The organism is Morganella sp. Je.2.23 (assembly GCF_051129855.1).
In the GTDB taxonomy this organism is placed as follows: domain Bacteria; phylum Pseudomonadota; class Gammaproteobacteria; order Enterobacterales; family Enterobacteriaceae; genus Morganella; species Morganella sibonii.
In genome coordinates this window covers 1-56,580 of record NZ_JBCPSQ010000003.1, presented here as the reverse complement: position 1 = coordinate 56,580, position 56,580 = coordinate 1, and the positions used below count along the sequence as shown (strand labels likewise).

Annotated in this window: 58 protein-coding genes (1 of these 58 only partly in view); 34 read left to right on the top strand and 24 right to left on the bottom strand. The window is 52.0% G+C overall.

What is annotated here, in order from left to right; all coding sequences use genetic code 11:
* Nucleotides 1–725, bottom strand: the 5' portion of a protein-coding gene (gene cobD / locus AAZR23_RS12540; RefSeq protein ID WP_260249962.1) for a threonine-phosphate decarboxylase CobD. 358 nt of this gene lie to the left of the window's left edge; the window shows 725 of its 1,083 coding nt (coding positions 1–725); it begins with the start codon at nt 723–725; the stop codon falls past the left edge of the window.
* Between the two features lie 63 nt (nt 726–788).
* Complete coding sequence (cobA, locus tag AAZR23_RS12535; protein ID WP_046892006.1) at nt 789–1,574, bottom strand: uroporphyrinogen-III C-methyltransferase; 786 nt, start codon at nt 1,572–1,574, stop codon at nt 789–791.
* A 778-nt stretch (nt 1,575–2,352) separates the two neighbouring features.
* Here cobA and AAZR23_RS12530 point away from each other — a divergent pair.
* The 22 genes from AAZR23_RS12530 to AAZR23_RS12425 are packed head-to-tail and all read left to right on the top strand — an operon-like array spanning nt 2,353 to nt 20,562.
* Nucleotides 2,353–3,738, top strand: a complete 1,386-nt coding sequence (locus AAZR23_RS12530; RefSeq protein ID WP_434692944.1) for a cobyrinate a,c-diamide synthase — start codon at nt 2,353–2,355, stop codon at nt 3,736–3,738.
* Complete coding sequence (gene cbiB / locus AAZR23_RS12525) at nt 3,735–4,694, top strand: adenosylcobinamide-phosphate synthase CbiB (protein ID WP_371005513.1); 960 nt, start codon at nt 3,735–3,737, stop codon at nt 4,692–4,694. Before AAZR23_RS12530 ends, cbiB begins: the two co-directional genes overlap by 4 nt.
* Nucleotides 4,695–4,703: 9 nt before the next feature.
* Nucleotides 4,704–5,333: a cobalt-precorrin-8 methylmutase gene (locus AAZR23_RS12520; RefSeq protein WP_434692941.1), complete on the top strand. Its 630-nt coding sequence runs from the start codon at nt 4,704–4,706 to the stop codon at nt 5,331–5,333.
* A gap of 2 nt (nt 5,334–5,335) precedes the next feature.
* Nucleotides 5,336–6,493: a cobalt-precorrin-5B (C(1))-methyltransferase CbiD gene (gene cbiD, locus AAZR23_RS12515; protein ID WP_434692939.1), complete on the top strand. Its 1,158-nt coding sequence runs from the start codon at nt 5,336–5,338 to the stop codon at nt 6,491–6,493.
* Nucleotides 6,490–7,101 (top strand): cobalt-precorrin-7 (C(5))-methyltransferase, encoded by a 612-nt coding sequence (locus AAZR23_RS12510; protein WP_052926969.1) that lies wholly within the window; start codon nt 6,490–6,492, stop codon nt 7,099–7,101. Before cbiD ends, AAZR23_RS12510 begins: the two co-directional genes overlap by 4 nt.
* Nucleotides 7,101–7,670 carry a decarboxylating cobalt-precorrin-6B (C(15))-methyltransferase gene (locus tag AAZR23_RS12505; RefSeq protein ID WP_434692936.1) on the top strand — a complete coding sequence of 190 codons (570 nt, stop codon included), beginning with the start codon at nt 7,101–7,103 and terminating at the stop codon, nt 7,668–7,670. The genes AAZR23_RS12510 and AAZR23_RS12505 overlap by 1 nt, the downstream gene beginning before the upstream one ends.
* On the top strand, nt 7,663–8,442 hold the full coding sequence (locus tag AAZR23_RS12500) for a cobalt-precorrin-4 methyltransferase (RefSeq protein ID WP_036408525.1): 780 nt from the start codon (nt 7,663–7,665) through the stop codon (nt 8,440–8,442). The genes AAZR23_RS12505 and AAZR23_RS12500 overlap by 8 nt, the downstream gene beginning before the upstream one ends.
* The gene (locus AAZR23_RS12495) at nt 8,417–9,484 is read left to right on the top strand and encodes a cobalt-precorrin 5A hydrolase (protein ID WP_434692933.1); all 1,068 of its coding nucleotides are present in this window, start codon (nt 8,417–8,419) and stop codon (nt 9,482–9,484) included. The genes AAZR23_RS12500 and AAZR23_RS12495 overlap by 26 nt, the downstream gene beginning before the upstream one ends.
* Nucleotides 9,478–10,203 (top strand): precorrin-3B C(17)-methyltransferase, encoded by a 726-nt coding sequence (locus AAZR23_RS12490; RefSeq protein ID WP_046891998.1) that lies wholly within the window; start codon nt 9,478–9,480, stop codon nt 10,201–10,203. The genes AAZR23_RS12495 and AAZR23_RS12490 overlap by 7 nt, the downstream gene beginning before the upstream one ends.
* The gene (locus tag AAZR23_RS12485; protein ID WP_434692930.1) at nt 10,200–10,988 is read left to right on the top strand and encodes a cobalt-precorrin-6A reductase; all 789 of its coding nucleotides are present in this window, start codon (nt 10,200–10,202) and stop codon (nt 10,986–10,988) included. Before AAZR23_RS12490 ends, AAZR23_RS12485 begins: the two co-directional genes overlap by 4 nt.
* A gap of 17 nt (nt 10,989–11,005) precedes the next feature.
* Complete coding sequence (gene cbiK / locus AAZR23_RS12480; protein ID WP_434692927.1) at nt 11,006–11,788, top strand: sirohydrochlorin cobaltochelatase; 783 nt, start codon at nt 11,006–11,008, stop codon at nt 11,786–11,788.
* Nucleotides 11,789–11,797: 9 nt separating this feature from the next.
* Nucleotides 11,798–12,523, top strand: coding sequence for a cobalt-factor II C(20)-methyltransferase (locus AAZR23_RS12475; RefSeq protein ID WP_046891995.1), 726 nt, complete (start codon nt 11,798–11,800; stop codon nt 12,521–12,523).
* 15 nt (nt 12,524–12,538) lie between these two features.
* Nucleotides 12,539–13,273: an energy-coupling factor ABC transporter permease gene (locus AAZR23_RS12470; RefSeq protein WP_046891994.1), complete on the top strand. Its 735-nt coding sequence runs from the start codon at nt 12,539–12,541 to the stop codon at nt 13,271–13,273.
* Nucleotides 13,270–13,548 carry an energy-coupling factor ABC transporter substrate-binding protein gene (locus AAZR23_RS12465; protein ID WP_046891993.1) on the top strand — a complete coding sequence of 93 codons (279 nt, stop codon included), beginning with the start codon at nt 13,270–13,272 and terminating at the stop codon, nt 13,546–13,548. The genes AAZR23_RS12470 and AAZR23_RS12465 overlap by 4 nt, the downstream gene beginning before the upstream one ends.
* Complete coding sequence (locus AAZR23_RS12460; protein WP_107679489.1) at nt 13,535–14,212, top strand: energy-coupling factor ABC transporter transmembrane protein; 678 nt, start codon at nt 13,535–13,537, stop codon at nt 14,210–14,212. Before AAZR23_RS12465 ends, AAZR23_RS12460 begins: the two co-directional genes overlap by 14 nt.
* On the top strand, nt 14,209–15,057 hold the full coding sequence (locus tag AAZR23_RS12455; RefSeq protein ID WP_283623416.1) for an ATP-binding cassette domain-containing protein: 849 nt from the start codon (nt 14,209–14,211) through the stop codon (nt 15,055–15,057). The genes AAZR23_RS12460 and AAZR23_RS12455 overlap by 4 nt, the downstream gene beginning before the upstream one ends.
* Complete coding sequence (locus tag AAZR23_RS12450; protein ID WP_434692923.1) at nt 15,054–16,589, top strand: cobyric acid synthase; 1,536 nt, start codon at nt 15,054–15,056, stop codon at nt 16,587–16,589. Before AAZR23_RS12455 ends, AAZR23_RS12450 begins: the two co-directional genes overlap by 4 nt.
* Complete coding sequence (cobU, locus tag AAZR23_RS12445) at nt 16,586–17,131, top strand: bifunctional adenosylcobinamide kinase/adenosylcobinamide-phosphate guanylyltransferase (protein ID WP_434692921.1); 546 nt, start codon at nt 16,586–16,588, stop codon at nt 17,129–17,131. The genes AAZR23_RS12450 and cobU overlap by 4 nt, the downstream gene beginning before the upstream one ends.
* On the top strand, nt 17,128–17,895 hold the full coding sequence (gene cobS, locus AAZR23_RS12440; RefSeq protein ID WP_434692918.1) for an adenosylcobinamide-GDP ribazoletransferase: 768 nt from the start codon (nt 17,128–17,130) through the stop codon (nt 17,893–17,895). Before cobU ends, cobS begins: the two co-directional genes overlap by 4 nt.
* Before the next feature lie 5 nt (nt 17,896–17,900).
* The gene (gene cobC, locus AAZR23_RS12435; RefSeq protein ID WP_434692916.1) at nt 17,901–18,527 is read left to right on the top strand and encodes an alpha-ribazole phosphatase; all 627 of its coding nucleotides are present in this window, start codon (nt 17,901–17,903) and stop codon (nt 18,525–18,527) included.
* Nucleotides 18,528–18,557: 30 nt separating this feature from the next.
* Nucleotides 18,558–19,619, top strand: a complete 1,062-nt coding sequence (gene cobT, locus AAZR23_RS12430; RefSeq protein WP_434692914.1) for a nicotinate-nucleotide--dimethylbenzimidazole phosphoribosyltransferase — start codon at nt 18,558–18,560, stop codon at nt 19,617–19,619.
* Nucleotides 19,620–19,650: 31 nt separating this feature from the next.
* Nucleotides 19,651–20,562, top strand: coding sequence for a LysR substrate-binding domain-containing protein (locus AAZR23_RS12425; protein ID WP_046891986.1), 912 nt, complete (start codon nt 19,651–19,653; stop codon nt 20,560–20,562).
* 66 nt (nt 20,563–20,628) lie between these two features.
* Here the strand turns inward: AAZR23_RS12425 and AAZR23_RS12420 are convergent, their stop codons facing one another.
* The 5 genes from AAZR23_RS12420 to AAZR23_RS12400 all read right to left on the bottom strand — a co-directional run bounded on the left by AAZR23_RS12420 (nt 20,629) and on the right by AAZR23_RS12400 (nt 27,000).
* A complete protein-coding gene (locus AAZR23_RS12420; protein WP_182107521.1) occupies nt 20,629–21,381 on the bottom strand; it encodes a M48 family metalloprotease in 753 nt (250 codons plus the stop codon).
* Between the two features lie 193 nt (nt 21,382–21,574).
* Complete coding sequence (cobO, locus tag AAZR23_RS12415; protein ID WP_046891984.1) at nt 21,575–22,165, bottom strand: cob(I)yrinic acid a,c-diamide adenosyltransferase; 591 nt, start codon at nt 22,163–22,165, stop codon at nt 21,575–21,577.
* A gap of 26 nt (nt 22,166–22,191) precedes the next feature.
* Nucleotides 22,192–23,850 carry a fumarate hydratase gene (locus AAZR23_RS12410; RefSeq protein WP_166707023.1) on the bottom strand — a complete coding sequence of 553 codons (1,659 nt, stop codon included), beginning with the start codon at nt 23,848–23,850 and terminating at the stop codon, nt 22,192–22,194.
* Nucleotides 23,851–24,294: 444 nt separating this feature from the next.
* Nucleotides 24,295–25,593 carry a dicarboxylate/amino acid:cation symporter gene (locus tag AAZR23_RS12405; protein ID WP_218427449.1) on the bottom strand — a complete coding sequence of 433 codons (1,299 nt, stop codon included), beginning with the start codon at nt 25,591–25,593 and terminating at the stop codon, nt 24,295–24,297.
* Between the two features lie 513 nt (nt 25,594–26,106).
* The gene (locus AAZR23_RS12400; RefSeq protein WP_317419831.1) at nt 26,107–27,000 is read right to left on the bottom strand and encodes a hypothetical protein; all 894 of its coding nucleotides are present in this window, start codon (nt 26,998–27,000) and stop codon (nt 26,107–26,109) included.
* A 388-nt stretch (nt 27,001–27,388) separates the two neighbouring features.
* Here AAZR23_RS12400 and AAZR23_RS12395 point away from each other — a divergent pair, with 388 nt between their 5' ends.
* The gene (locus tag AAZR23_RS12395) at nt 27,389–28,039 is read left to right on the top strand and encodes a LysE family translocator (protein WP_218427447.1); all 651 of its coding nucleotides are present in this window, start codon (nt 27,389–27,391) and stop codon (nt 28,037–28,039) included.
* An 18-nt stretch (nt 28,040–28,057) separates the two neighbouring features.
* On the top strand, nt 28,058–28,999 hold the full coding sequence (locus AAZR23_RS12390; protein WP_434692909.1) for an alpha/beta hydrolase: 942 nt from the start codon (nt 28,058–28,060) through the stop codon (nt 28,997–28,999).
* A gap of 73 nt (nt 29,000–29,072) precedes the next feature.
* Here AAZR23_RS12390 and AAZR23_RS12385 read toward each other — a convergent pair whose 3' ends face one another.
* Nucleotides 29,073–29,669 (bottom strand): TetR/AcrR family transcriptional regulator, encoded by a 597-nt coding sequence (locus tag AAZR23_RS12385; RefSeq protein WP_054423647.1) that lies wholly within the window; start codon nt 29,667–29,669, stop codon nt 29,073–29,075.
* A gap of 80 nt (nt 29,670–29,749) precedes the next feature.
* Here AAZR23_RS12385 and AAZR23_RS12380 point away from each other — a divergent pair, with 80 nt between their 5' ends.
* The 5 genes from AAZR23_RS12380 (at nt 29,750) to AAZR23_RS12360 (ending at nt 35,065) form a co-directional block, all read left to right on the top strand.
* A complete protein-coding gene (locus AAZR23_RS12380; RefSeq protein ID WP_166707019.1) occupies nt 29,750–30,688 on the top strand; it encodes a helix-turn-helix domain-containing protein in 939 nt (312 codons plus the stop codon).
* Nucleotides 30,689–30,880: 192 nt separating this feature from the next.
* Entirely contained in the window at nt 30,881–32,353 is a 1,473-nt protein-coding gene (locus tag AAZR23_RS12375; protein ID WP_434692906.1) for an anion permease, read from the top strand.
* A gap of 111 nt (nt 32,354–32,464) precedes the next feature.
* The gene (locus tag AAZR23_RS12370; protein ID WP_434692903.1) at nt 32,465–33,448 is read left to right on the top strand and encodes a hypothetical protein; all 984 of its coding nucleotides are present in this window, start codon (nt 32,465–32,467) and stop codon (nt 33,446–33,448) included.
* On the top strand, nt 33,445–34,503 hold the full coding sequence (locus AAZR23_RS12365; protein WP_434692900.1) for a hypothetical protein: 1,059 nt from the start codon (nt 33,445–33,447) through the stop codon (nt 34,501–34,503). Before AAZR23_RS12370 ends, AAZR23_RS12365 begins: the two co-directional genes overlap by 4 nt.
* Before the next feature lie 82 nt (nt 34,504–34,585).
* Nucleotides 34,586–35,065: a GNAT family N-acetyltransferase gene (locus AAZR23_RS12360; RefSeq protein WP_166707017.1), complete on the top strand. Its 480-nt coding sequence runs from the start codon at nt 34,586–34,588 to the stop codon at nt 35,063–35,065.
* Here AAZR23_RS12360 and AAZR23_RS12355 read toward each other — a convergent pair.
* Genes AAZR23_RS12355 through AAZR23_RS12345 form a run of 3 tightly spaced genes read right to left on the bottom strand, consistent with a single transcriptional unit; the run spans nt 35,045 to nt 38,333 of the window.
* Complete coding sequence (locus AAZR23_RS12355; protein ID WP_434692898.1) at nt 35,045–36,196, bottom strand: DUF4056 domain-containing protein; 1,152 nt, start codon at nt 36,194–36,196, stop codon at nt 35,045–35,047. The two genes, AAZR23_RS12360 and AAZR23_RS12355, sit on opposite strands and share 21 nt — an antisense overlap.
* Entirely contained in the window at nt 36,196–37,338 is a 1,143-nt protein-coding gene (locus AAZR23_RS12350) for a BamA/TamA family outer membrane protein (RefSeq protein WP_434692896.1), read from the bottom strand. Before AAZR23_RS12350 ends, AAZR23_RS12355 begins: the two co-directional genes overlap by 1 nt.
* The gene (locus AAZR23_RS12345; protein ID WP_107679506.1) at nt 37,338–38,333 is read right to left on the bottom strand and encodes a hypothetical protein; all 996 of its coding nucleotides are present in this window, start codon (nt 38,331–38,333) and stop codon (nt 37,338–37,340) included. The genes AAZR23_RS12350 and AAZR23_RS12345 overlap by 1 nt, the downstream gene beginning before the upstream one ends.
* Nucleotides 38,334–38,672: 339 nt before the next feature.
* On the opposite strand from AAZR23_RS12345, the gene AAZR23_RS12340 reads away from it, so the two are divergent.
* Nucleotides 38,673–39,125, top strand: coding sequence for a hypothetical protein (locus AAZR23_RS12340; RefSeq protein WP_046891972.1), 453 nt, complete (start codon nt 38,673–38,675; stop codon nt 39,123–39,125).
* Nucleotides 39,126–39,540: 415 nt separating this feature from the next.
* The gene (mutS, locus tag AAZR23_RS12335) at nt 39,541–42,102 is read left to right on the top strand and encodes a DNA mismatch repair protein MutS (RefSeq protein ID WP_052926982.1); all 2,562 of its coding nucleotides are present in this window, start codon (nt 39,541–39,543) and stop codon (nt 42,100–42,102) included.
* 92 nt (nt 42,103–42,194) lie between these two features.
* Here the strand turns inward: mutS and rpoS are convergent, their stop codons facing one another.
* The 4 genes from rpoS to surE all read right to left on the bottom strand — a co-directional run bounded on the left by rpoS (nt 42,195) and on the right by surE (nt 45,881).
* Nucleotides 42,195–43,187, bottom strand: coding sequence for an RNA polymerase sigma factor RpoS (rpoS, locus tag AAZR23_RS12330; RefSeq protein WP_166707014.1), 993 nt, complete (start codon nt 43,185–43,187; stop codon nt 42,195–42,197).
* A 49-nt stretch (nt 43,188–43,236) separates the two neighbouring features.
* Nucleotides 43,237–44,355 (bottom strand): murein hydrolase activator NlpD, encoded by a 1,119-nt coding sequence (gene nlpD / locus AAZR23_RS12325; protein ID WP_046891969.1) that lies wholly within the window; start codon nt 44,353–44,355, stop codon nt 43,237–43,239.
* Between the two features lie 141 nt (nt 44,356–44,496).
* The gene (locus AAZR23_RS12320) at nt 44,497–45,123 is read right to left on the bottom strand and encodes a protein-L-isoaspartate(D-aspartate) O-methyltransferase (RefSeq protein WP_434692891.1); all 627 of its coding nucleotides are present in this window, start codon (nt 45,121–45,123) and stop codon (nt 44,497–44,499) included.
* Nucleotides 45,120–45,881 (bottom strand): 5'/3'-nucleotidase SurE, encoded by a 762-nt coding sequence (gene surE, locus AAZR23_RS12315; protein ID WP_166707013.1) that lies wholly within the window; start codon nt 45,879–45,881, stop codon nt 45,120–45,122. Before surE ends, AAZR23_RS12320 begins: the two co-directional genes overlap by 4 nt.
* 164 nt (nt 45,882–46,045) lie before the next feature.
* Here surE and AAZR23_RS12310 point away from each other — a divergent pair, with 164 nt between their 5' ends.
* Entirely contained in the window at nt 46,046–46,441 is a 396-nt protein-coding gene (locus AAZR23_RS12310) for a DUF5329 domain-containing protein (RefSeq protein ID WP_052926983.1), read from the top strand.
* Nucleotides 46,442–46,517: 76 nt separating this feature from the next.
* On the opposite strand, the gene truD is transcribed toward AAZR23_RS12310, so the two are convergent.
* The 5 genes from truD to AAZR23_RS12285 form a co-directional block, all read right to left on the bottom strand.
* Nucleotides 46,518–47,564 (bottom strand): tRNA pseudouridine(13) synthase TruD, encoded by a 1,047-nt coding sequence (truD, locus tag AAZR23_RS12305; protein ID WP_182107545.1) that lies wholly within the window; start codon nt 47,562–47,564, stop codon nt 46,518–46,520.
* Nucleotides 47,561–48,040, bottom strand: a complete 480-nt coding sequence (ispF, locus tag AAZR23_RS12300) for a 2-C-methyl-D-erythritol 2,4-cyclodiphosphate synthase (RefSeq protein WP_024472856.1) — start codon at nt 48,038–48,040, stop codon at nt 47,561–47,563. The genes truD and ispF overlap by 4 nt, the downstream gene beginning before the upstream one ends.
* Complete coding sequence (gene ispD, locus AAZR23_RS12295) at nt 48,040–48,816, bottom strand: 2-C-methyl-D-erythritol 4-phosphate cytidylyltransferase (RefSeq protein WP_434693252.1); 777 nt, start codon at nt 48,814–48,816, stop codon at nt 48,040–48,042. Before ispD ends, ispF begins: the two co-directional genes overlap by 1 nt.
* Before the next feature lie 26 nt (nt 48,817–48,842).
* Nucleotides 48,843–49,157 carry a cell division protein FtsB gene (gene ftsB, locus AAZR23_RS12290; RefSeq protein WP_046891963.1) on the bottom strand — a complete coding sequence of 105 codons (315 nt, stop codon included), beginning with the start codon at nt 49,155–49,157 and terminating at the stop codon, nt 48,843–48,845.
* 81 nt (nt 49,158–49,238) lie between these two features.
* Entirely contained in the window at nt 49,239–51,017 is a 1,779-nt protein-coding gene (locus tag AAZR23_RS12285; RefSeq protein ID WP_434692887.1) for a diflavin oxidoreductase, read from the bottom strand.
* 199 nt (nt 51,018–51,216) lie between these two features.
* Here AAZR23_RS12285 and queD point away from each other — a divergent pair, with 199 nt between their 5' ends.
* Complete coding sequence (gene queD, locus AAZR23_RS12280) at nt 51,217–51,579, top strand: 6-carboxytetrahydropterin synthase QueD (RefSeq protein WP_046891961.1); 363 nt, start codon at nt 51,217–51,219, stop codon at nt 51,577–51,579.
* Here the strand turns inward: queD and queE are convergent, their stop codons facing one another.
* On the bottom strand, nt 51,580–52,251 hold the full coding sequence (queE, locus tag AAZR23_RS12275) for a 7-carboxy-7-deazaguanine synthase QueE (RefSeq protein WP_046891960.1): 672 nt from the start codon (nt 52,249–52,251) through the stop codon (nt 51,580–51,582).
* Nucleotides 52,252–52,399: 148 nt separating this feature from the next.
* Between queE and AAZR23_RS12270 the strand changes: the two genes are divergently transcribed.
* Nucleotides 52,400–53,761, top strand: coding sequence for an amino acid permease (locus tag AAZR23_RS12270; protein ID WP_046891959.1), 1,362 nt, complete (start codon nt 52,400–52,402; stop codon nt 53,759–53,761).
* Nucleotides 53,762–53,831: 70 nt separating this feature from the next.
* On the opposite strand, the gene AAZR23_RS12265 is transcribed toward AAZR23_RS12270, so the two are convergent.
* The 3 genes from AAZR23_RS12265 to AAZR23_RS12255 form a co-directional block, all read right to left on the bottom strand.
* Nucleotides 53,832–54,227 (bottom strand): hypothetical protein, encoded by a 396-nt coding sequence (locus AAZR23_RS12265; protein WP_052926987.1) that lies wholly within the window; start codon nt 54,225–54,227, stop codon nt 53,832–53,834.
* A gap of 14 nt (nt 54,228–54,241) precedes the next feature.
* The gene (locus AAZR23_RS12260) at nt 54,242–55,429 is read right to left on the bottom strand and encodes an NAD(P)/FAD-dependent oxidoreductase (protein ID WP_046891958.1); all 1,188 of its coding nucleotides are present in this window, start codon (nt 55,427–55,429) and stop codon (nt 54,242–54,244) included.
* A gap of 141 nt (nt 55,430–55,570) precedes the next feature.
* Nucleotides 55,571–56,356, bottom strand: coding sequence for an endonuclease/exonuclease/phosphatase family protein (locus tag AAZR23_RS12255; protein ID WP_046891957.1), 786 nt, complete (start codon nt 56,354–56,356; stop codon nt 55,571–55,573).
* Nucleotides 56,357–56,580 lie beyond the last annotated feature (224 nt).

Below are 56,580 nucleotides of genomic sequence, written 5' to 3'. Positions count from 1 at the left end.
GCTTTCAGATTGCTGATGATATGGCTGTCACCGCACAGCAGATAGCCGAGACGCAGACCCGGGATCGCAAAGAATTTGGTCAGTGACCGCAACAGATAAAGGTAGCGGGTTTCCGGCAGACGTGCTGTCAGCGGTGATCCTTCCGGCATAAAATCAATAAAGGCTTCATCAACAATCAGATGAATATGGCGGGATTCGCACAGTGATACCAGTTTGTGCAGCAGCGCGGTATCCGGCATCAGGCCGGTCGGGTTATTCGGCGTGGCAATAAAGACGCAGTCCGGGCGGCGGGCTTCAATATCCGCCAGCAGGGATTCATCCGGCTGAAAATCATTTTCTTCTGTCAGGGCGTGTTCAATGATATCGCAGCCCTGTTGTTCCAGTGCTCTGCGGTATTCGGCAAATCCGGGGGTTAATAATAAGGCACAGTGCGGATTGAGATGACGCACCAGTGAGTAAATCAGTTCCGTCTCTCCGTTACCGGCAATGACCTGCCCGAGTTCACATCCCGCGCCACGGGCCAGTGCGGCATGCAGATAGCGGTATTCAATATCCGGGTAGCGTTCAATAACAGACAGATTGTCGCGGATGATGGCTTTAACCCTCTCGGGCGGCCCCAGCGGATTAATATTGGCACTGAAATCGAAGATAGATGCGGGTGAGATCCCGAGGAGCTCAGCCACCTCTACCACATTACCACCGTGTTCGCTCATAGCCTCCTCCAAATGTAAGGGCTGCACACAGAATCATCTGCATACAGCCGGATGCTTATTATTTTAAGGATAATACTATGACGCAGCTTCTAATGGCGCTTCCTGCGTAATATCAATTTGTGTGGCGGCAAATGCCAGAATCTGGTGCAGATTCACCACATTGCCGACAACAATCAGCGCCGGCGGATGTAATTTATGGCGCGCCGCTTCTTCCGGTAATGTGGCGAGGGTGGCAGTGACCACCTGCTGACGCTGCTGGCTGGCATACATCACCACGGCTGCCGGCGTATCCGGTGATTTTCCGCCGTCGATCAGCAACTGACTGATTTCAGCCAGACGGGTCATTCCCATCAGGATAACCAGTGTGCCGTTAAGGGCAGCCAGTGCATTCCAGTTCTGCGGCTCATTCCCCTGACACATATGTCCGGTAACCACATGGAAGCTTGATGCGTGATCGCGGTGAGTGACCGGAATGCCTGCATATGCCAGTCCGCCGATAGAAGAACTGATGCCGGGGATAACTTCAAAATCGAGGCCGTTCTCCGCCAGGGATTCGGCTTCTTCGCCGCCGCGCCCGAACACATACGGGTCGCCGCCTTTCAGGCGCACCACATTTTTACCTTCTGCGGCATATTTTACCAGGATGGCATTGATTTCTTCCTGCGGCACCGGATGGTGATTCGGTGTTTTACCGACATTTATAATTCTGCAGTCAGCCGGGGCACAGGCGATCAACTCAGGATTGACAAGACGATCATGCACCAGCACTTCGGCATGACGTATACAGTGAAGTCCCTTTACGGTAATTAATGATGCATCTCCGGGTCCGGCTCCGACCAGCCATACTTTACCTTTGCTCATTTTATTGCCTTATCAATCAGATTAATCAATATGAAAAAATCACATCATTTTATTAGTTATGCACAATACCTGGTGACGATAAAAAGCACTATTTATTAATGATGTTTTGTCGTTGTACAGCAGTATTAATTACCCGCGAACTTTATTCTTTGATCTATTCACGATAAATACGTAATAAAAACAATTCTGTTTAATATTTTGCATTATTAAATAATTACAGAAAAAAATATATGACTGACATCCCAATAATACGTTCACGCAACGGAAGAGTTCATGAAAAAAAATCAAGTATAACAATCACTTCCAACAGACTGAAATGATTAACTTTTTACATTTACCTCATAAAAACAGGTTATTATACGTAACAAGATAATCGCTATATCAGAAATTATCATTAACAAATAATAAAAACAAGATCATTTAATTAACATATTTGCATATGTTTATAAAAATAAAATAGTTGCTTTTTATTTATCTTGATCACAAATCAAGTATTTATGTGAAGAAACTCACAAACTGTAATAAGCAGATATATAAAAACAGCATTTTATGTTTTATTAAAAACAAATATAAATAGCCGAAAGAAAATTACTATATCAAAAATCGGCAATGTTAATTAAATGATCATAACATTTTCATGTTGTAGTTCGGCAATATTTTGTACTGCTTATGATCATGAAAATAAAAAGACAGTTAACCGGGTTAATCTGATTAACCTTTTTTGCTTTCCTGGTCTCAGGACGTTTTTTTGGCAACAACACCGTGTCAAAGGTAGCGTATGAATAAGGCACAAAAACAGGTTTTCGTGATCGCGGGCACCAGCAGCGGTTGCGGAAAAACCACGATCACCCTCGGGATCATGCGGGCACTGAGTGCACGCGGACTGCGGGTCCAGCCCTGCAAAGTCGGCCCGGATTACCTCGACAGCAGCTGGCATACCGCCGTCACCGGCGTGCCTTCCCGTAACCTGGATGCCTTTATGCTGCCGGAGTCTGTTCTGACCCCGCAATTCCGCCATTATATGCAGGACAAAGACGCCGGTGTGATTGAAGGCGTGATGGGACTGTATGACGGCTTCGGCACCGACCCGCACTATTGCAGCACCGCAGCGATGGCAAAACAGCTGGACTGCCCGGTCATTATGCTGGTCGACGGCAAAGCGGTTTCCACTTCTATTGCTGCCACGGTGATGGGATTTCAGCATTTTGATCCGTCACTGAATATCGCCGGGGTACTGATTAACCGCGTTAACAGTGACAGCCATTTTCAGCTCCTGAAACACGCCATTGAACACTACTGCCATGTGCCGGTAATCGGTTACGTGCCGGTAATGAACGATATTGAACTTCCTTCCCGTCATCTGGGACTGATCCCGCCGCAGGAGCAGGCACAACAAACAGAACGCTGGCAGCGTCTGGCCGATCAGATAGAAAAAACCGTTGATGTGGATAAGCTGCTTTCCCTGACACACTGGCAGGCACCGGCAGAGAGCACGCCACTGCCGCTGGCCACTCCGGATGCCGGACGCGGGCTGACCGTCGCGGTGGCGGATGATGCCGCCTTTAACTTCTATTATCCCGATAATCTCGATTTACTGCGTCAGAGCGGCGCGGAAATTGTCACATTCAGCCCGCTGAATGACAGCGCCCTGCCTGATCCCTGCCATATGATTTATATCGGCGGCGGTTATCCGGAAGTCTATGCTGAAAAACTTTCATCTAACACCGCCATGCGAAAAGCACTGCTGGCGGCACATCAGCGCGGTATTCCTGTTTATGCGGAGTGCGGCGGACTGATGTACCTCGGTGAAACACTGACAGACAGCAGCGGCAATACCTTCCCGATGACCTGTATCATCGCCGGGCACAGCACCATGGGTAACCGCCTGAAACGCTTTGGTTACTGCGAAGGCACTGCCCTGACAGACACCACACTGGTCCGTACCGGTGAACGCCTGCGCGGCCATGAGTTCCATTATTCTGATTTTGTCACTGATCTGCCGCCTGCTTTTGAATTTGTCAAAGAGCGCGACGGCGAAATCCTCAAACGCTGGCACGGCGGTTATCAGGCCGGTAATACCTTTGCCGGGTATCTGCATGTGCATTTCGCCCAGCGCCCGGGGTTATTGGATCACTGGTTTGCTCTGGCGCGGAGCGTGTTATGACACTGCTCAGCTGGCTGATCGCATTCCTGCTCGACTGGCGCCTCGGTGACCCGGAGCACTGGCCGCACCCGATCCGCTGGATTGGCAACGCCATCCGTAAAACCGAAGGTATGATCCGCCGCCGCTGTCAGAGTGGCGCGGCACTGCGCCGGGGCGGAGCCGTATTGTGGATAGTGATCGCCGGCGGCACCTGGGCGGTAAGTTACGGTGTGCTGGCGCTGGCGTTTTATCTGGAAACCAGTCTCGGCTGGCTCGTGACTGTCTGGATGACGTATACCGCGCTTGCCACCCGCTGTCTTCAGGATGCGGCAATGCGGGTGTATGACGCGCTGAAAGCGGATGACCTTGCAGAGAGTCGTGAAAAATTATCATGGATAGTCGGGCGCGATACGCGGGAACTGACACCACCGCAGATCACCCGCGCAGTGACCGAAACGGTGGCGGAAAATACCACCGACGGTGTCATCGCCCCGCTGTTCTTCTTATTACTGGGCGGCGCTCCGCTGGCGATGGCCTATAAGGCCGTAAATACCCTGGATTCCATGGTCGGCTATAAAAATGAAAAGTACGGCGATATCGGCATGTTTTCCGCCCGTGCGGATGATGTCGCCAACTATATTCCGGCGCGTCTGAGCTGGATTTTATTCACTTTCGCCGCCTTTGTTCTGAAATACCGTTACCGGGACGCTTACCGCACCGGGTTACGTGATCACGCGAATCACCGCAGTCCGAACAGCGGCTGGTCCGAAGCGACGGTCGCCGGGGCACTGGGTGTGCGCCTGGGCGGGCCGAATACCTATTTCGGGCAGTTGGTCGATAAGCCGTGGATCGGCGATGACACCCGTGACATCAATGCAGACGATATTCTCAAAACCATCCGGCTGATGTGGGTTGCCTCTTCAGCCGCACTGGCGTTATTTGCCGTCATTCATCTTCTGGCACAGTGGATTTTGTAAGGGAAAATTATGAGTTACATACAACAGCCGCAGGAAATCGAAAAAAACAGTTTTCTGATCATCGATGACATTATCCGCGAAACACGGCCGGAATACAGTTTTGTCAGTGATGACCATGCGGCGATTATCAAACGCGCTATCCATACCACTGCCGATTTTGACTGGCTGGATATTCTGCACTTTTCTGATGGTGTGATTGAAACCCTCCGTGACGGCATTATGCGCGGCTGCACCATTTATACCGATACCACGATGGCACTGTCCGGGATTAACAAAACCCGTCTGGCGAAATACGGCTCAGAGTGCCGCTGCTACGTCAGCGACCCGCGTGTGGTCGCCGCCGCCAAAGAGCAGCAGATGACCCGCTCCATGGCGGCAGTGGATATCGCTATGCAGGAACCGGGTGAGAAAATTTTTGTTTTCGGGAATGCGCCGACAGCCCTGTTCCGCGTACTGGAACATACTGAAAAACCGGTTGCTGTTGTCGGTGTGCCGGTCGGTTTTGTCGGTGCGGCAGAATCCAAAGATGCCCTGGCGGAGAGTTCTCTGCCGTGTATCGCCGCACTCGGCCGCAAAGGCGGCAGTAACGTGGCCGCCGCAATTATCAACGCCATCCTCTACCGGATGCCGGAGGCGTAATCATGACGCAGGAAAACACCACAGCCCCTGACGATAATGGCACCGGCGTCGTCTGGCACAAAGGCAAGGCACTGAGAAAAGGGTATACCACCGGCTCCTGTGCCACTGCCGCCGCCAAAGTGGCGGCGCTGATGGTGTTGCGTCAGGAAGTGATTCAGCAGGTTTCGATTGTCACACCGTCCGGCGTGACGCTGAACCTGAATGTGGAAGATCCGCTGATTTGCGGACAATCCGCCACTGCCGCTATCCGCAAAGATGGCGGCGACGATATTGATGCCACACACGGCATGCTGATTTTCGCCCATGTTGCGCTCAATGACAGCGGTGTGATCACCCTTGACGGCGGCGAAGGTGTCGGCCGGGTGACCAAAGTCGGTGTCGGACTGCCAATCGGTGATGCCGCCATCAACAAAACCCCGCGTCAGACCATTGAAGCGGCGGTGCGTGAAGCTATCGGCCCGAACCGGGGCGCGGATGTCACCATCTTCGCACCGGAAGGGGAAGAGCGGGCGAAAAAAACCTATAACGGCCGCCTCGGTATTCTCGGCGGTATTTCTGTTATCGGCACCAGCGGTATTGTCACGCCGATGTCAGAAGAGAGCTGGAAGCGCTCCCTGTCCATTGAGCTGGAAATGAAACGCGCGCAGGGTATGACCCGCGTTTTTCTGGTGCCGGGTAACCACGGCGAACGGTTTGTCAGCGAACAGCTCGGGCTGGACGGCGCCTATGTCGTCACCATGAGTAACTTTGTCGGTTATATGTTGCAGGAGGCCACGCGGCTGAAGTTTGAGCAGGTGGTGATCCTCGGGCATTTCGGCAAGCTGGTCAAAATTGCCGCAGGGATTTTCCACACCCACAGCCATATTGCGGATGCGCGGATGGAAACCCTGATTGCTAATCTCGCGCTGATTGGCGCCCCGCTCTCTTTATTACAGGAAGTGGACGGCTGCACCACCACCGAAGCCGCAATTGAACTGATCAATGCGCAGGGCTGGCAGGCGGTCTACCCGCGGATCGCAGAAAAAATCTGTGACCGGATTAATCAGATGCTGCGTTTCTCCGATGAGCCGCCGCACTGCGATGCCATTCTGTTCTCGTTTGATAATCAGGTGCTGGGGACCAACCGTCCGCTGAGCGCCATAACGGAGGGATTCCGATGATTTATGTGACAGGCGTGGGCCCCGGCTCAGAAGCGTATCTGACCCGGCGGGCAGCGGATGTGATTTCCGGTGCAGACATTTTAATCGGCGGTCAGCGCCATCTGGATGAATTTGCCGGGCTGACAACAGAAACCCGTGTCATCGATGCGGATATCAGCGGCCTGATGAGCTGGATAGCAGAGCGTCTTGATCGCCGCATTGTCATACTGGCCTCCGGTGACCCGATGTTTTTCGGCATCGGCAAACGCATCAGCGAAACCTTTGCACCGGAACAGGTGCAGATAGTACCGGGTATCAGCTCGGTACAATACCTGTGTTCCCGTGCCGGAATGGATATGAATGATATTTATCTCACCAGCAGCCACAACCGCAGCCCCGATTTTGACTGGCTGCTGGCGCATGAGCGTATCGGCATGGTGACCGACAGTAAGATCGGCCCGAAAGAAATCGCCGCTGAAATCCTGCTGCGCGGCCAGACCCGGCGGATGATTATCGGGGAAAATCTTTCCGGCCGGAATGAGCGGATCACCATTCTCAATGCAGAAGAGGTCACCGGTGATTACAACATGAATGTGGTGCTAATTGATAAGCGGGGCAGCGTAGCCTGATGAAAGACGAACTGTTTTTACGCGGGCAGCAGATCCCGATGACCAAAGAGCCGGTGAGAGCACTCGCCCTGTCACGGCTGGATTTACAGGGTGCACAGCGCCTGATTGATGTGGGTGCGGGCACCGGCAGTGTTTCGATTGAAGCGGCACTCAGCCATCCGGCGCTTGAAATTATTGCTATCGAGAAAAAACCGGAAGCCATCGCACTTATCAAAGAGAACTGCCATCACTTCCGCTGCCCGCAAATCCGCGTGATTGACGCGTATGCGCCGGTGGAACTGGCTGAAAAAGCAGATGCCGTGTTTGTCGGCGGCACCGGCGGCAATCTCACGGAGATTATCGACTGGTCTCTTGATCATCTGCACAGCGACGGCACCCTGGTGATGACCTTTATCCTGCTGGATAACCTGATACAAGCCATCGCACACCTGAAACAGTGTGCGGTGAGCGAACTGGACTGCTGTGAATTACAGGCCGGAAATATGACCGCGCTGGGACACAGTTATTATTTTAAACCGAATAATCCTACCTATCTTATTTCCTGCCGTAAGGAGGCGCGTTGTGGCTGAACAGTTTGACCGTCAGAAAGTCTGGTTTGTCGGAGCCGGTCCGGGGGATATCAGTCTTATCACCCTGAAAGGCTACCGTATTTTACAACAGGCTGACATCGTCATTTATGCCGGTTCGCTTATCAATACTGATCTGCTGGACTATTGCAAAGACGGCGTCGAAAGCTACGACAGCGCCGCGATGACCCTCGACGACATCATCACCGTGATGGTTGACGGTGTGAAAAGCCACAAACTGGTGGTACGCCTGCAAACCGGCGATCTCTCCCTTTACGGCTCTATCCGCGAACAGGGTGAAGTGCTGTCAGAACACAATATCGGCTTCAGCGCGATCCCGGGCGTCAGTTCATTCCTCGGTGCCGCTGCGGAACTGGGTGTGGAATACACCGTACCGGAAGTGTCGCAGAGCCTGATTATTACCCGTATCGAAGGGCGCACACCGATGCCGCCGAAAGAGAGTCTGCGCAGCTTTGCCGCTCACCAGACCTCAATGGCGATTTTCCTGTCAGTTCAGGATATCAAAGGTGTGGTGGAACAACTGACCGAAGGCGGTTATCCGGAAACCACCCCGGTTGCGGTGGTGTATAAGGCAACCTGGCCGGATTGTCAGGTGCTGCGCAGCACACTGGCGGAGATCACCGTTGCCGTGCGTGAAGCGAAAATCCGTAAAACCGCACTGATTCTGGTCGGGCCGTTCCTCGGCGACGAGTATCACTATTCAAAACTGTATGACGCAGGCTTCAGCCATGAGTACCGCAAAGCCTCGCGGTAAGCGCATTGCGCTGTTTTGCCTGACACCGGGCGGTAAAGCACTGGCGGAAAAGATCCGCCCGTTGCTCCCGGTCACCTGTTACACCAGCGAAAAACTGGTGTCGGAGGGCTTTGAGCCGTTCCGCGACGGCTTTGCCGCGACCTTACAGCAGGCATTTGCAGAGAATGACGCCCTGATTGTCATCGGCGCGACCGGTATTACCGTCCGGGTACTGGCACCGGTGATTCAGGACAAAATGAGTGACCCGGCCGTGATCGTGATGGATGAGAAAGGACAGCATGTGATCAGCCTGCTCTCCGGCCATCTCGGCGGGGCTAATGAACTGGCCGCCTGGCTGGCGGGCAGAATCGGCGGACAGGCGGTGATCACCACCGCCACGGACGTAAATCAGGTCACCAGTTTTGATTTGCTGGCGCGGGATATGGATGCCACTTTCTCCGATTTCCGCAACACCGTCAAAACCCTGAACCAGATGATGGTCAGCGGAGAGCGCATCGGTATCTGGTGGCATCCGGATATGGCGGCGGAGCAGGACAAATACGCCTTACCGGGGCTTATCCCGGTGGCTGATTTGCGTTCTCTGCCGGAACTGGATGCGCTGGTGTATGTCAGTTACCGCCGCGAAGAAATTATGCTGCCGGTGCCGGTTTACAAGCTGATACCGCGCCGGATTATTGCCGGTATGGGCTGCCGCAGAGATACCGGGGCAGACGAGGTTCAGCAGCTGTTTGCTGAACAACTGGCTGAGAACAACCTGCTGCCGGAAGCCGTCCGCGCTATCGGCAGTATTACCCTGAAAGCACAGGAGCCCGCCCTGCTGGCGCTGGCTGCCCGTTATCAGGTGCCGTTTACCGTATTCAGTGCTGAGGAGCTGGCCCCTGTGGCGGCACAGTTCCCGGAATCAGAATTTGTTAAAAAAACCACGGGTGTCGGGAGTGTATCCCGGCCGGTCGCCTGGCTGATGAGCAAAGGCTGTCTGATAGGGCAAACCTGTAAGACCCGGGGGATCACCATTACGTTAGGAGCAGAAACAGTATGTTAACCGTTATAGGCATTGGCCCCGGCAGTGAAGCCATGATGACCGAAGAAGCCGTCACCGCACTGAAAGAAGCGGAAGTGGTCGTCGGGTATAAAACCTATACCCATCTGGTGAAACCTCTGGTGGGCGACAAAGAAGTGATCAAAACCGGCATGCGCAAAGAGGTCGAACGCTGCCATCTGGCCATTGAGCTTGCACAGGAAGGGAAAAACGTCGCGATGGTGTGCAGCGGTGACGCCGGGATTTACGGCATGGCCGGGCTTATCCTCGAAATCGTCACCAAAGAGAAGCTCGATATTCAGGTGCGTGTGGTGCCGGGCATTACCGCCAGTATCGCCGCCGCCTCACTGCTGGGTGCCCCGCTGATGCACGACTTCTGCCACATCAGCCTGAGCGACCTGCTCACGCCGTGGGAAGTGATTGAGAAACGCATCAAAGCGGCCGCCGAAGCCGATTTTGTTATCTGTTTCTATAACCCGCGCAGCCTGGGCCGCGAAGGTCATCTGGCCCGTGCCTTTGAACTGATGGCTCCGTTCAAAGCTGCCACCACCCCGATCGGCGTGGTGAAAGCCGCTGCCCGTAAGAAAGAAGAGAAATGGATCACGACCTTCGGTGAGATGGAATTTGACCGCGTGGATATGACCAGCCTGGTGATTGTCGGCAACCAGTCTACGTATATCAGTAATGATCTGATGATCACACCACGGGGATACAAACTGTGAATGACGGCGGACTGCTGATTTTCGGCGGGACGAGTGATGCCCGCCTGCTTTGTGAGCATCTGGATGCACAGGGGGTCCGCTACCGGCTCTCTGTCGCCACCGCCGCAGGCCGTCAGCAGGCAGCCGGATTGCAGGGTGAGATCCGGGAAGGCCGTATGGATGCACAGGAGATGGCGGATTACTGCCGCCGTCACGGAGTCCGCCTGCTGGCGGATCTCTCGCATCCTTATGCGGCAATACTCAGCGACACTATTTTGCAGGTGCAGCGCGAACTGGGTATTCCGCTGGTGCGCTATAACCGCCCGAGTGATATTGATACAGTTGATAACCCGCTGATTTATAAAACGGAATCGATTGACAGCGCCTGTGAGATTGCCATGACACTCGGTCAGCGGGTTCTGCTGACCACCGGCAGCAAACAACTGGCAGATTATCTTGCCCGCCTGCCGGGAAAAACCGTGCTGGCACGGGTACTGCCGACACAGGATGTGCTGGCGCAGTGTGAATCTTACGGGATGACCATCGATCAGATTTTTGCCCTCAAAGGGCCGTTTTCAGCGGAATTTAATGAAGCGTTTTACCGTTACTGCGGCGCGGATGTGGTGATCACCAAAGAATCCGGCACACAGGGCGGATTCAGTGAAAAAGTAGCCCCTTGTCTGGCGCTGGGTATTCCCTGCATTGTCGTGGTCCGCCCGCAGACCCGGGTATCCGGCGATGTGACTGAATTGCAGGATCTTTATGGGGTAGAGCAGTATCTGATATCCCGTTTTTCTGTCTGTTGATTTACTGAGGTTATGAGATGAAAAAAGCGTTATTAGTGATTAGTTTCGGCACCAGTTACGCGGAAACCCGTGAAAAAAATATCGAAAGCTGTGAAAAGCAGCTTGCGGCAGCGTTCCCCGGCCGTGATTTTTTCCGCGCCTTCACCTCCGGCATGATTATCCGCAGGTTAAAAGAGCGCGATAACCTGCATATCAGTAACCCGGAAGAGGCATTACGCCATCTGCATGAGCAGGGTTATGAGGATGTGGCTATCCAGTCACTGCATGTGATTAACGGGGATGAGTACGAAAAGATCGTCAGCCAGGTCGAAAAATACCGTCCGTTCTTCCGCTATCTGCGCGTGGGCAAACCGCTGCTGAGCAGTTTTGAGGATTATTCCCTCCTGATTGATGCCCTGCACTCCCAGATGCCGGAACTGAAAGAAGATGAGCGCGTGGTCTTTATGGGTCACGGTGCTACTCACCATGCCTTCTCTGCCTATGCCTGCCTGGATCATATGATGACCGGCAGCGGCTTCCCGGCCCGCGTCGGCGCGGTGGAAAGCTATCCGGAAATCGACCTGATTATTAAAAGCCTGAAAGCAGAAAATGTCCGCAAAGTGCATCTGATGCCGCTGATGCTGGTCGCAGGTGATCACGCGATTAACGATATGGCCTCCGATGAGGAAGACTCCTGGAAAACACAGCTGGAACAGGCCGGAATTGAGGCAACCGCGTGGTTACAGGGTATGGGTGAGAACAATATGATCCGTCAGATGTTTGTCGAACACCTGGCGCAGACAATGGATAACGGGGAGTAATATCCGCACATGAGTCAGCAAACAGAAAAACCACAGGGCAGACTTTATGCCATCGGCACCGGTCCCGGTGCCAGTGACCTTATCACGGTGCGCGGCGCACGGATTATCGGTGAGCTGGATATCCTGTATGCACCGGCCGGTAAAAAAGATGCCCCGAGCCTGGCACATACCATTGTCGCCCCGTATATCACCGGTAAAACCACGGTGAAAACCTATCACTTCCTGATGAAAGCCTCGCAGGAAGCGAAAGAAGCAGTCTGGGATGAAGTCGCGCAAGCGATTCAGGACGATGTGGCTGACGGTAAAAAAGTCGGCTTTATCACCCTGGGTGATTCCATGCTGTTCAGTACCTGGGTTTCCCTGCTTGAGCGTATCGGCAATCAGCCATGGCTGGAAGTGATTCCGGGCGTGACCTCTTTTGCCGCTATCGCATCACGGGCAATTGTCCCGCTGGCAATGGAAAACCAGAGCCTTGCCGTCATGTCGTGCACCGCATCTCCGGAAGAGCTGGAGCATGCGATTACGCATCATGAATGCATTGTGTTAATGAAAGTCTATGGTCGTTTACAACAGGTACGCGATCTGCTCCGCCGCCATGATTTGTTTGATCATGCCATCCTGATGGCCGATGCCACACTGGAAAGTGAACAGTGCTGGCGGCGCCTGGATGAGATCGACGACGAACAGACACTGCCTTATTTCTCAACGGTATTAATTAATAAAACCCGGAAATAATTCGGTGAGGTTGTTATGCAACAGAAACTCACAAAGTTCTCGTTAACCGGTGCCGCCGTCACAATTCTGCTGATGATTGCACCCCAGGAAGCCTTTGCCATGCATATCATGGAGGGCTTTTTACCGCCGATGTGGGCGATTGCCTGGTGGCTGATATTCCTGCCGTTCCTCGGCGCGGGGATTGTCCGCCTTAAAGCGATTGTTCAGGAAGATGCCAACCAGAAAGTCCTGCTGGCACTGTGCGGTGCCTTTATCTTTGTCCTTTCCGCGCTGAAAATCCCGTCAGTGACCGGCAGCTGCTCTCACCCTACCGGGGTGGCACTGGCGGTGATCCTGTTCGGGCCATCCGTGGTGGCCGTGCTCGGCTCCATCGTGCTGCTGTTCCAGGCATTATTGCTGGCACACGGCGGACTGACCACCCTCGGTGCCAACGGCATGTCGATGGCGGTGATCGGACCGATCGTCGGTTATCTGGTCTGGCGTTTCACCACTAAACTGGGCTGGCGTAAGGATATCTGCGTCTTCCTTGTCGCGGTGATAGCGGATTTAACCACCTATTTTGTCACCTCGGTGCAGCTCGGGGTTGCTTTCCCGGATCCGCAGATGGGGATGGGTGCGGCAATTCTGAAGTTCATGGGTATCTTCTGTCTGACCCAGGTGCCGATTGCCATTGCGGAAGGATTGCTGACCGTACTGGTTTATGATCAGCTGGTGAAACGTAACCTGGTGGGTAACGAGGTGCGGGCATGAAAAAGACACTGATTTTACTGTTTCTGACTGTTGCGATTTTTATCATCCCGTTCTTTATTGACCACGGCGGTGAATACGGCGGTTCAGATGATCAGGCAGAACAGCAGATCCTGGCTATCGCGCCGGATTATGAACCCTGGTTTGAGTCTCTGTATGAACCGGCCAGCGGTGAAATCGAGAGCCTGCTGTTTACGCTCCAGGGCTGTCTCGGCACGGCTGTGATTTTCTATGTGCTCGGTTATTACCGCAGCGGCCGGAAAAATGCAAAGTCTTGATGCCCTGAGTTATCAAAGCCGCTGGCGCCAGCGCGATCCGGTAGCGAAATTCGCTTTCTGGGTTGTGATGATGGTTCTGGCCATGAGCCTGCCGCCGGCGGGCCAGGCGGCTTTACTGTTGTGTATTGCGGCGTTTACCTGCTGGTTACTGCGGGTATCGCCGCTCCGCTATCTGAAATGGCTGCTGATCCCGTTCAGTTTTCTGGCTGTGGGTCTGGTGGCCATTATTATCTCCTTTTCCCGCACACCGGACACGATGTTGTGGGGCGTACAGATTGGTCAGTACTGGGCCGGTCTTGATCCCGCCGGTCTGGCAACCGCCAATCAGACTTTCTGGCGCAGCATGGCAGCCCTCGCCGCCACGTTCTGGTTTATGCTCAATATGCCGTTTGAGCAACTGATCAAACTGATGAAACGCGGCCGTCTGCCGCTGGTGCTGATCGAACAGATCCTGCTGACCTGGCGCTTTATCTTTATTTTTCTGGAAGAGGCCGCCGTTATTTATCACGCACAATCCCTGCGCTTCGGCTACCGCAATCTGCGCACCGGTTACCGCTCACTGGCGATGCTGGTCACCATGCTGTTTTCCCGCGTGATGATGCGCTATCAGCAAATGTCCGTCGCACTGAATGTGAAGCTCTATCAGGGAGATTTCCACCTGTGAATAATCATCCGCAATTAGCCGTCAGCGGTCTCACCTTCCGCTATCAGGACGATAATATCCTGAAAAACCTGACTATGGATTTCGGCGCGTCTCAGGTCACCGGTATTATCGGTGCCAACGGCTGCGGAAAATCCACTCTGTTTATGAACCTGTCCGGTATTCTGAAGCCACAGGACGGTCAGGTACTCTGGCGCGGTAATCCGCTGAAATACGATAAAAAATCATTGCTGGAACTGCGTCAGCATGTGGTGACCGTCTTTCAGGACCCGGATATGCAGATTTTCTACACCGATGTCGACAGTGATATCGCGTTCGCCCTGCGCAATCTCGGGGTGGAAGAAGATGAGATCAAACGCCGGACAGATGAGGCACTGCGGCTGGTTGATGCCCTCGCCTTCCGCGATAAACCGGTACAGCACCTGAGCTTCGGGCAGAAAAAGCGCGTGGCTATCGCCGGGGCGCTGGTGATGCAGTCAGACTATCTGCTGCTCGATGAACCCACCGCCGGACTGGACCCGGCCGGCCGGCAGCAGATGATCGATCTGCTGGCCCGCATTGCCGCTGCCGGTAAACACATTGTGATTTCCAGCCATGACATTGACCTGATTTATCAGGTCTGTGATGGTATTTACGTGATGTCGCACGGAGAAGTGTGCGGCCACGGTGCACCGGAATCCGTTTTCCTGCAAAAAGAGATGATCACCGCCGCCGGGCTGGAACAGCCGTGGCTGGTCAAACTTCACTGCGAAACCGGACTGCCGCTGTGCAAAACTGAACAGGCGCTGTTTGCACAATTGCAGCAGCAGACAACCCCCGCCGCCGGAACACACGAGGTAATGGCATGACATTTTCACTGATGATCCAGGGTACTGCTTCCGATGTCGGAAAAAGTGTATTAGTCGCCGGATTCTGCCGGATTTTCTCTCAGGACGGGCATCGCTGTGCGCCGTTCAAATCACAGAATATGGCGCTGAACTCGGGGATCACCCGTGACGGCAAAGAGATGGGCCGCGCGCAGATCTTTCAGGCGGAAGCCGCCGGTATTGAACCGGATGTGCGCATGAACCCGGTTCTGCTCAAACCGACCTCTGACCGCAAATCTCAGGTCATCCTGATGGGAAAAGTCGCGCAGAATATGGATGCGGCGGAATATCACCTTTATAAACCGCAGCTGAAAACCATGATCCGCAATGTTTACAATGACCTGGCTTCCGAGCACGACATCATTGTGCTGGAAGGCGCGGGCAGCCCGGCGGAAATCAATCTGCGCGACGGCGACATTGTGAATATGGGCATGGCGGAGATGATCGGCGCACCGGTGATCCTGGTGGCGGATATCGATCGCGGTGGTGTGTTCGCCTCCATTTACGGCACACTCGCCCTGCTGACCGATGACGAACGCGCGCGGGTGATCGGCGTGATCATCAATAAATTCCGCGGTGACGTTGCTCTGCTGATGCCGGGCATTAAACAAATCGAAGATCTGACTCACGTTCCGGTACTCGGCGTGCTGCCGTGGCTGGATGTGGATCTGGAAGATGAGGACGGCGTCGCGTTACAGGTCGGTAAATATGACGGCAAAACCGAAGAAGTGCTGGATATTGTGGTGGTTCAGCTGCCGCACATTGCCAATTTCACCGATTTCAATGCCCTTGCCGCCCAGCCGGATGTCCGTCTGCGTTATGAATCCGATCCGCTGCTGGTCGGTGAACCGGATCTGCTGATAATCCCCGGCAGCAAAAATACCCTCGGTGACCTGCTGTGGCTGCGCCAGAAAGGGATGGATAAAGCCATCCTCGCCCGCCATCAACAAGGCACACCGGTTGCAGGGATCTGCGGCGGCTATCAGATCCTCGGCAAACATATTTATGACGATGTGGAGTCCGGGTTATCCGACTTACCGGGCCTGGGGCTGCTCGATATCACCACCCGCTTCTCCCCGGAAAAAAATACCACCCAAACAGCCGGTACCGTGTGCGGCACACTGCCGGGGATCTGGTCTGCCTGTCAGGGTGAACCGATCAGCGGCTATGAGATCCACATGGGCGTGTCCGAAACCGGCCCGGATGCTATTCCGTTCGCACAAATGCACGAGAAAAACCGCGAGCCGTGCAACCATGCTGACGGCGCGGTCAGTCCGGACGGCAGTGTGATGGGCTCTTATCTGCACGGTATTTTCGACCGGAATAATTTTACCCGTCCGCTGCTCAATCAGCTGCGGAACAAGAAAGGGCTGGAACCGCTGCCTGAAAGCACATTTGACTACGCATTGCACAAAGAGCAGCAGTTTAATATTCTGGCGCAACAGATGAGAGAACACCTCAATATTGATGAAATCTGCCGTCTGATGTATGCGCACAAGGAGAAAACAGCATGATTTTGATTACCGGCGGCGCCCGCAGCGGTAAAAGCCGTTTTGCCGAGGAACTGGTGGATAACCGCTGTCACAGTGCACTCTATATCGCCACCTCCGTAATAACGGATGATGAAATGGCCGCCCGCGTGGCACGCCATAAAGCCGATCGCCCGCAGCACTGGCGTACGTGGGAGGGTTTTAAAAACATTGCTCATGCGATCCGCTATGAACGCAAACCCGGCGAAGGAGTGATGCTGGAGTGTATCACCACGCTGATTGCCAATCTGCTGTATGACGCATCAGGCGGTGCGGACCCGGACACGCTGGATTATGCCAAACTGGAGATCGGCATCAACAGCGAAATCGACCATATTATTGACGCCTGCAAAGAGAGCGAATGTCCGGTGTATATCGTCACCAACGAACTGGGAATGAGCATCACACCGGAAAACCGGCTGGCACGCCATTTTGTCGATATCGCCGGACGTATTAACCAAAAACTCGCCCGTCAGGCTGAACAGGTCTGGCTGGTGGTTTCCGGGATCGGAGTTCAGATCAAATGAATCTGAAATATCTGTGGGCCACGCTTCAGTTTATCACCCGTATTCCGGTGCCGCAGCGCTGGAGTGAAGGCACTGAATTTCAGCAGTACGGGCGCGGCGTGCCGTTTTTCCCGGTCGTCGGGCTGATTGCCGGGGTGATTGCAGCACTGCTGACCGTGTGGATAGCAGGAGCGGCACACAGTCCGCTGATTGCCGCACTGGGCTATGTGCTGGCGCTGATCCTGATCACCGGCGGTTTTCACCTCGACGGCCTGGCGGATACCTGTGACGGTATTTTTTCCGCCCGCAAACGTGAAAGAATGCTGGAGATCATGCGCGACAGCCGCATCGGTACGCATGGCTGCCTGGCACTGATTTTTGCCCTGATGGCAAAATCCACGGCTGCGTATGAACTCCTCGCCTCCTCTTCCCTTTCGCTGACTGCCGCCGCCGGATTACTGATTTGCGCCCCGGTCGCAGGCCGCACCTGTATGTCGCTGGTGATGTACAACCAGCGCTATGCCCGTGAGGGGGAAGGCATGGGTAATATTTATATCGGCCGCATCAGTCTGCGCCAGTTTGTCATCACTCTCGCCACCGGCGCGGTGATTGTCACTGTTGCGGGCGGGATGAAAGCCCTCGGTGCCCTGATTGTCACTGCCTTTATCATTTACGGGCTGGGGCGTTATTTCCGCCACCACCTCGGCGGACAGACCGGGGACACTCTCGGTGCTGCTGAAGAGTGCGGGGAAATCATCTTTCTGCTCGCGCTGTCCTGGATGTAGGCAGGATGAGCATCAGCCGCTTTATCCTGGTCCGCCACGGGGAAACCGCCGGAAACAAAGACGCTCTGTTCTACGGCAGCACGGATTTACCGCTGACGGAACACGGTCACCATCAGGCGGCAACCGTGGCCTCTTATCTGCGGGATATTCAGATAGATACTATACTGATCAGTGAATTACAGCGGGCAAGACAGACAGCGGAATACATCCGCCCGCCGGAAAATCATCACTATCACTGTGATCCGCGCCTCAATGAGATGCACTTCGGAGAGTGGGAAATGCAGCATTACAGTGAGATTGCCGCCCGTTTCCCGGCTGACTGGGACACCTGGATGAAGGACTGGCAGCATGCCGCACCCACCGGCGGAGAGCCGTTTCCGCAGTTTGCGGCCAGGGTTCAGGCGGTAGCGGACGAACTGCGCCGGGAGGCGTCAGAAACCCCGGCAACCCGGCTGATTGTCGCCCATAAAGGCGTGCTCGGGCTGATCATCACCCGCTGGTTCGGCCTGCCCGCAGAAGCCATGTGGCAGTTTCCCTGTGAACAGGACAGTTACAGTGTGGCGGAATGCCGCGACGGATTTATGACATTAGCTGTATTTAACGGGCGATCCTGTTTTACGCCTGTTGTTTAATTATAAAAACAGAATGTGAGCATAAGAAAAATGACAACACTGAAAGACCTGATCCGGGCGATCCCATCCCCGGATCACGCAGCCATGCAGGCGGCAGAGCAGCATATCAACGGACTGGCAAAGCCGCCGCGCAGTCTCGGACGGCTTGAGGAGCTCGCGATTCGTCTTGCCGGTATGCCGGGGATTGAACATCCGGATAATCTGCAGAAAGAAATTATTGTGATGTGCGCGGATCACGGCGTATTTGCAGAAGGCGTTGCCGTCACCCCGCAGGAAGTCACCGCGATCCAGGCGCGTAACATTCAGAAACAGCTGACCGGCGTCTGTGCCGTTGCCCGCAGTAACGGAACCAGCGTACTGCCGGTGGATATCGGCATTGACTGTGACCCTATCGATAACATGATTTCCCTGAAACTGGCACGCGGCTGCGGCAATATCGCCAAAGGCCCGGCAATGTCTTACGCCGATGCGGAACATCTGCTGGTCGCCAGCGCGGAGCTGGTAAAACAACGGGTTGCCGCCGGGATCCGCGTTGTCGGCACCGGGGAACTGGGTATTGCCAATACCACACCGGCCTCTGCCATGATCAGTGTCCTGTGCGCGCTTGATCCGCATGATACGGTCGGGATTGGCGCCAATCTGCCGCTGGATCGCGTTTCCCACAAAGAAGCGGTGGTCCGGCAGGCTATCGCAGTAAACAATCCTGACCCGGCAGATGCCATTGATGTGCTCGCCAAAGTCGGCGGATATGATCTGACAGGGATGACCGGTGTCATTCTGGGTGCCGCGGCCTGCGGTATTCCTGTTGTGCTCGACGGCTTTTTATCTTACGCCTGCGCAATTGCGGCCTGCCGTCTGGCGCCTGCGGTCCGGGACTATCTGATCCCGTCCCACTTTTCTGCCGAGAAAGGCGCGGGTATCGCGCTTGAGCAGCTCGGTATCAAACCTTTCTTATATTTGGATCTCCGGCTGGGTGAAGGCAGCGGCGCGGCATTAGCCATGTCCGTCATTGATGCCGCATGCAGCATGTATTGTCATATGGGGCATCAGGCCGGCAGCGGTTTCACCCTGCCGCCATCCCCCATCCGGTAAAATGGATTATATTTTTAGGGAGTAAAACGCTATGCGAAAGAAGATCCCGAAAACGGATTTACTGATCACCTTTGAAGCTGTTGCACAGTATGAAAGCTACACCAGAGCAGCGGAAGAATTATCACTGACTCAGAGTGCGGTTTTCCGCCAGATTGCCGCGCTGGAAGAATTTCTGAATGTGTCGCTGTTTCATCACGTCCGCAAACGTATTTTCCTCAGTGATGCCGGCAAACATTATCTCGGACTGGTGCATGACACCCTGGATAAACTGGAAAAAGACACCCAGGATATTATGTCCTGGCAGTCATCACAGCAACTGTTTGAACTGGCGGTGACACCAACCTTCAGCACACACTGGCTGATCCCGAACTTACAGAGTTTTCGTGAAAAACATCCGGAAATCGCATTAAGTATCAGTGCATTAACCACACCGGCCGATTTTACCAGCCTGAAATACGATGCCGCGATCATGCGTGAGGATTTCTGCAATCCGTGGCCAGATTTTGAATATCTGTTTGAAGAAGAGCTGGTACCGGTGTGCAGCCGCATGCTGTGGCGGGATGACACAATCAAACTCACCACCGGTCAGCTGCTGGAAGAATTCACCCTGCTGCATCAGACCACCCGCCTCGACGCCTGGAGTGACTGGTTCCAGCTCTCGGGCATTCACAACCCGAAAACCCGGGTCGGCCCGCGCTTTGATCTGCTTTCAATGCTGATCTCTGCTATCCGTTCGAATCTCGGTGTGGCGCTGCTGCCGCGCTTTGCTATCCAGAAAGATCTGGAAAACGGCGATTTGGTGATCCCGTGTGACCTGCCGATGAGTACCGGCAACCGCTTTGTTCTTACTTATAAAGAGGACAAAAAAGGATCACTCAACCTGCGGAAATTCAGTGACTGGATCCATGAGAAATCACGGGAAAAAGAACTGATTTTGTCTTAATAAATATGCCCTCTGCTGATACAGAGGGCATACGTTCTGTTACCGGTCAGCACTGCACCGTACTAATTACTTTTTATCTTCCGCTATCCGCTTACGGATATTTTCTGCGCGCTCTGTGGTCGGCGGGTGAGAATCAAACATACTGTTCTGCCCTTTGTCCATTTTCGAGAGCTTTTCAAACCCGGTTGCCAGACCTTCAGTGGAAATACCGCGTTTTTTCAGCAGATCATAAGAATAATTATCCGCTTCTGTTTCCTGAAGCTGAGAGAACTGGGCATTAACCAGTTTTACACCCATATCAGCAAACTGAGAATTACTCAGCTGGGACGCAATCCCCCCTGCTGAACCTGCTGCGGTTTTTGCCGCCACGGCCGCATAAGCAACCTGCATGGCTTTCTTCGTATGACCGAGGCCGACATGCCCTAATTCATGTCCCAGAACACCTTCGATTTCATTATCATTCATGATATCCATCAGGCCGCTGTAGACACGGACACAGCCGTTGGCCATCGCCCAGGCATTCGGTTCATTGGTCATATAGACTTTGTAGTTCACTTTGGTTCCGTTTACATCAGAACCTAATGATTTGGCGATTTTTTCCATGCGGACCGCATATTTTCCGGATGCCGGTGCAACCTGATTTTGCGCATCCATCTCTTTGCAGGCGCCATCAGACAGCTTTATCATATCCGCATCAGACAGGGTTGCTGCCTGAAATAACTGGCCGCCTGACTGTGCCAGACTGTCATAATTCATATTCTGGCAACCGGCCAGAACAACAGCAGATACCGCAAGAGCAGAGATTGTCTTTAATTTCATTATATTAGTTTCCGTTTTTTTACAGGGTATTTCTCCGATTTGTAAAAATAGCAATTCCGGTTTATCCGGCACCAGCGGTCTATTCTGAAAAACGGGTATAACACCGCCGTACCGGCAAAAAAAATCGCCCCGTATAAGCGGAGCGATTATTTATAACAGTGTGTATTAATGAATACTGTATTGATGAAACTGATTACCAGTCGATACCTTTCTGCGCCTGAATACCGCTGTCAAACGCGTGCTTGACCGGACGCAGTTCACTGACGGTGTCTGCCAGATCGGTGATATCGCGGTGACATCCCCGGCCGGTAATAATCACGCTCTGATTTTCAGGGCGGTTTTTCAGATAACTGATAATCTCATCCAGGTCGATATAACCATAGCGCACCATGTAAGTCAGCTCATCCAGCACCACGAGATCATAGGACGGGTCCTGTAACATCGCTTTGCCGTACTGCCACACTTCCTGTGCCGCTTTGGTATCACCCTCTTTATCCTGTGTGTTCCAGGTAAAACCGGTGGCCATAATATGGAACTCAACCCCCAGTTTTTCCAGCACATTGCGTTCACCGCATTCCCACTGGCCTTTGATAAACTGCACCACGCCAACTTTCATGCCGTGCCCGGCGGCGCGGGTCGCAGTACCAAAGGCCGCTGTGGATTTCCCTTTCCCGTTACCGGTGAAGACCATCAGGACTCCGCCGGTCTTCTGAGCCGCGGCAACGCGCCCGTCGACATGCTCTTTCAGTTTCTGTTGCCGTTGTTGATAACGTTCGTCGCTCATGCAAACTCCTCAGGGAAAGTGTTGGATCAGGCAGGCTGGCCTGCCACGCATTTCTCACATTTTTTCGTCTGAACCTGTTCGAAGAAGTTATTCCCTTTGTCATCCACCAGGATAAAGGCCGGGAGCCCTTCAACTTCCATTTTCCAGACCGCTTCCATACCCAGTTCAGGGTATTCCAGAATCGCCAGACTCTTCACATATTCCTGTGCCAGAATCGCCGCTGAACCGCCGATGCTGCCCAGATAGAAGCCGCCGTGTGCTTTACAGGAATCGGTCACCGCCTGACTGCGGTTGCCTTTTGCCAGCATCAGCATACTGCCGCCCTGCGACTGGAACAAGTCCACATACGGGTCCATCCGGTTACCGGTGGTCGGGCCGAGAGAGCCGGAGACCAGTTCTTCCGGTTTTTTCGCCGGACCTGCATAGTACACCATATGATCTTTAAAATACTGCGGTAATCCCTGTCCGCTGTCCAGACGCTCTTTCAGTTTCATGTGCGCGATATCACGGGCAATGATAAGCGGACCACTGAGAGAGACGCGGGTGGAGACCGGATATTTGCTCAGCTCTTTCAGAATTTCAGCCATCGGCCGGTTCAGGTCGATGCTGACCATGTCGCTTTCATTCTCTTTGCGCATGGATTCCGGAATGTAACTTGCCGGATTGTATTCCAGTTTTTCCAGCCAGATCCCGTCTTTGGTGATCTTCCCTTTAATATTACGGTCAGACGAACAGGACAGAGCCAGACCAATCGGGCAGGAACCACCGTGACGCGGCAGACGGATCACACGGATATCATGGGCGAAATATTTACCGCCGAACTGTGCACCAAAGCCGAATTCACGGGTCGCTTCCAGCAGTTCCTGCTCAAGCTCACGGTCACGGAAAGCGCGGCCCAGCTCATTACCGGTATCCGGCAGATTGTCATAATATTTGGTGGAGGCCAGTTTCACCGTTTTCAGGTTCATTTCCGGTGAAGTACCGCCGATACAGAACGCAATATGGTACGGCGGGCAGGCCGTGGTGCCGAGATACTTCATTTTGTCGATCAGGAATGCTTTCAGACGATCATGTTCCAGAATCGCTTTGGTTTCCTGATACAGCGCGGTTTTGTTGGCAGAACCGCCGCCTTTGTTGATAAACAGGAAGTGATATTCTGCGCCTTCAGTCGCCAGAATATCAATCTGTGCCGGTAAGTTGGTACCGGTATTCACTTCCGTGTACATATCCAGTGCCGCGTTCTGTGAATAACGCAGGTTTTCGCGCTGAAATGTGTTGTAAATACCACGGGATAAGCATTCCGCATCATTGGCGCCGGTCCACACCTGCTGACCTTTTTTCGCCACGATAGTCGCGGTGCCGGTATCCTGACAGTTCGGCAGAACACCTTTGGCTGAGATTTCCGCATTGCGCAGCAGTTGCAGCGCGACATATTTGTCGTTTTCGCTGGCCTCAGGATCGCTTAAAATCTGTGCGACCTGCTTCTGATGTGCCGGACGGAGGAAATAGGAGGCATCATGCACGGCCTGCTGGGCAATCAGTGTCAGCGCTTCAGGTTCAACCTTAAGCATCTCACGGCCCTCAAATGTCGCCGTGGAAACGTGCTCCCTGCTCAGCAGATAATAGTCCGTTTTATCTTCCGATAACGGGAATGGCTCCTGATACTCAAAAGTTTTATTTGTCATTATATTCACTCGTATTAAATCAGAAAAATGAAGAACGTATTGACGCACAATTTAAAAATAAATTTACCTGCCACGATTATGGTGGCTTATTACACACGAAAACAAATGATTAAAATGAAGAAGTTGGTGAATTTCATGAAGGAACAGACACGTATCACACCATTTTAATATCATTATTAAATTCATTTAAAAACAATGATGTAAACTGTAAATTAACGATTTCAAAATGAGAAAATAACATATTACTGTTACATTTGATGATTGAATTAAATTTATAAAATAAAAAACCAAAATTTATTTTAATAAAAATGAGATCTTAATACGGAAATACAGAACAATGAAAATGTAAAAGTGTTAAGCGGGTCATGAGATGCAGACTGTGAATATAAAAAAACACAGGTAAAAATCCGTACCTGTGTTTTTTTCATACCTGAAACAGATTCTTCAGCCTGCTTTTTTCAGCAGCTCCGGCTCTGTCATATCAACAACCGTTACCGGCGGTTTTCCGTGACAGCCTTCCCCGTAATGCTCGCCTTCCCAGCGGCCGACAATCGCTGCCCCCATCGCGTTACTCATCACGTTGGTCGCAGAGCGGCCCATATCGAGGAACGGATCGACACCCATCAGCAGAATTAATCCGGCTTCCGGAATATTAAACTGTGTCAGTGTGGCGGAAATCACCACCAGTGAGGCGCGCGGCACACCGGCCATACCTTTTGATGTCAGCATCAGGATGAGCAGCATGGTGATCTGGTCGCCCATGGAAATCTCAATATTACAGGCCTGCGCGATAAAGATAACCGCAAAAGAGCAGTACGCCATTGAACCGACAAGGTTAAAGGAGTAGCCAATCGGCAGCACAAAGCTGGCAATTTTATTGGAAACACCAAACTGTTCAAGCTGCTTCAGTGTGCCGGGGAACGCCGCCTCAGAACTGGACGTGGTAAATGCCAGCAGCGCCGGTTCGGTGATCCCTTTGGTCAGGCGTAAAATGCAGCGCCCGGTAATCAGAACCGCCAGGCCGATTAACACCAGCCATAATGTGGCCAGCGTCAGATAGAACTCGCCCATAAAAATACCGGCTTCCAGCAGTACCACCAGCCCGCGCTCGGCAATCATCCCTGAAATGGCGGCAAAAACGGTCAGCGGCGCAAACAGCATGACATAACCGGTCAGTTTCAGCATCAGGCTGACCACCGATTCCAGCACCGTCAGAATCGGTTTACCTTTTTCACCGATAGCGGAAAGAGCAACCCCCATAAAAATAGAAAAAACAACGATCTGCAAAATTTCATTGCGGGCCATCGCATCAACGATACTGGTCGGGATCAAATGGGCGATAAAGTTTTTCACCGAAAACGCGGCGGTCGCCATATTGTCCACTACAGTATCCGCCGGTGCCACAAAGTTAATACCGGCACCCGGTTTAAGCAGATTAACAATCAGCAACCCGAGCGTAATGGAAATAAAAGAAGCACATACAAATAAAAACAGAGTTTTGGAGAAAACCCGCCCGAGTGTCTGCGCATCCCCCATTTTTGCAATACCCACCACCAGCGTGGAGAGGATCAGCGGCGCGATAATCATTTTAATGAGTCGCAGGAAAATATCCGTCACCACTGAGATATCGGCAGAATATTGCTGATTGAACCCGGGTGTGGCCAGATTGTTCAGCGCAACGCCGACAATCACCCCGATAAATAATGCCGCCACTATCCAGGTCGTTAAACTTTTTGACTTCATACTATCTCCATAATGCTGATGTACTTAATCCCCCGGAGACTTAAAAAAATCTGATTAATTTCTTCTGAGCCTGACGGCCGCAGAAAAAATAACAAGCAGAAAGTGAGGGAGTTCAGAACAAAACTGACATCTGCCTTTAACAAAATGATCAATAAAATACACCGCTATTGACATAGTGATGTGTTATTTTACCGGGCGGACTGTACATAATTCCGCCATTACTTTGTCGCAGATAAAGAATTACATAACAGATGTTACGTAATAAAGTGTGTTTTAAACCATTATTTACATCAGATTAACGCTGATGTTGTTTTTTTATACTACCGGCCGTTTTTCAGATAAAAAATACGGCTCTCCTGAAATCATACTCCTTTTTTATTTGATGTCCCTCTCTTTATTTTTTAATTTTTTGTTGCTGATAAAATAAGCACGCCGTTATTTTTCATTAAATAAATTAATAAAAAAGGGCGGCATCAAATGCCGCCATCAGAGGACCATGGTGAGAAAAAAGGCTTATTTCGGCTGAATACCAAAGGCGCGGAAATTGCCGGTCTGTGTGATAAATGTGTTGTAGTATTCATTCTCCGCCACCGTATTGGATGACGCGGACCCGGCAGAGGCAGAAACCAGATCCATCGTGACCTGATGGATCTCTTTATTCAGCTTATCGTGAATATCCGGATCGTCAGACTCTTTAATCTGCTTCAGCAGGCCGGTTAATTTCAGTGCCTGCTTCTGTGTTTCAGCATCTTTGAACTGCGGCTCCGGAATGGTGTAATCGAAGGTCATATTAACGGAGTCTTTCAGCTCATCACCCGGTGCAGGCGGCTGTAATTTTTCACCGTAATCGGATTCGACATACGCCACCAGCTCCGCTTTATCAAAACACTTGGTTTTAATATTACCGACAGACTGACGGTTACTGGTGGTAATTTCGGCCGGGAACGGCGTGCCGACCGGGTAACTGCAATTAAACAGATTATGGTCAATCACCGTGGCATTACTGCTGCGTACCGGCATCTGTATATCATGGCCGTTAATGGTGACATCATACATTGCCGGTTTAAAACGGTTACTCTGCCCTTCGACCGCGTAGACTTCAGACAGCATATAATAGACGTGATTATCCGGGTTAATAATGCCGCCGCTGTTATTGTCATACACCATAAAGTTCTGTTTCTCACCCGCGGCATTTTCAATGCTGTGCATACCCGGTGATAATTTCAGTTTTCCGGCAGTACCCGGCTCAGTGGTGTATTCTTTGTCATCCACTTTAAATGTCAGTGTGCTGTCAGCCGGATTACTGTACCAGAATTCATTTTTGGTACTGTCCGGGTCCAGGCTGTCACAGGCCGCCATTAATAATACGGCAGAACCTAATACACTTAGTTTTATTGCGGTTTTCATAATCGGTCTCATCATATTGTTCTGAACACAGCCCCGATATTATCAATCCTTATTTACCCGGCATAGGATAAATTACTGCCAAATTCCGGCGGCTAAAAATACAATAATCAGGAAAAGCCGGAAAATAACAGAATGATGACTTATATCATCAGGAGTTATTGTGTTTTTTCCGCAGTTTCTTTTCTGTTATCGCCAATTCGCATTATTACTGTCACAACCAGCAGAATAGAAAAAAGCAGATTATTTTAATTCGTTATTAATATTTAACTATTCGGCATCCGGTGATGTTATCGCGCATTATGTGCACCCTGACAATATTTCTGTATGACAATACCCGGTTCAGTGATATGTTTTTTTTATTACTTCATTTTTGTGCCGGATAATCATCATGATGATTTTTTTTGCTGTGGCGCTCGCTCACTTTATCGCTCTGATAAGCCCCGGGCCTGATTTTCTGCTGATTATAAAAAGTACCCTGCGTAACAGCAGACGGGTGGCATTCGGTGTTGTCTCCGGTATTGCCACTGCCAATGCACTGTATATTGTACTTTGTCTGGCCGGTGCAGGCGCTATCCTTGCACAATCTGTCACGCTGATGATTCTGATTAAATTGTTCGGCGGAGTATTCCTGCTCTTTATCGCATGGCAGGCATTACGGGCAAAAAAATCTGATTACCGTTTTCTGATGGCACAGGCAGCAGAAGATAAAAATACGCATCCGCAGAGTACGTTCACCAAAGAATTTCTGGTCGGCTTATCCTCCGGCCTGTTAAATCCCAAGAATTTATTATTCTATTTAAGTCTGTTTACTGTTGTACTGGAAAGTCAGGATAATTCCGCACTATTTAAAACCGGTATTGCACTCTGGATGGTGATGGCTGTATTAATCTGGGACAGTCTGATTATGTATCTTCTGACTCGTCCCGCAGTACGTCAGCAATTTAATCGCTGTGCCTTCTGGATCGATAAAACCGCCGGTATCATTCTCGGTCTGGTCGGACTGAAAATTATTCATATGACATTTAAAAGCACACCCTAACTTAATCAGGATATTACTGTGACTGCTGTTTTACGCCATTGTTTTACCGCCCTGCTGATTATTTTTATTTCATTGCAAACGGCTGCGGCCGGGAAAAATATCCCGGCAGAAATAAACGGCCTTAACGGCACACTGACACTGCCGGAAAATACCGCACCAAAAGGTGCCATTTTGTTTATTGCCGGTTCCGGTCCGGTAGATCGTGACGGTAACAGTCCGGCCAGCCGGACGGATAGTCTGCGGATGCTGGGGGATGCCCTGAGTGACGCCGGATATATCACACTGCGGACAGACAAAACCGGTACAGGTGCCGGTGCTGCAACCGTCACGCCGGCAGATATCACCTTTACCGGTTATCTGCGGGATTATCAGGCGTGGTTTGATTTTCTGCAGAAGCGTTATCCGGATATTCCGGTGTACCTGCTCGGTCACAGTGAAGGCGCGTTATTTGCCACCCTGATGGCTCAGGAACAGAAACCGGCCGGGATAATCCTGGTCTCTCCTGCGGGATATACCATCGATATTATCCTGAAAAAACAAATGAGTACCCAGCCATTTCCGCCGGAAGCACTGACCTATATCAACGATGTCATTGACCGGCTGAAAGCGGAGAAAACCACGGAGAATATCCCGCCCTCCCTCAATATTTTGTTTTCACCGGAATTACAGCGCTATTTCATGGTGTGGATGCAGTATGATCCTGCGGAAGAACTGGCAAAGGTCACCGTACCGGGAGTCATTATTCAGGGCGGGCATGATTGCCAGATAAGCCCGGATAACGGCGGCCGTCTTATCCGCACCGCGCCGGATAATCAGTATGCGGAGATCGCGACAATGAATCACGTTCTGAAAGAAACACCTGCGGACTGCGCAGCCGCCATCAGCAGTTACAATAATCCGGCGCTGCCGCTGCACCCGGAGCTGGTTCCGGCTATTACCCGGTTTTTATCCGGCCGCTGATGCCGTATCAGCGGAAAACTGATGTCAGCAAAAACAGATGTCAGCGAAAACCGGTGTCTGTGAAAATGGTATATCAGGACGGTTTTTTCAGTGTTTGCAGAAAGTTATTATAAATCTCAGTAAAATCGTCTTTAAAACCGGGGAATTCGGCAAGACTTTTAATATTCAGGGTAATATGCATCATAAAACCGTGGATCAGGCTGCATAACAGATAAGAGTCATACCTTTTAATTATCTGCTCTGCTATCAGCTGATTCACAATATTATCCACCCGGTTACTGATATAACGCCGGTTAATATCCTCAAATTCATACCAGCCGATCACCGGCATCACTTCCTGAACCGGAATTAATTCCCGGTAATGCTGCTCCAGATAATTCATGAAACTGCGGACAATCATCTTCAGCTCTTCCCATTTATCCGTCAGCGGTTCATTATTACCGAGAGCCTCACTGATCTTCTGCAATTGCATTTCATAACAGTGTTTCAGCAGGTCACTTTTACTTTTAAAGTGGTGATAAAACGCCCCTTTTGTGACCCGCGCATCGCGGGCAATTTCATCAATCGAAACGGACTGATAGCCTTTTTCAATAAAAAGTCTGTGCGCTGAAATCAGTAATGCCAGCCGCGTCCGTGCTGAATTTTCCTGTTGCCTGGTCAGTGTGTTCATGGTAAAAATGCCCTGTTACATACTATCAGTATGTAATCGTATCACAGTATTTTTTTGGGTGCCAACAAACGGGAATCCTTATGCTTAAACATGATAGCACTGTCACGGAATTTATTGATTCCGCGCCGGTCACCGATAAAGAACAGGATGAAAATGCCTTCTATCTCAGTGTGATAAAAGACATTATTTTGTGGATTGAGCATAACCTGGATAAGTCGCTGCAACTGGATGTGGTGGCGGAACGTTCCGGCTATACCAAATGGTATTTTCAGCGGATTTTTAAACGATTCACCGATATGACCCTGGCAGGCTATATCCGCCGCCGCCGTCTGACAAAAGCAGCCACCGAATTACGGCTGACCACAAAGAATATCGGCGATATCGCCCTGAAGTATCAGTTTGATTCCCAGCAATCTTTTGCCCGCCGTTTTAAAGCGGTCTTTAATATGACGCCGACGGCATACCGCCGCAGTCCAAACTGGGATCTGACGACGCTGCAACCACCGGTACAATTGGAAATGCCGCCGCTGCCGCAGCCGGATATTGTTATGCTGGATAATATCCCGGTACTGGAAAAAGGTTATCACTACCAGTCTCCGCTGGATGAAATCGGCCATCTGCATGAAGAGATCCGCACAACATTCTGGCGTGATTTTATCCGCCTGGTATCACCGGAGCTTCCGTACTGCTATGTCCGCACAGACTATGACCGGACGTCAGAGCAACCGGATTGTATTGCTATCGGCTATCATATCGGTGTGGATGATCCGGCGTTTATTGTACGGGAAAATGAATTGACCCCGGCGGTGATCGGCAGCGGAAAATATGCGAAATTCCATTTTAACGGCCTGTTCAGTGATTACCGGGATTTCACGTTTAATGTGTATTTATACGCATTGCCGCAACTCGGATTATGCCGTCGTCCCGGTTCGGATATCGAAAAATATACCCGTACCGAAGCAATGAGTGATAATCCGCCTGAACATCTGTGTGTAGATTATTATATTCCGGTTCTGTGATCCCCCTCATTTCCTCCCTGTTCATACCGGTTATTTTCTGTTACAGAATAAATAACCGGTATCTGACATAACATTGATTATTATCAGCAAATAACAGCACTGTTATTTTCAGGTTGTTATATAATATACCCTGTTATTCAATATCAATACGTCATCCTCCGGCAGTTAAATACAATTACCACGGACGGACCTATGAATAAACTGACTCCGCTGAAACCCGTTCCTTCCTTAATCGCGATTCTTATTACCTGTATTATCTGGTTTGCTGTTCCTGTACCTGACGGTGTTGATCCTAACGCGTGGCACCTGCTCGCGCTGTTTGTCGGCACCATCGCCGCTATTATCGGCAAAGCACTGCCTATCGGTGCGGTTTCCATGGTGGCGATTGCACTTGTCGCCCTGACCGGCGTCACTAATCCCGGTTCAGCAAAAGCGGCGCTCGCTGATGCCCTGAGCGGCTTTTCCAATGAGCTTATCTGGCTCATCGGGATCTCTATTATGGTTTCTCTCAGTCTGAATAAAACCGGGCTGGGGGCACGTATCGGTTATTATTTTATTTCTCTGTTCGGCAAAAAAACGCTGGGTATCGCCTATTCGCTGGCGATTGCCGAAACCGTGCTGGCACCGGTTACCCCCAGTAATACCGCGCGCGGCGGCGGAATTATCCACCCGATTATGCGTTCAATCTCTGACAGTTTCGGCTCGAAAGCGGATGACGGCACCAGCGGGAAAATCGGCCGCTATCTGGCCCTGGTTAATTACAATACCAACCCCATTACGTCCGCGATGTTTATCACGGCAACCGCGCCTAACCCGCTGATTGTTACTCTGATTGTGCAGGAAGCCGGAAAAGGGGCGGAACTGAGCTGGTCGATGTGGGCCGTGGCCGCATTTTTACCTGCGCTTATCTCGCTGATCACCATGCCGCTGGTGATCTATTTTCTGTATAAACCGGAAATCACCGCCACCCCGGATGCGCCTGAATTTGCCCGTGAGCGTATCCGCGAGCTCGGCCCGGTTTCCCTGCCGGAAAAAATCACACTCGGGGTCTTTATTCTGCTGCTGGCATTGTGGGCCGGTGTGCCCGGCTGGCTGTTCGGCAGCGAATATAACGTTAATCCGACCACCGCCGCCTTTATCGGCCTTGCCGCCCTGCTGTGCAGTGGTGTACTCAGCTGGGATGATGTTCTGAAAAATAAAGGGGCATGGGATACGGTAGTCTGGTTCGCCGCACTGGTGATGATGGCATCGTTTCTCGGCAAGCTCGGGCTGATCAAATGGGTTTCCCTGACGGTCGGCAACGGTATTGACCACCTGGGGATAAGCTGGACCGGCGGGATGCTGCTGCTGGTGTTATTTTATGTCTATTCTCACTACTTTTTCGCCAGTACCACCGCGCATATCACCGCGATGTTCGCCGCATTTTATGCCGCCGGACTGGCACTCGGCGCACCGCCGATGCTGCTCGGGCTGACTCTGGCGTTCTCCTCCTCGCTGATGATGTCACTGACCCACTACGGCACCGGTACCGCGCCGATTATTTTCGGTTCGGGGTACACCACACTCGGGGAATGGTGGAAAACCGGTCTGGTGATGAGCATCGTCAACCTGGTTATCTGGATTATCGCCGGCAGTCTGTGGTGGCGGTTCCTCGGATACTGGTAACAGACCGGCCCGCATTATCGTCCTGAATGTATTCTTTGCCGAATTAAGAATTATCGTATAAAGAATACTTATATACTGACCCCGCAGTGTTTATCAGTAATATCAGGGGAGATGATGCAAAAGGAAATTGTGCAGCCGGTTTCTGCGGATACCGGTGTGATTGAGCAGTTCGCGGATAATCCGTCGCCCTGTGCGCCGCTGACCCCGTCAGCGGAAACCCGCTATCTGAAAGCGATGGCGCAAACTGATCATTATCACCGTCGTTATAATCCGTCTTATGCCCTGCTGGATGAGGCGGAGCCTGCACCGGTGATCCCTGCCGCCCTGTTCCGCAACGGATGCCCGGCCACGCACACGGATACAAAATACGCGGATATGGCTGAACGGGCCATGGCATCCCTCCTCCGCCTCAGCGGACTCACCAGCACGCGTCCGGCCCGTTTTCTGCTGCTGACACCACCGCAGCCTGCCGGACACAAGGCATACGACACCCCGCAGTTCCCTGAACTGACACAATTCGCACCGGTGAAAGAGTGTGTCACCGCCGTCTTCGCGGATGGCCAGCCGAATACCGTGCTGGCCTGGGCCGTGCTGATGGAATGGGCGCAACACAGCGATCCGGTATATATCGTTGCTGCCGCACATCATGCGGCCCGGTTTGCTCAGAACAGCCCGGCACCTTTTACCCTGAAAGGGGAGATCCGCATACTGAGCAGTCACAGCCGGCGCAGCCACTGCCGGATGATTGCAGATAAACTGCCGGAGATACTTCAGGCATCGTCTGTCATCATCCGTGAAATCTACAGCACACCGGCGCATCCGCTGCACTATATCAGCTGCCGGGAAGGGCATTTTCACATCCCGCAGTTTTCCCGCTTTATGCTGATCAGTGAGGACGGCAGTCCGGCTGCGGCAGACAAAAGCGGCCTGTTACAGCTGAATACCCCGCTGCTTACACCGCTGCCTGCCCAGCGCCTGCTGACGACAGATATATGTGAACAGGGAACCGGCTGTGCCTGCGGCAGTACATTGCCCTGGATATCTTACTGCGGCAGTATCGCCGCGCGGGACGACCTCAGCGGAGATGAGATATGATGACAGACGCTATCCCCCGGCGCATTGCTGCCATCAAAGACCGCCTGTCCGCCATACTGAGCCGGAAACCGGAATTCTCCGCAGATCCGGCAACACACTCATTCTGCCGGATGCGCCTGCAATGGCTGGCTGACTCCCGTGCTATTGATACCGCAGCAGAGCATGCCCTCAGCGGCACATCCCGGTATGCGGCAGAACAGGTCCTGATCATTGATGAGGGCGGTAACCCGCTGACCACCGCGGAGCTTATCATCGCCGCTTATATCACCGGTACGGCGCTCCGCATCAGAACCCGCAACCACTGCGACTGGCTGAATATGCTGTGCGGACAGCCCGGTACGGACTCTGTCACCTGCGAATTTGCCGGGCCGGAACAGCATGACACCGCACTGCTGCACAGCGCGGATACCGTCGTGGTGACCGGAAACGATGCCCTGATCCGCCACTGGCGGAAAATTACCCCGCCGCCTGTCCGCCTGATCGAAAACGGCCCGAAAATCAGCGCAATGATAATCTGCGGCACGGATTTACCCGCACCGGAACTGCTCCTGTGGGACACCTGCCTGTTCCTCAGGGAAGTCAATGATTCACCACGCTTTATTCTGCTCGACAGCCCGATGATGGCAGAGCGGCTGTACAGCTCACTGTCACAGGTACTGAATGAACTGCCCTGTCTGCCGCAGCATACCCGTTTACACCAGATGGTAAAGGCACGGGAACTGTCACTGCGCCATGTGCTGGCACCTGATCTCCGGCCGCCGGTTTACAGTACGGCATCCGGCTGGGGGCTGACACTGCGGAGGACGTTTGAACCGGCGCACTGGCTGCCGTACGGTTTTAACCTGATTACCGGTGATCCGGCAGACCATCTGAAGATGGCCGCACGATACCGGCCCGGGCAGTTACAGACACTCGGTTGCTACGGCCGTCAGGATCTGCTGCCGCTCAGGGCATCCCGGTTTTCGCGCCACTGTGACTGCGGGCAGATGCACAACCCGCCGTTCAGCTTTTCCGCGCTGATAACCCCGGTGCAAAATGATATCCGGCTGCGGTGAAATAACACACCGCCGCCTTACGCAGCCTGACATTTGATCTGCTATTATTATTCGTCTCAGCAAAATCACGGATTTGATCGTTATGACCACAGAAGCACCCGTTTTTTTACTCGCCCCGCCTCAGCGTGATGAAGCGGATTATCTGACCCGCCTGTGCCTGCGCTCAAAACAGCACTGGGGATATGATGAGAAATTTATGGCGACCTGCCGCGATGAACTGACGATTACCTCCGCTGATTTTGACCGTTCGCGGCTGATGACAGCCCGGATTAACGGCAAAATTGCCGGTGTGGTACAACTGACCATCAACCGTCAGGAAGAGAACGGAAAGCTTTCCAAGCTCTTTGTGCATCCGGATTATCTGCATCAGGGAATAGGCAGCGCACTGTATCAGTGGGCAGTCACCTCCGCCCGGACACAGTGTGTCAGCGCGCTGCTGGTCGATGCGGACCCCAATGCGGAAGCATTTTATATCCGCCAGGGTGCCATCCGCATCGGGGAAACGCCGTCTGACTCCCTGCCCGGCCGTGTGCTTCCGCTGTTACTGATTTCGCTGCACTGATACCGGCGCTGTTTTTTTATCCTCTGTTGCCGCATGTTCTGTCAGCCGCGGAAAATCAGCTTCAGTAAACGGCAGTGCGGTCACCGGCAGGTTCCCGGGGTTATTTGTCCGCCACAGTTCAAATGACGCCAGATCCGCCAGAGACCAGTGCAGATAATGCTGAGGCAGTGCCAGCCTCATCCCGGTGGCGGTTTCCTGCGGCGGCAGCGACGGCAGCCGGTCATCACTCACACTGTAATCCCGGCGCAGCACCAGAAATTTCTCCGGCACCCGCTGCTGTTTATCCCACCAGAGCCCGTCGATACGGTCAAACATCTGCCGGGTCACCTCAGCGGGCTGTGCATCCAGCTGTGCCAGTGCCTGCGGAAGAATACCTTCCATTCCCCGGTTAAAATCAGCCACTGAACCGCCGTGCCCCTGCAACAACAACGTGATGGCAAGGCGTGCGCCCAGCAGGTTGGAATAAAGATCTTCAGGTGTAAATGCAGAGATTTCCTCAGAAAAACCGGGAACTGAATGATAACCGTACCACTGAGCAATCTCATGCCATGCTGCCAGACGAAACGCGAGCCGCGCCGCCAGATAGACACTCAGGGTATAACGCTCTGCCGGGTCCTGCGGCGGAGTAAAACGACGGAACTGAATACGGCGGGAAGAGAGCTCGTCTGACAGTGTCAGCATGCGGGCTTCGCCAAGGTGCGGATAAATCAGGGTAAACAGATAATACGTGTAATCGGCAGTATCCCGGACATGTGCAATATCGATAAATCCGCCGCGGCGGGAATAGACGATCCCAAGGTTTTCATTACTCAGGCCGATAACTTCCGCCACACCAAACCAGAAGCTGTCATTATAGACATGCTCCTCCAGACTCTCTGCGGTCAGCACATTACCGATGGTGTAAAACGGCACCGGAACCGGCCCCAGCTTTGCCCGCAGATCATAACCGAACGCGCAGCAGGGGCGCAGCCCGTCGGGTGCGCTCACCCCATCAGCAACCGGAAATACCTGCGCAGCGGTTCCTGTTGTCTGCGGCGAAAGATCGGCTCGGACAACAGGAACGTCCCTCATCCGGCTCTGACAGCCGGATAACAGCACCATCATGACAATTACGGTGATAAATACCCGCATCAGAATGCTTCCCCGACCTGGAAATAAAAACCGCTGCTCTGCTTTCCGACACCAAAATCGAGCCGCACATTCATCCGCGGTTTGAATTCAAAGCGATACCCGACACCCACGTTAGGCAGCCAGTGGCCGCCGCCGAGATGGCGCGCACTCTCACTCATCGTTCCGCTCCCGGCCCAGAGCACAACACCGTGCCGCCAGTCCAGCTTACGACGGTACTCGACCTGGGTTGCGAAGACGTGATTATCCTGATAACGGCCGTCATAATAGCCGCGCATCTGCCGCCCGTTCCCGAGGCGGGAGAACTGATCCCACGGTACATCACCGGATGCAAACCGCGCATAGTTATCAAATGCCAACACCGTTTTGTCATTCAGCGGATAATAATAGTTGTACTGAATCTCAGTGGTATTAAACCGCGTATCACTGCCGAGTGACGGTGCATAATACGTATAACGCAGATCCAGTGCCTGCCCCTGACGGGCATTCGGCAGAAAATCCCGGCTGTCATAACTGAATGTGGCACTAACACCGGAGCTGACAGCATGCCGGTCATAATTATGTTCATCCATATAACGGCTGAACGGCCTGTCCGGAGACGCGGCATTCAGTGTGCTGAAATCCCAGCCTAACCCGAGATAGGTATTATCCGCCACACGGCGCAGCAGTGACGGCGTCAGACGCAGTTGCTGTGACTTATATTCACCGAAATGATCTTTAACGCGCCCGGCCTGATAGCCTTTTCCCCAGTAATCCGTCGGTACATTATTAAGCGTGCCGCTGAGGTAAAAACGCCAGTTATCATTATCCAGATAGGTGTAATTATTCAGGTTCAGACCGAAAGCCCCTGTTGAGGAGGCAAACCCGCTGAGTGATAACGTGGATATTTTACTGTCCGGATTATGGTCTGCCTGATACAGGCCGACCAGAGCCACCCCGATACCCGCTTCCAGTTCAGGGGTATAAAACGGCCCGGGTAATACTCCCCAGTCAATCGTTTTGCTGCGGTCAAACTGATTATTACTGCCCAGTCCGGACAGTGCATCATCAATTTTCTCCCGTGAGGGTAAAAAACCGGCTTTTGCTGTGTGAACCGCCGCCAGACAGGCAATTACCAGCCCGGCAGCGCAATGACGAAATATCATTAAAAACGGAATTCTCCGGAAATAAAGAAGCTGTTACGGTTATTAAAGCCCACTTCTGAAATTATATTAAAATTGCGGGTCACTTCTAACCGGGCTCCGACCAGATTGCTCCATTTATGGGCAAGATGCTGTTCAACATCGAATTTCATTCCCGGATCATCCAGCGCATTCACAAAATCCTGGAATTGTCCCGGTAAACTCAGCCCGCTGATATCCCCTTTAAAACGCTGAGTAATATCCTGGTACATTGCCCCTGTCCAGACCTGCAACTTGGTATTTCCCTGCCCGGCAATTAATGGTGAGAAGACAAATTCATAGCCGACACGCGGAGAAATCACCAGTGCTTTAATATCGCCATCGAGGATATCCAGATTGGTTTTGGTATAATTAAGATCGACCGTTCCGAAAAACTGGTTATATCCGCCGGCCAGTGTCATACCCGCACCATAGGTTTTACCTTCGAAATCCAAATCGAACGGCTGTCCTTCCAGGAATTTCAGCGGTAATTTTGCAAACCCGAGATCAAAGGCGCCGCCATTCAGAATAGTATGGGATTTACCTTTGGTTTTACCGTATAAACCATAGACGTTCATAAACGGAAAAATCCAGGAATCCACTTTCAGCATATGTGTTTCACTTTTTTCCCGGGTATGGCCCGCATCGACTGATAATGCACCCGCTGTCTCCGGGTTTTTCGGCATAATAAAGCCGATTTTATCCACCACAATATCCTGCCGCAGATTCATATAGTTATAACCGACACCAAACGGCTCCGGAATATCATAACCGCGGGCACGGGCTTCATCGCCCCAGATAGGCAGAATACGGGATTGGGATTCAGAAGGACGGGTAGCATCAAGAGAACCATCTTCCTTTTGTACTGAGCCGCCGGACTGGCTGACACTTAATGACAATGAAGGGCCGTCCGCATAAGAAAAAGCGCTCAGGCTCAGTGAGCCGGTAATAATCAGAGTATGAAATATCGGGCGTAACATAATATAAGCCGGTTTCGTTTAATTAAATGGTGATGAATTCTAACGGCTAATTTTACTAAATTACGGACTTTACGTGCGATAATTAGTAATAATTGCTATATCCGGCAAGTTATTATTCCATTGAGTTACAATAACGCGAATTAACCATCAGATTATAAAGAACAAATATCACTCAAAATGAGAATCGTTATTTTTCACAGACAACCTGCATATCTTATTTTAAGTGAGACAATTTAAATAATAAGATCATTAACTTTCAATATTGCGGGAGTTACGCCATTTCCTTATAACTATAACCGCACCACATCAGAGTGCGCTTAATATAAAAGGAGTAATATAATGGCTCGTAAAGTTAAATTAACCATGGTTGATAAAGGCGAACTTGGTCATATTTATCCGCAGACTGTAGTTTATAATGTCGGCAGAAAAAATTACCTTCTGGCAGAAGATGAAGAAGGCAATTACCTGGTTAAGCCTGTTTATGAAAATGGTACACTGGGTGATAGCATCGTCAGTAAAAACTTCGGTTGTTACTATGATATTATTCAGGCTGCTTATGATGATGTTACTGCAACCACTTATATCTGTGCGGTCAGCTTAGCCGGTAAAACCATGGAAGTTTATGCGACCACCACACTCGGACTGGTCAGCAGATTTGAATTTGACTATGTCATCGATGATCGTAAGACATTTAACTTCTTCTTCATCGAAGGACGTCTGTATGTTTACCAGGGTGGTGAAGATGCAAATGGTAAATATACCGTAACTTCTATTCGTGTGACCGAAGAATAATAAAAATTATATCACTAAATAAATATCCATAAAATATAACAGGATGATATCTGAATATATCAGATATTCATTATTACGCCGGATTTCTGATTAGTTTTAAAACAGGGTTTTAATCTGTTATTCCCGATCAGAACGGCGGTCTGTTTGTATAAACCAAGTGTGATTGCTCAGGGAGCAGAGCAGCACAACATGGTGAAGCCGCGTAAATGTATATTGCGCGGCTTTTTGCGTGATATTCTCATCTTACCTCCGGTTTTTGCGATCCTGCTCCACCCTTTTCAATAATTCACCGCAGTGCGGGAAGGAATCCCCTTTTTCATCAGAATCTGTGTTATTTTAAGCACATTAATGAAGACTGTACCCGGGGCGGGCAGTTGATAAACCGTAACTTTCTCAGTGTGTTAACAGAATCCCTATGACTGACAACCAAAACTTCGAATCCCATACCCCTATGATGCAGCAGTATTTCCGGCTCAAAGCACAGCACCCGGATATTCTGATGTTTTACCGGATGGGTGACTTCTATGAGCTGTTCTTTGATGATGCCAAACGGGCTGCGCAGTTACTGGATATTTCACTGACCAAACGCGGCCAGACCGCCGGTCAGCCGATCCCGATGGCCGGGGTGCCGCATCATGCGGTTGAGGGTTATCTGGCAAAACTGGTTCAGCTCGGGGAATCTGTTGCTATCTGTGAGCAAATCGGCGATCCGGCCACCAGCAAAGGCCCGGTTGAGCGTAAAGTGATCCGTATCGTCACACCGGGAACCGTCAGTGATGAAGCCCTGTTACAGGAGCGCCAGGATAACCTGCTCGCGGCGGTCTGGCAGGATGCGCGCGGGTTTGGTTATGCCACCCTGGATATCACATCCGGCCGTTTCCGTATCCTCCAGTTAGAGGATAAAGACGCGATGGCCGCGGAATTGCAGCGTACCCGCCCGGCTGAACTGCTCTATCCGGAAGATATGGCGGATTTCGCCATTATTCAGAATCAGAAAGGGCTGCGCCGCCGTCCGTTGTGGGAATTTGAACTGGAAACTGCCCGTCAGCAGCTGACATTACAGTTCGGTACCCGCGATCTGCACGGTTTTGGTGTGGAAAATGCCCCGCTGGCCTTACAGGCCGCAGGATGCCTGCTGCAATATGTCAAAGATACCCAGCGCACCTCGCTGCCGCATATCCGCAGTGTGACACTGGAAAATCTTCAGGAAAATGTGATTCTGGATGCCGCTACGCGCCGCAATCTGGAAATCACCCAGAACCTCAGCGGCGGTACCGAAAATACCCTCTCCTCCGTACTGGATCTGTGTGTAACCCCGATGGGCAGCCGGATGCTCAAACGCTGGCTGCACTCCCCGCTGCGTGACAGAGCCGTGCTCGCCAACCGCCAGCAGGCGATTGCCGCGCTGACGGATATCAGCCCGGATTTGCAACCGGTTCTGCGGCAGATAGGCGACCTCGAACGGGTGCTGGCGCGTCTGGCGCTGCGTACCGCCCGTCCGCGTGACCTGGCGCGGATGCGTCACGCTTTTTCTCAGTATCCGGATATTCAGGCACAGCTGAGTGCCGTCTCTGATCCTTATATTCAGACACTGCAACAGCGTATCGGTCAGTTTGATGAATTACAGTCACTGCTGGAACGCGCGGTAGTTGAAGCGCCGCCGGTGCTGGTGCGGGACGGTGGTGTTATCGCTCCCGGCTACAATGAGGAACTGGATGAGTGGCGCGCACTGGCTGACGGTGCCAGTGATTATCTCGATAAACTGGAGATCCGCGAACGCGAAAAACTCGGTATCGATACACTGAAAGTCGGATTTAATGGTGTGCACGGCTACTATATTCAGGTCAGCCGCGGACAAAGCCACCTGGTACCGATCCATTACGTACGCCGCCAGACGCTGAAAAACGCCGAACGCTATATCATTCCGGAACTAAAAGAGTATGAAGATAAGGTTCTGACTTCCAAAAGCAAAGCACTGGCGATTGAAAAAGCCCTCTATGAGGAGCTGTTTGATCTGCTACTGCCGCACCTGGAAGCACTTCAGCGCAGCTCAGATACCCTGGCGGAACTGGATGTGCTCACCAACCTGGCTGAGCGCGCAGAGACCCTCAATTACACCTGTCCGCAACTGACAGATAAAGTCGGTATTCAGATCACCGGCGGCCGTCACCCGGTTGTCGAACATGTGCTGACAGAACCGTTTATCGCCAACCCGCTGGCAATGTCACCACAGCGCCGCCTGCTGATCATCACCGGCCCGAATATGGGCGGTAAGAGTACCTATATGCGGCAGACAGCACTTATCACGCTGCTCGCGTATATCGGCAGCTTTGTCCCGGCGGAAAAAGCGGTTATCGGCCCGGTGGATCGGATTTTCACCCGTGTCGGCGCATCTGATGATCTGGCGTCCGGCCGTTCCACTTTTATGGTGGAAATGACAGAAACCGCCAATATCCTGCATAACGCCACGGAACAGAGCCTGGTGCTGATGGATGAAATCGGGCGCGGGACATCCACCTATGATGGTTTATCGCTGGCCTGGGCCTGTGCGGAAAGCCTGGCAAACCGGATCAAAGCACTGACACTGTTTGCCACTCACTATTTCGAGCTGACCACGCTGCCGGAGAAACTGGAAGGCGTGGCCAATATCCATCTGGATGCGGTTGAGCACGGTGATACCATCGCCTTTATGCACAGCGTGCAGGATGGTGCTGCCAGCAAAAGTTACGGCCTCGCAGTGGCGCTGCTTGCCGGTGTGCCGCGTGATGTGATTAAACGCGCGAAACAGAAACTGCGCGAGCTGGAGTCTCTGTCACTGAATGCCACCGCCAGCCATGTGGAAACACCGCAAATGAATCTGCTGGATGCACCGGAAGAACCGGCTCCGGCACTGGACGCGCTGGCGGGGATTAATCCGGATTCACTGACACCGCGTCAGGCGCTGGACTGGCTTTACCGCCTGAAAGAGATGCTCTGACAGCCGGACAAAAGAAAAAGGGGGGAATAAATTCCCCCCTTCTTGCATAAATAATTTTTGTAACAGCATGAGAACGTTGTTTTACGGATCACTCAGTTAAACAGTGAATTCTCACATAGCCCGTGATTATGCAGGATATCTTTCAGGCGGCGTAAACCTTCCACCTGAATCTGCCGCACGCGTTCGCGGGTTAAACCAATCTCACGCCCCACATCTTCCAGTGTCGCGGCCTCATAGCCGAGCAGGCCGAAACGGCGTGCCAGCACTTCCCGCTGCTTCGGATTCAGCTCATACAGCCACTTCACAATGCTCTGCTGCATGTTGTTATCCTGCAAACGGTTTTCCGGTGTGACATCATTTTCGTCAGAGAGGATATCCAGCAGTGCTTTGTCTGAATCCGCGCCCACAGGGATATCCACTGAGGTAATACGCTCATTCAGGCGCAGCATACGGCTGACATCACCCACCGGTTTATCCAGTTGTTCGGCAATCTCTTCTGCTGTCGGCTCATGATCCAGCTTTTGAGCCAGTTCACGGGCGGTACGCAGATAGACATTAAGCTCTTTGACAATATGGATAGGGAGACGGATGGTGCGGGTCTGATTCATGATAGCCCGTTCAATAGTCTGACGGATCCACCATGTGGCATAGGTAGAAAAACGGAAGCCTTTTTCGGGATCAAATTTCTCCACAGCCCGGATCAGACCGAGGTTACCCTCTTCAATCAGATCAAGCAGTGCCAGCCCGCGGTTACTGTAACGGCGGGAGATTTTAACCACCAGGCGGAGGTTACTTTCAATCATACGCTGGCGCGCTGCGGGATCACCCCGCAGGGCGCGCCGTGCAAAAAAGACTTCTTCTTCTGCGCTGAGCAGCGGTGAAAAGCCTATCTCACCAAGATAAAGCTGAGTGGCGTCGAGGACACGCTGACTGACATTCTGCACGAACTCAATGTCCGGACCGGGATCGTCAGATTCGCTCTCCTCTGCCAGCTGTTTCTCATCAAACAGCTCTTCATCTTCAGCCTGCTCGGCGGCAAAATCTTCGTCGTATAACTCGTTAGCATTCAGTGGATTACGGCTCATCAGCTTGCTCCTACCCCGATAATTCAGGCAGAACAAGCTGTTCTGCCGTTTATCGCTGCGGTAAGTACTGCAGCGGGTTGACTGATTTTCCCTTGTAACGAATTTCAAAATGTAATCTTACGGATGTGGTTCCGCTGCTGCCCATCGTGGCAATTTTCTGACCAGCTGCGACGTCCTGCTGATCTTTAACCAGGATGGAATCGTTATGTGCATAGGCGGTCAGGAAATCATCGTTGTGTTTGATGATGACCAGATTGCCGTAGCCGCGTAACGCATTACCGGTATACACCACTTTACCCGGTGCTGAAGCAAAAACAGGCTGTCCACGTGTACCACCGATATCAATACCCCGGTTACCGCTGGTAGGTCCTGTGTAGTTGGAAATGACTTTGCCTTCCGCTGGCCAGCCCCATTTAAAGGAACCACTATTTACGGCGACAGGCGCGCTGGTTGTTGTTGCCGGAGCGGTAACGGCTGCAGTTGTTGCCGCTGTGGTAGCAGCAGTGCCGTTATTCGCTTTTGCCTGTGCGGTGACCTGAGATGAGAGCATCTTACCGCCGGCCGGTTTAGCGCCTGAAGATTCAGAATACGCATTAGTTGGTTGAGAATCAACCACCCTGTTTTGCGGAGTATTCTTATTTGTCGCGACCTGAGTTCCGCTGCTGACCGGTGCAACGGTATTGCCGCCGTTGCTTAACCGAATCACCTGCCCTTCGTTCAGGCTGTACGGCTCAGGAATATTATTTTGTGCTGCCAGTTCGCGGAAGTCAGACCCGGAGATATAAGCAATGTAAAATAAAGTATCACCACGCTGAACGGTATAGGTATTTCCGTTGTAACTGCCTTTCGGGATCGCATCATAATTGCGGTTGTACTGAATCCGGCCATCGTTACTGGTCTGCACACCAGCGGCACGCGGCTGCTGCACACTCCGGCTTACCGGCTGTGTATTATTGGCAGAACTGAGCTGAGGACGTACCGGCATCGGCGTGGATACAGAAGTACTGTTGTTATCATTACCTGCTGTCATAACCGGAGCACTGCTGCTTTCTTCCACACTGCTGATTGGTGCGGCATGATACGGCGTTGAGCATCCGGCCAGAACCGTGCTCATCAGTGACCCAATAGCAACCCATCGTATTGTTTTCATAGGGTTTCTTGAGTTCATATTCCTTCTCCCGAAACTGGAAATAGTGCGAAAACTGACAATCAGAAATTCACCACGCGGCCGCAGACCGCATGGCAGGATTGTATTATTAAAACAGATACTAAGCGAAATGAAAAAGTCTTGTTACTAAAATAGCCATTTTTATCCAAGATCCCCGTGGATCAGGGGAACAAACCGGACAGTTCCGATCGATTGGGTATGAAAATCATTGCCCCGGCGGCGGATAAGTTTAAGCATCTGCTGCTGTTCTCCCACCGGTATCACCATCCGCCCGTTATCCGCCAGCTGACCGAGCAGCGCGGGCGGAATATCACTGGCGGCAGCGGTAACAATAATGCCGTCAAACGGACCACGGGATGGCCATCCTTCCCAGCCGTCGCCGTGACGGGTGGAAATATTGTGCAGATCAAGTTGTTTAAAGCGGCGTTTGGCATGCCACTGTAATCCTTTGACCCGCTCAACCGAATAAACATGTGCCGCAAGATGTGCGAGTATCGCCGTCTGATAGCCGGAGCCGGTGCCGATTTCCAGCACATGCGCCTGCGGAACCGGTTCCAGCAGTTCTGTCATTTTCGCCACCATAAACGGCTGGGAGATAGTCTGCCCGTAGCCTATCGGCAGCGCGGTGTTGTCCCAGGCTTTATGTGTCAGCGCCTCATCGACAAAGTTCTCCCGCGGGACAGCCGCCATCGCCTGTAACAGACGTTCATCGCGGATCCCGGCCTGACGTAACTGTGTAATCAGATCCTGTACCACCCGGCGGATCATTCCTGTATCACCCCTGCTTTTTGTAACCAGTCTGCTAATTTTTCCTGCACGCTGTAGGCTGTCAGATCAACATGCAGTGGTGTGACGGAAACATAACCGGCATCGACAGCCGCAAAATCGGTATCCGGCCCGGTATCCAGTTTTTCCCCCGGAGGGCCGAGCCAGTACAGCGGATTTCCTTTCGGGTCTGTCTGTGTGTAAACCACATCCGGTGCCCGGCGGGTTCCGCAGCGGGTGACTTTCATCCCTTTGATCTCACTGAGCGGGATATCGGGAACATTCACGTTCAGAATATTACCGGCCCGCAGCGGCACCTGTTGCAGCATAGTCAGCAGACGGCAGGTGATTTCCGCCGCCGTATCATAATGGGTGTCACCGTTCAGGGAGACTGCTATCGCGGGTAATCCCAGATGGCGCCCTTCCATTGCTGCCGCCACCGTACCGGAGTAAATCACATCATCCCCGAGATTCGGGCCGCAGTTAATCCCGGAAACCACAATTTCCGGACGCGGACGCATCAGCAGGTTAGCACCAATATAGACACAATCGGTCGGCGTGCCTTCCACCAGCGCAATATCGCCGTTTTCATGCACCACCGTACGCAGCGGACGATCAAGCGTCAGCGCATTGGATGCCCCGCTGCGGTTGCGGTCAGGTGCAATCACCTGCACATGATAAGTACGCCGCAGTGCCTCAGACAGTGTCCGGATACCCGGCGCACTGACGCCGTCATCATTACTCACCAGAATTCGCAGCACAACGGTATCCTTTTTATCAGTCACAGATCATTTATCACGACAGAAAACTATTTTATCAAGTTAGCCGCGATAAAAAAGGGTTATAACAGATTTAGTCTGATTGCTTTTTTCATATTCACCTGCATGATACTGCTATTATTATTTATAACTGAAAGGATTTCTGCATGGCTATCTGTCAACGCATCACAGCAACCCTGTTCACGGCACTGACGGCCGGACTGCTTCTGGTCTCAGAGGCACTTGCGCTGTCTCCTCAGGAAGAGACACGGGTGGAGAATTTACTGACTGCGGTCGGGAAGCAGGAACAGCTGATTTTTATCCGCAACGGCAGTGAGCATAATGCCGCCGACGCGGAATCGCATCTGCGCCTGAAATTAAGTAAAACGAAAAAACGTCTGAAAACCGCAGAGCAGTTCGTGGATAAAGTAGCGTCAGGATCTTCTGTCAGCGGTAAACCGTATCAGGTGAAACTGCCGGGCAACGACCCGGTGGATGCAAAAATTTACCTGACTGAGTTGCTGACTGAAACAGACAAAGCCGCCGCGGCAAAAACAGAATAAAAATGCAGTCAAAAAAACAGAACGAAAAAGGGCAGAAATATTATTTCTGCCCTTTTCATTTTAATCAGTCAGTTGATTATTCACTGAATTCCGCCGCCTGATCCGCTTCCAGCTCAATAATTTCGCGGACAACACTGGTGGCGAAACTGCCGGCCGGCAGGAAAAAGGATAAACGGACGGTTTCATCATCCATCCATTCCGATGTGAAATCTTCCGGATACAGCATCAGCGCACGACGGGCATTATCTGCCCCCTCTTTCGCCGCCAGCTGCCACAGAGACTGCCACGGTGCCAGTTGTTCCGTTTCAAACGCCAGTGCCGCATCCAGCGTTCCCAAATCACCCTTACCCGGTAACGGTGCGGTAATACGCAGTTCACGGTTATCCAGACGCTTCTGTACATCCGCCAGTTCATCCGCCTGAACCGCAAACCAGCTGCCGCGACCGGCGAGTTGTACCGCATCCCCCTGCAATACCGTTGCCTGAAGATGTTGTGTCAGACGGGCATCCGCTACCGCATTGAACATCGCACTGCGGGCCGCTGAGAGATAAAAACCGCGTTTGCTGCGATCTTTCACACTGATTTCGCCGTCAGCCCAGCGCCGGGCAAAATACAGGTTCTGTCCGTTGCGCCCGAAACGCTGCTCACCGAAATAATTCGGCACCCCGGACTGTGCAATCTGTTGCAGACGCTGTTCTGTCGCGGCACGATCACTGATCCGGCGCAGCACAATGGTAAAGTGGTTGCCTTTCAGTGCGCCGATCCGCAGTTTCCGTTTCTGGCGGTTAACCGCCAGAACTTCACAGCCTTCAAGCTGCATCTGCGTGAAATCCGGTGTCTCTTTTCCCGGCATCTGCAGGCAGAACCACTGTTCGGTAACCGCGTGGCGATCTTTCAGCCCGGCGTAACTGACTGCACGGGCGGCAATTTTGGCGAATTTCGCCAGTTCTTCCGCCACAAACCGCGTATTGCAGCCGGTTTTCCGGATGCGGACCATCACATGTTCGCCATCACCGTCCGGTTCAAAACCCAAATCTTCCTGTACCAGAAAATCTTCCGGCTGCGCTTTCAGCACACCGGTTGCCGCCGGTTTACCGTGAAAGTAACTGACCGGGAGACTCATGCTTCAGCCTTCACAAGTAACGCCACCGCCTCACAGGCGATCCCTTCTTTGCGGCCGGTGAAACCGAGTTTCTCGGTAGTCGTGGCTTTCACATTGATATCATCCATATGGCACTGTAAATCTTCCGCCAGATTCACACGCATCTGCGGGATATGCGGCAGCATTTTCGGTGCCTGGGCGATAATCGTGACATCCAGGTTACCCAGCCGGTACCCTTTTTCCTGAATACGGCGGAAAGCTTCACGCAGCAGCACACGGCTGTCCGCACCTTTATAGGCAGGATCGGTATCCGGGAATAATTTACCGATATCCCCCAGCGCCGCAGCGCCCAGTAATGCATCAGTGGCGGCATGCAGGGCGACATCACCGTCGGAATGCGCCAGTAATCCCTGCTCGTAAGGAATGCGGACACCCGCAATCACAATCGGGCCTTCACCACCGAAGGCATGAACATCAAAACCGTGTCCGATTCTCATCATGTTGTCTGTTCCTTATTGTTATTGGACAGGTAGAACCCGGCAAGTGCGAGATCTTCCGGCTGTGTGACTTTAATATTGTCCGCCCGGCCGGGCACCAGCAAAGGCTGATAGCCGCAGAACTCCAGTGCGGAGGCTTCATCGGTGATCACCGCCTGCTGAGACAGCGCCTGTTGCAGACAGGTGCGCAGCAGATGAAGCGGGAAAAATTGCGGGGTCAGCGCATGCCAGAGCTGTGTGCGCTCAACGGTATGATCAATACCGGTATATCCGGCAGATGTTACCCCCCGCTTCATGGTATCGCGTACCGGTGAGGCCAGAATCGCGCCCTGCACGCGGTTATCAGTCTGAGTGTCAGACATAACCGCCAGCAGCCGGTTCAGATCGGATAACTGCAAACAGGGGCGTGCAGCATCATGCACCAGTACCCAGCTGTTTTCCGGAGTATGATCCGCGAGATAGTCGAGACCCGCCAGAACAGAATCCGCGCGCTCGCCGCCGCCGGTGACAGTTCTGATATGCGGATGGCGCGCCACCGGTAATGTACTGAACACTGTATCGTGCGGATGCAGCGCCACCACCACCTGAGTAATACGCGGGTGTTCCAGCAGAATAGCGAGTGTGTGTTCCAGAATGGTTTTTCCGGCAATAATGAGGTATTGCTTGGGGCATTCGCACTGCATCCGGGTACCGATACCGGCAGCCGGGATCAATGCCGTGACCGGAGCATCATCAGAAATACCGGATAAGTCCGGTGCCGGTTGTGAACCGGTCATTGCGGAAGAAAGTATTGTCATAGCGATTAGTTACTGCGACTTTGTGACTGCGCATTCTGCTGAGTCCGTTTTTCGGACAGGACACGGTAAAAGCTTTCGCCGGGCTTGATCATGCCTAATTCACTGCGTCCGCGTTCTTCGATGGCTTCAAGCCCGTCATTCAGATCGCCGATTTCAGCAAATAACTGCTCATTACGGGCTTTGAGCTTCACATTTGCCTGTTCTGATGCAACAACATCTTCACTGACCAATACATAGTCGTGAATACCGTTTTTCCCCAGCCACAATGAATATTGCAGCCAGCCCAGAATAACCAAAAGTAATAGCGTCAGTTTGCCCATCACTGCCCCCGAAAAGATCGGCTAATCTTCCCATAAGATCGGCGCGGATGCTACTGTTCCGTCCGTTATTCGGACAGAAGATCAGTAAACATCCCGCTGATAACGCTTTGCTGTCCGTAATCCGTTCAGAAAAACCAGCGCTTCTTCTGCTGACATGGCTCCTTCACTGCGGATAATATCCGGCAGCACGGCATCAACATCCTTTGCCATCCGGAAGGCATCCCCGCACACATACAGATATGCGCCCTGCTCCAGCCAGCGCCAGACCGTTTCCCGCCTTTCTGCGAGTTTATCCTGCACATAAACCTTCTGCGGCTGATCCCGCGACCAGGCGGTTGTCAGTTCTGTCAGTACGCCCTGACGCACAAAATCCGTCAGTTCCGCCTCATACAGAAAATCACTTTTTTCATGCGGATTGCCGGTGATCAGCCAGTTTTTCCCGCCGGACTGCTGTGCCGCCCGTTGCTGAAGAAAAGCACGGAACGGCGCAATACCGGTGCCGGGCCCTATCATAATCACCGGTTTTTCAGGATCATCCGGCAGGCGGAAGTGGTCATTATGCTCAATAAAACAGGCGACGGTGTCCCCGGGCTGTAACTGGTGAGTCAGATAACGGGTTGCTGCGCCGTAACGGGCGCGTCCGTCTGTGCTGTACTCCACCACACCGGCGGTCAGATGCACCTCATCCGGTGAAACCAGCGGCGAAGAGGAAATGGAGTACAGACGCGGCATCAGCGGAGACAGGCAATCGGCCCAGGCCTGTGCGGAGGTCTGTACCGCAAACTCACGGACCATATCCGCCACCGGTCTGCGCTGCGCATACGCCGTCAGCTGCTGCGGGTCCGCAATCATATCCAGCAGTTCCGGTGCATTACTGAGACGGGCATACGCCGCCACAACCGGTGCACTGTTGATGGTCAGTTCACACTGTGTCAGCAGAGCCTCACGCAGAGAATACGATTTTCCTTTCAGCGTAACGCGTTCATTACCATCAAACCAGAGCAGTCCCAGCAGCTCACTGACCAGTTCCGGACTGTTTTCCGGATACACTCCCAGCGCATCACCGGTCTGATAGCGTAATCCGGTGCCGCTGATATCCAGCACCACCTGACAGACATGCTTTTCCGACGCCGGAGCGGTCAGGCGCACAACACGGCGCAGAACCGCAGACTGTGGTTTGTTACGCTGATGCGGCTGTGAATCAATCTGCACCACAGTATTGTGAACAAAACGGCGGAGTTTTTCCTCATCCGCAGGCTGCGTCAGGTTCAGCAGTTCAGGGAGCAGCTGAGAGATCCAGCTATCTGCGGTGGTCTGATAATCACTGTCAGCTTCCGCCCGCGGCAGAAGCCGCTGAGCGCCGAGAGCATGGAGACGGTTATCAAAATTCTTTCCGGCCTGACAAAACTGCGGATAAGCCCGGTTTCCCAGCGCCAGTACCGCATAGCGGGTATCTGTCAGTAAAGGTGCCTGAACGGAATGAAGAAAATGGAACAGCGGCAGGGCTTCTTCCGGCGCATCCCCGTCCCCGGTGGTCGCACAGATAAGTACCACCAGCGGGGATCCGGGGAACCCGGTGAGTAAGATATCCCCGGCATTCACCAGCCGTACCGCCCGCTGCGCACTGAATAACTGATCGCGAAGAGATTCCGCAACGCGCCGGGCATTGCCGGTCTGGGAGGCAGCGATCAGCAGAATATCCGCGGCTTCCTGTGCCGCTGCAGGCTGAGTTTCCTCTGCCCGTTCACGGCACCAGGCAGATAACCAGTTCAGTTGTCCGGAGGTAAGGGTATGAAGTAACGGTTGCAGTTTCTGCCAGTCAGGCGCGGAGAGCGGACAGGTTGTGGTCGGCGATGTCATAGTAAACCCGGTAAATGAGTGTATTCGTTATTATTCTGACGTTCCAACATAGAGAAAAGAGCGTGATTTGTCGATGCCGGAATAACACAGGGGTTCTGTTATTTATCTGTCACTTTGCTGTTTTTTGGTAACATTTTCACTGAATATTGCGTAAAATGACGCTTTTCATCCGCTATATCGTCATTATCCGGAGAGAGTTATGACCACCACGATTTTTAAAGAGTTCCAGTTTGAAGCCGCCCACCACCTGCCGCACGTACCGGAAGGCCATAAATGCGGGCGTCTGCACGGGCATTCATTCCTTGTCCGCCTGGAACTGAGTGGTGAAGTGGATGCACATACCGGCTGGCTGATCGACTTCGCCGAGGTAAAACAGGCGTTCAAACCGATTTATGACCGTTTGGATCACCACTATCTCAATGAGATCCCGGGGCTGGAAAATCCGACCAGCGAAGTGCTGGCTGAGTGGATCTGGCAGCAGACCAAACCGCTGCTGCCGATGCTGAGTGCCGTGCTGGTCAAAGAGACCTGTACCGCCGGTTGTGTTTACCGCGGTGAATAATCAGGCAATATTGAGATATTTGTGAGTCTGCATCGAGAAACGCCAGTTTCGCGCGATGCAGGTTTCAATACAGAGTGCGGTTGCCGCCGGTTTCTGACTGATCGGCTGCAATGCCACCACCGGATGTTTATCCCCCGGCAGTTTTGCCAGCAGTAAATCCAGTTCATCAATATCCCGCTGCCGCCCGACCGGGTGTTTGACCTCATCAGCCCGCAGCAGAGAAGGTGTCAGCACATCATAACCGCCGCGCATATTCACTTTCGGGGATACCGTCACCCAGGTGTTCTCACTGCACTGCACCGGTTGTGTACCGCTGGTTTCAATCTGGCACCCGTAACCCCGCGCTTCCAGTACCGCTGTCAGAGGCCGCAGGTCATATAAACACGGTTCACCGCCGGTGATCACCACATGCCGGGCAGTATAACCTTTCGCCTCAAACTGCATAATAATGCTGTCAGCATCCAGAGAAGCCCAGCGGTCATCTTCCTGTGTTTTACTCATCATATCTTCCGCTGAGCAGGCTTTTTCCGGCAGCTGCTCCCAGGTATGTTTGGTATCACACCAGCTGCACCCGACAGGACAGCGCTGTAAGCGGACAAAAATCGCCGGGACGCCGGTAAAAACGCCTTCCCCCTGCAATGTCTGAAAGATTTCGTTAATAGGGTATTGCATCACTCATCTGTTCCTTACGTTTAAGACTGTATTATTGCAGATAATTATCCCGTCAGCATGACTCTTTATGTTAAAGTACCGGGTTGACTCTGACCGCGTTTCACATCAGTAAAAACGCTGCTCATCACGACAGCGACAGGATTAATACATGAAAGAAAATAATACGGCGCTACGACGGGGGCTTACAGGGCGGCATATCCGCTTTATGGCTCTCGGTTCGGCGATAGGCACCGGCCTGTTTTACGGCTCGGCGGCCTCTATTGAGCAGGCGGGTCCTGCTGTTCTGCTGGCCTACCTTATCGGGGGTGCGGCAGTCTTTATGGTGATGCGTGCACTGGGCGAAATGGCCGTTCACCATCCTGTCCCGGGTTCATTTTCACAATATGCCAGCCATTATATGGGACCGCTCGCCGGCTTCCTCACCGGCTGGAACTACGTTTTTGAAATGCTGATTGTCTGTCTTGCGGACGTCACCGCTTTCGGCTTCTATATGAAACTCTGGTTCCCGGATGTCGATCAGTGGATCTGGGTTCTGGGGATCGTCTGTTTCATTGGCGCGCTGAATTTATGTCACGTGAAGATATTCGGGGAGATGGAGTTCTGGCTCTCGATTATCAAAGTGACCGCGATTATCGCCATGATTGTCGGCGGCGCCGCAATTATGCTGTTCGGCTTCGGCCAGGAAACCGCACATCCTACCGGTATCAGTAACTTATGGGAATTCGGCGGCTTTATGCCGAACGGGATAAGCGGGGTCATAGCTTCACTCGCCATTGTGATGTTTGCCTTCGGCGGTATTGAAGTTATCGGTATTACCGCCAGCGAAGCGCAGAATCCGGAAAAAACTATTCCGAAAGCGATCAACGCAGTACCGCTGCGTATTCTGCTGTTCTATGTGCTGACACTGTTTATTCTGATGTGTATCTTCCCGTGGAACCAGATCGGCCATAACGGCAGCCCGTTTGTGCAGATTTTCGAGAAACTGAATATCTCTTACGCGGCCAATATTCTGAACCTGGTGGTGATCACCGCAGCGGTATCAGCCATTAACAGTGATATCTTCGGCGCAGGCCGGATGATGTACGGTATGGCGCAGGAAGGTCAGGCGCCGAAATCCTTTATGAAGCTCACCAAAAATGGTGTGCCGTGGATGACCGTTCTGGTGATGAGTGCGGTTCTGCTGGTCGGTGTGGTTCTGAACTACCTGATCCCTGAAAAAATCTTCATCATTATCGCTTCTATCGCAACATTCGCAACCGTATGGGTCTGGCTGATGATTCTGTTATCTCAGGTGGCAATGCGCCGCAAGATGAAACCGGAAGAGGTCAAAACCCTGAAATTCCCGGTACCGATGTGGCCGGTCGCACCCGCTCTGACCATTGCCTTTATGGTCTTTGTCATTGCACTTCTGGGTTACTTCCCGGATACCCGCGTAGCATTGATGGTGGGAATTGCCTGGGTGCTGATCCTGACAGTGGGTTATTTTGCCGGTGTAAAAAAACGGGCATAAACAGATAACATACTGTTCAGAAAACAATAAACCGGGTGAATAAAACACCCGGTTTTTTTATATCCTGTTATCAGGGTTCACTGTCAATACGCTGAATGCGGGAGCCCATAATCTGTAATGTTCTGAGCACCATATTAATACCTTTAAGCGTATCCTGATCTTTCAGTAACTTATAGGTATTACGGAAATTGTACTTTTCATCACTGTACATCATTTCCATTTTAGCCTTATTCAGCGCCAGCCCGCTTTCCCACAGCAGTGCAATACCGGACTCCGCATTATCGGCCAGTTTATTGACTTCATTTTTACCGATAATATCAACCAGATCCGATACCAGGGACAGCAGATCGATCACATTATCAAAGCGGTTCAGCTGCATTAATACCGCCAGTTTTTCCGCTGTCTCTGCGGATAATTCGGGTTTTGGTGCAGCAGCGTGTTCATTCATTTGTTCTGTTGCAGACATTGCTGTTTCCTCCGTTATACCAGGCCACGAACGGTTGACCAGTACAAACCGCGGTTAAAACCGGTACGCAGCAGGCCGCCCAGTTTTGTTGCCGGTGTCGGTAACACATCATGCTTATAATCATACTGGAGCGGCATCCCCGCATTCAGTCCCATCTGCGCGACCGCCTGAACCCGTCCGTCATAAATAGCCGTGGTATAGCCGAAACGCATCTCGCCGATAATATTATCCACCACGACAGTTGACTGATTATGGCAACTGCCCGCCGCTTTACTGATCGGCAGATCCACGGTATCCCCGAGGACATAGACATTTTTCAGCCCGTACACCTGCAACGTTTCCGGATCTGTCGGCAGCCAACCCTCTTCCGGGTCGCCGTCGGATAATCCGGTATTACGTACAGATTCCACCGCAGAAATCGGCGGTGTGCCTATCAGCAGATCAAACGGCTGCTCTTCGCCTTCTTTGGAGTAAGCAATCTTTTTCTCAGGGCAAACCCGCTCCAGCGTAAAGCCACGCTGTGCCTGAATATTGCGTTCCTGAAAAACAGACGGGAGTACTTCACAAACATCTTTTTGCATAAACAGGCAGTTACGCAGAAGTTGCGATACGGTCGGATAGGTATAAACGATTTCGATATCCTGACGGACACGGCGCTGGCGGAAATAATCATCCAGCATCAGCGTGGTTTCCATCGGAGCAATACCGCACTGGTGAGGTACATTCGGGGTATTCGGGAAAGAGACAGTAATAAAAATCCGCCCTTTTTCAAACTTAGCCAGTTTTTCAGCCAGCTGACGGGCGGGTTGGTACTGATAGAAATGATCGGCCGCTTCTTTCATTCCGGAAATCCGGTCAGGTCGCGGCTGACAACCAGTTGCGATTACGAGGTAGTCATACCCGTATTTGGTACCGTTTTTTCCCTGCAACGTCTGGGATGCGAAATCAAAATGCTCAACACGGTCATGAATAAACTGAATTTCAGGGCGAAGCAGAGAGCGTTGCGACTTGCGTAATTCTTCTTTCAGATACAGATTAAAAGCAACATACATAAACGCAGGTTTATAATAGTGCCATTCACTGTCCGAAATCAGGACAACTTCCACTTTCTTCTGATAAATATCATTTAACAGCTTTCTGGTCAGAATATTTGCGACCATCGTGCCGCCGGCACCGCCGCCAACAATAACAATACGCTGCATTTAGTTTCTCCGGTTAATTATTTAACATTAAAATTAAATAAATGACACACAACACCAACACGGAGTTAACTATAGCAGTTAGTTAATCATTCTTACTTATATAATCTATACTTATATATTATTTTTTTGATACAAAGCGAATTATTGAAATTCTGCTATCAAAGGATGGTGATCTGAAGCATCTGTCTGCATAACATCCGATAAAACCAGTTTAAATCCGCGATAAAACAGATAATCCAACGGATGACCAAATGCTTTGGTACGGATATCATGCGGAAACAGTACTTCTTTCAGTCCCTGGGCACGGGCAAAACGCTTCAGGGCATTCATTCGCTGTCTGCTCCAGGCATTAAAATCACCGCCGAGAATAACCGGTCCGATATGGCAGCGGATCTGAGAGCCAACCGTATTCAGCTGCCGCCGGTAAACATCCACACCAAAACTGAAATTAATAGCATGGACATTAATCACCATCAGCTGACGGCCGTCAGGAAGCGGATATACCGTTACTAATGCAGACTTAGGCAGACGCAGTAACGGCTCTTTCTGCTGTAACGGACAACAATAAATCGGATGAGAGGTTGCCAGTGTCATCACACCGGAAGGATGCTGCTGAAAGTGCAGCGCGGGAACCTGATCAGCAACCAGCTGATGTTTGCCCGCCAGGCTGACCAGTTCAGGAGAGGGTTGTGCTTCCTGAAGCAGGACCAGTTGTGTGTCATGCAGAATACGATCAAGTGTTTTACGCCAGTCAGGACGCTGTTGTTTGTAGATATTCCAGACCACAACCCGGATAGTTTTATCCGGTGCGGATAATGGTAAACCAACCGGTAATCCGTTACCCAGCATGTCTGCTGACATCGGGCGGATTTGTCGTGCCGGATGCCCTGCGACATACCGGACGGACCAGTTTTTTTTCTCTTTCAACGCTGACCCCGATACTGTTTGCTTCTGTCCGCCACTATCTTAGCAAAATTTGGTTCATGCTATCCGGTTCAGAACACGTATTCAGGTGAAAAAGATGTTTTTTCTTTTCGCCCAAACGCAAAAAAGCCACCCAAAGGGTGGCTTCTTCACTTAATAATAACCTGGCGGTTCCCTACTCTCACATGGGGAGACCCCACACTACCATCGGCGCTACGGCGTTTCAC

What these genes read in the sequence shown, in the direction of transcription:
- cobA (WP_046892006.1), bottom strand. Translation starts at nt 1,574, where the DNA reads ATGAGCAAAGGTAAAGTATGGCTGGTCGGAGCCGGACCCGGAGATGCA.
- AAZR23_RS12530 (WP_434692944.1), top strand. Translation starts at nt 2,353, where the DNA reads ATGAATAAGGCACAAAAACAGGTTTTCGTGATCGCGGGCACCAGCAGC.
- cbiB (WP_371005513.1), top strand. Translation starts at nt 3,735, where the DNA reads ATGACACTGCTCAGCTGGCTGATCGCATTCCTGCTCGACTGGCGCCTC.
- AAZR23_RS12520 (WP_434692941.1), top strand. Translation starts at nt 4,704, where the DNA reads ATGAGTTACATACAACAGCCGCAGGAAATCGAAAAAAACAGTTTTCTG.
- cbiD (WP_434692939.1), top strand. Translation starts at nt 5,336, where the DNA reads ATGACGCAGGAAAACACCACAGCCCCTGACGATAATGGCACCGGCGTC.
- AAZR23_RS12510 (WP_052926969.1), top strand. Translation starts at nt 6,490, where the DNA reads ATGATTTATGTGACAGGCGTGGGCCCCGGCTCAGAAGCGTATCTGACC.
- AAZR23_RS12505 (WP_434692936.1), top strand. Translation starts at nt 7,101, where the DNA reads ATGAAAGACGAACTGTTTTTACGCGGGCAGCAGATCCCGATGACCAAA.
- AAZR23_RS12495 (WP_434692933.1), top strand. Translation starts at nt 8,417, where the DNA reads ATGAGTACCGCAAAGCCTCGCGGTAAGCGCATTGCGCTGTTTTGCCTG.
- AAZR23_RS12490 (WP_046891998.1), top strand. Translation starts at nt 9,478, where the DNA reads ATGTTAACCGTTATAGGCATTGGCCCCGGCAGTGAAGCCATGATGACC.
- cbiK (WP_434692927.1), top strand. Translation starts at nt 11,006, where the DNA reads ATGAAAAAAGCGTTATTAGTGATTAGTTTCGGCACCAGTTACGCGGAA.
- AAZR23_RS12475 (WP_046891995.1), top strand. Translation starts at nt 11,798, where the DNA reads ATGAGTCAGCAAACAGAAAAACCACAGGGCAGACTTTATGCCATCGGC.
- AAZR23_RS12470 (WP_046891994.1), top strand. Translation starts at nt 12,539, where the DNA reads ATGCAACAGAAACTCACAAAGTTCTCGTTAACCGGTGCCGCCGTCACA.
- AAZR23_RS12465 (WP_046891993.1), top strand. Translation starts at nt 13,270, where the DNA reads ATGAAAAAGACACTGATTTTACTGTTTCTGACTGTTGCGATTTTTATC.
- AAZR23_RS12460 (WP_107679489.1), top strand. Translation starts at nt 13,535, where the DNA reads ATGCAAAGTCTTGATGCCCTGAGTTATCAAAGCCGCTGGCGCCAGCGC.
- AAZR23_RS12450 (WP_434692923.1), top strand. Translation starts at nt 15,054, where the DNA reads ATGACATTTTCACTGATGATCCAGGGTACTGCTTCCGATGTCGGAAAA.
- cobU (WP_434692921.1), top strand. Translation starts at nt 16,586, where the DNA reads ATGATTTTGATTACCGGCGGCGCCCGCAGCGGTAAAAGCCGTTTTGCC.
- cobS (WP_434692918.1), top strand. Translation starts at nt 17,128, where the DNA reads ATGAATCTGAAATATCTGTGGGCCACGCTTCAGTTTATCACCCGTATT.
- cobC (WP_434692916.1), top strand. Translation starts at nt 17,901, where the DNA reads ATGAGCATCAGCCGCTTTATCCTGGTCCGCCACGGGGAAACCGCCGGA.
- cobT (WP_434692914.1), top strand. Translation starts at nt 18,558, where the DNA reads ATGACAACACTGAAAGACCTGATCCGGGCGATCCCATCCCCGGATCAC.
- AAZR23_RS12425 (WP_046891986.1), top strand. Translation starts at nt 19,651, where the DNA reads ATGCGAAAGAAGATCCCGAAAACGGATTTACTGATCACCTTTGAAGCT.
- AAZR23_RS12420 (WP_182107521.1), bottom strand. Translation starts at nt 21,381, where the DNA reads ATGAAATTAAAGACAATCTCTGCTCTTGCGGTATCTGCTGTTGTTCTG.
- cobO (WP_046891984.1), bottom strand. Translation starts at nt 22,165, where the DNA reads ATGAGCGACGAACGTTATCAACAACGGCAACAGAAACTGAAAGAGCAT.
- AAZR23_RS12410 (WP_166707023.1), bottom strand. Translation starts at nt 23,850, where the DNA reads ATGACAAATAAAACTTTTGAGTATCAGGAGCCATTCCCGTTATCGGAA.
- AAZR23_RS12405 (WP_218427449.1), bottom strand. Translation starts at nt 25,593, where the DNA reads ATGAAGTCAAAAAGTTTAACGACCTGGATAGTGGCGGCATTATTTATC.
- AAZR23_RS12400 (WP_317419831.1), bottom strand. Translation starts at nt 27,000, where the DNA reads ATGAAAACCGCAATAAAACTAAGTGTATTAGGTTCTGCCGTATTATTA.
- AAZR23_RS12395 (WP_218427447.1), top strand. Translation starts at nt 27,389, where the DNA reads ATGATGATTTTTTTTGCTGTGGCGCTCGCTCACTTTATCGCTCTGATA.
- AAZR23_RS12385 (WP_054423647.1), bottom strand. Translation starts at nt 29,669, where the DNA reads ATGAACACACTGACCAGGCAACAGGAAAATTCAGCACGGACGCGGCTG.
- AAZR23_RS12380 (WP_166707019.1), top strand. Translation starts at nt 29,750, where the DNA reads ATGCTTAAACATGATAGCACTGTCACGGAATTTATTGATTCCGCGCCG.
- AAZR23_RS12375 (WP_434692906.1), top strand. Translation starts at nt 30,881, where the DNA reads ATGAATAAACTGACTCCGCTGAAACCCGTTCCTTCCTTAATCGCGATT.
- AAZR23_RS12370 (WP_434692903.1), top strand. Translation starts at nt 32,465, where the DNA reads ATGATGCAAAAGGAAATTGTGCAGCCGGTTTCTGCGGATACCGGTGTG.
- AAZR23_RS12365 (WP_434692900.1), top strand. Translation starts at nt 33,445, where the DNA reads ATGATGACAGACGCTATCCCCCGGCGCATTGCTGCCATCAAAGACCGC.
- AAZR23_RS12360 (WP_166707017.1), top strand. Translation starts at nt 34,586, where the DNA reads ATGACCACAGAAGCACCCGTTTTTTTACTCGCCCCGCCTCAGCGTGAT.
- AAZR23_RS12355 (WP_434692898.1), bottom strand. Translation starts at nt 36,196, where the DNA reads ATGCGGGTATTTATCACCGTAATTGTCATGATGGTGCTGTTATCCGGC.
- AAZR23_RS12350 (WP_434692896.1), bottom strand. Translation starts at nt 37,338, where the DNA reads ATGATATTTCGTCATTGCGCTGCCGGGCTGGTAATTGCCTGTCTGGCG.
- AAZR23_RS12345 (WP_107679506.1), bottom strand. Translation starts at nt 38,333, where the DNA reads ATGTTACGCCCGATATTTCATACTCTGATTATTACCGGCTCACTGAGC.
- AAZR23_RS12340 (WP_046891972.1), top strand. Translation starts at nt 38,673, where the DNA reads ATGGCTCGTAAAGTTAAATTAACCATGGTTGATAAAGGCGAACTTGGT.
- mutS (WP_052926982.1), top strand. Translation starts at nt 39,541, where the DNA reads ATGACTGACAACCAAAACTTCGAATCCCATACCCCTATGATGCAGCAG.
- rpoS (WP_166707014.1), bottom strand. Translation starts at nt 43,187, where the DNA reads ATGAGCCGTAATCCACTGAATGCTAACGAGTTATACGACGAAGATTTT.
- nlpD (WP_046891969.1), bottom strand. Translation starts at nt 44,355, where the DNA reads ATGAACTCAAGAAACCCTATGAAAACAATACGATGGGTTGCTATTGGG.
- AAZR23_RS12320 (WP_434692891.1), bottom strand. Translation starts at nt 45,123, where the DNA reads ATGATCCGCCGGGTGGTACAGGATCTGATTACACAGTTACGTCAGGCC.
- AAZR23_RS12310 (WP_052926983.1), top strand. Translation starts at nt 46,046, where the DNA reads ATGGCTATCTGTCAACGCATCACAGCAACCCTGTTCACGGCACTGACG.
- truD (WP_182107545.1), bottom strand. Translation starts at nt 47,564, where the DNA reads ATGAGTCTCCCGGTCAGTTACTTTCACGGTAAACCGGCGGCAACCGGT.
- ispF (WP_024472856.1), bottom strand. Translation starts at nt 48,040, where the DNA reads ATGAGAATCGGACACGGTTTTGATGTTCATGCCTTCGGTGGTGAAGGC.
- ispD (WP_434693252.1), bottom strand. Translation starts at nt 48,816, where the DNA reads ATGACCGGTTCACAACCGGCACCGGACTTATCCGGTATTTCTGATGAT.
- ftsB (WP_046891963.1), bottom strand. Translation starts at nt 49,157, where the DNA reads ATGGGCAAACTGACGCTATTACTTTTGGTTATTCTGGGCTGGCTGCAA.
- AAZR23_RS12285 (WP_434692887.1), bottom strand. Translation starts at nt 51,017, where the DNA reads ATGACATCGCCGACCACAACCTGTCCGCTCTCCGCGCCTGACTGGCAG.
- queD (WP_046891961.1), top strand. Translation starts at nt 51,217, where the DNA reads ATGACCACCACGATTTTTAAAGAGTTCCAGTTTGAAGCCGCCCACCAC.
- queE (WP_046891960.1), bottom strand. Translation starts at nt 52,251, where the DNA reads ATGCAATACCCTATTAACGAAATCTTTCAGACATTGCAGGGGGAAGGC.
- AAZR23_RS12270 (WP_046891959.1), top strand. Translation starts at nt 52,400, where the DNA reads ATGAAAGAAAATAATACGGCGCTACGACGGGGGCTTACAGGGCGGCAT.
- AAZR23_RS12265 (WP_052926987.1), bottom strand. Translation starts at nt 54,227, where the DNA reads ATGTCTGCAACAGAACAAATGAATGAACACGCTGCTGCACCAAAACCC.
- AAZR23_RS12260 (WP_046891958.1), bottom strand. Translation starts at nt 55,429, where the DNA reads ATGCAGCGTATTGTTATTGTTGGCGGCGGTGCCGGCGGCACGATGGTC.